A 57,671-nucleotide genomic window follows, 5' to 3' on the forward strand; every position below is an offset into this window, starting at 1 on the left:
TCAATAAAGGTGCTTTGGGAAGGATGGTTTAAACTACAAACCATCCTTGAAGGCTACGAACTAGCAATGTCTCTTGATCACTAGACTTGTGATCAAGAGACAGGCGAAATCGCAGGCTTTTTAATGCTTTTGTATTGGTTTGGCTTCTTACCAACCAGTCACTTCACGTAGACCTTTGCCAATCTCTGCTAGAGATTTAACAGTCTTTACACCTGCCGCTTCTAGAGCTGCGAATTTGTCTTCGGCAGTACCTTTACCACCAGAGATGATCGCACCTGCGTGCCCCATACGTTTACCAGGAGGAGCAGTAACACCTGCAATATAAGAAACCACTGGCTTAGTTACGTTCTCTTTGATGAACGCCGCAGCTTCTTCTTCCGCAGTACCACCGATTTCACCAATCATTACGATTGCTTCAGTTTCCGGGTCTTCTTGGAACAGTTTTAGGATATCAATAAAGTTTGAACCTGGGATTGGGTCACCACCGATACCAACACATGTAGACTGACCGAAGCCTTCATCTGTTGTTTGTTTAACTGCTTCGTAAGTAAGAGTACCGCTGCGAGATACGATACCTACTTTACCTTTCTTGTGGATGTGACCAGGCATGATACCAATCTTACACTCGTCTGGAGTGATAAGACCTGGACAGTTAGGACCGATCATGCGAACGCCAGTTTCTTCTAGCTTCACTTTAACGTCGATCATATCTGTTGTTGGGATACCTTCAGTGATCGTTACGATCAGCTCGATACCTGCGTCAATCGCTTCTAGGATTGCATCTTTACAGAAAGGTGCTGGCACGTAGATAACGGTTGCTGTCGCGCCAGTTACTTCTACAGCTTCACGTACTGTGTTGAATACTGGAAGACCAAGGTGAGTTTGACCACCTTTACCAGGAGATACACCACCAACCATTTGCGTACCGTATGCGATAGCTTGCTCTGAGTGGAATGTACCTTGACCGCCAGTGAAACCCTGACAGATTACTTTAGTGTCTTTGTTAATTAATACAGACATTATTTAGCCTCCGCAGCAGCAACAACTTTCTGAGCAGCATCTGTTAGAGATTCAGCTGCAATGATATCAACGTCAGAATTCGCAAGTACTTCGCGACCTAGGTCTGCGTTTGTACCTTCTAGACGAACAACTACAGGAACTGTTACGCCTACTTCTTTAACCGCACCGATAATACCTTCAGCGATCATGTCACAACGAACGATACCACCGAAGATGTTTACTAGTACTGCACTAACATTGTCATCAGAAAGGATGATCTTGAATGCTTCAGCTACACGCTCTTTTGTCGCGCCGCCACCTACATCAAGGAAGTTTGCTGGCTTGCCGCCGTGTAGGTTTACGATATCCATCGTACCCATTGCAAGGCCTGCACCGTTAACCATACAGCCAACGTTGCCATCAAGAGCTACGTAGTTCAGTTCCCACTGAGCTGCGTGTGCTTCACGCTCGTCTTCTTGTGAAGGATCGTGCATTTCACGAAGCTTTGGCTGACGGTACATTGCGTTTGAGTCAATGTTGATTTTGCCGTCAAGGCAAAGAAGGTTACCTTCACCTGTAATGACAAGCGGGTTGATTTCTAGTAGCGCTAGGTCGTACTGAGAGAACATCGCGCCAAGACCCATAAAGATCTTAACGAATTGTTTGATTTGATCGCCTTCAAGGCCAAGTTTGAATGCTAGCTCGCGACCTTGGTAAGCTTGAGGGCCTACAAGTGGATCGATTGCCGCTTTATGGATTAGCTCCGGCGTTTCTTCCGCAACTTTTTCGATTTCTACACCACCTTCAGTCGAAGCCATGAAAACGATCTTACGAGTTGCGCGGTCTACAACCGCACCAAGGTAAAGTTCGTTCGCAATGTTAGATGCTTCTTCTACAAGGATTTTAGTAACAGGCTGACCATTTGCGTCTGTTTGGTAAGTAACCAAGTTCTTACCTAGCCATTTTTGTGCGAATTCTTTTACGCCGTCTTTTGTATCGTGTAGTTCTACGCCGCCCGCTTTACCGCGACCACCAGCGTGAACCTGACATTTAACGACTTTCTTTTCAGTAGTGATGCGACCCGCCGCTTCGAAAGCTTCTTGTGGCGTATCACATGCGTAGCCTTCTGGTACAGGCAAACCGAATTCTGCAAACAGCTGTTTGGCTTGGTATTCGTGCAAATTCATTTTGATATTCCGTTTGTTTATCCCTTAGGGGATTTATTATTTCCATAACGCCGCTTCATGCGGTACGTCTGTAGGGTCTTCTCAAATCAACTGCTTATAATTTTATATCGGGGGCAGTTCAAATGAAGGCCAGACGCTGAGCCAGTCTAGCCTTGGATGCTGTAGACGTCGAGCCATCAAGGATAACTCGACGTTTTAGCGATATTAAACGTCTAATAACAGACGCGCTGGATCTTCTAGTAGCTCTTTAATGGTTACCAGGAAGCCCACTGACTCACGGCCATCAATCAAACGGTGGTCGTAAGATAGTGCTAGGTACATCATCGGCAAGATTTCTACTTTGCCATCAACCGCCATTGGACGCTCTTGGATTTTGTGCATACCCAAGATTGCTGATTGTGGTGGGTTAATGATTGGCGTAGACATCAATGAACCAAATACACCGCCATTAGTGATAGTGAAGTTACCGCCCATCAGTTCATCAACGGTTAGCTTGCCGTCACGACCTTTGATTGCTAACTCTTTGATGCCTTTTTCGATGTCAGCAAAACCTAGTGTGTCACAGTCTTTTAGTACTGGCGTCACTAGACCACGTGGCGTAGATACTGCCATGCTGATGTCGAAGTAGTTGTGGTAAACGATATCATCACCATCGATAGATGCGTTCACTTCTGGGTAACGTTTTAGTGCTTCTGTTACTGCTTTCACGTAGAAAGACATGAAACCAAGACGAGTACCGTGGCGTTCTTCGAACTGGTCTTTGTATTGCTTACGAAGGTCCATGATTGGCTTCATGTTCACTTCGTTAAACGTGGTTAGCATTGCCGTGTTGTTCTTCGCTTCTAGAAGACGGTTTGCCACTGTCTTACGCAGACGCGTCATTGGAACACGTTTTTGGCTGCGAGCCGCTGCAGGCGCTTCAACGGCTGCTGGAGCTTCCGCTTTTGGTGCCGCTTTTGCATTTGCAAGGTGCGCTTCAATGTCTTCTCGAGTAATACGACCGCCAACACCAGAGCCTTTTACTTGGCTAGCTTCAAGGCCGTGCTCAGCAAGAAGACGACGAACCGCTGGGCTTAGCGCATCGTTGCTCTCTTCTGTCAGCGTTGCTTTGTGACGCTTATCAGGAGACGCTTCTTTGTCTTCTGTTGAGTCTGTTGTCGGCTCACCCGCTACCGCGCCTGGCTTAAGCTTTGCAAGCAGTTGTTTAGAAAGTACCGTCGCACCTTCTACTTCAATAATGGCTTCTAAAACGCCAGCTTCCGGAGCTGGAACTTCAAGCACAACTTTATCGGTTTCGATATCAACCAGAACTTCATCACGCTCTACCGCGTCGCCTGGTTGTTTGTGCCATGTCGCTACGGTTGCGTCAGCAACTGATTCAGGTAAATCTGGAACCAGAATTTCAATTGTCATATCTGTTTCTTCCTTTAACTTCTAGTTCTTAATTCGAAGTTTTTGAGTTCACGTTCAGAGCGTCTTCAACCAACGCTTTTTGTTGTTTCAAGTGCACCGACATGTAGCCTACTGCTGGCGAAGCAGAAGCTGGGCGACCTGCGTATTTAAGATCTGCACCTGCTGGAATTGCAGCACGGAAGTTGTGTTGACTGCAGTACCAAGCACCTTGGTTTTGAGGCTCTTCCTGACACCAAACAAAATCTTCAACATTCGTGTATTGTTCGATGGCAGCTTGTACTTCATCCAGAGGGAATGGGTACAGTTGCTCAACACGTACAATAGCAACATCATCTTGTTCGTTGTTGCGACGTTGTTCTAGAAGGTCGAAGTAAACCTTACCTGAACAGAACACAACACGTTTCACTTTGCTCGGTTCCAGATTATCAATCTCAGGAATCGCTGGTTGGAATGTGCCATCAGACAATTCTTCCAACGTTGAAGTACAAAGTGGATGACGCAGTAGCGACTTAGGTGACATAACAATCAGTGGGCGACGCATAGGGCGCACCACTTGGCGACGAATCATGTGATAAACCTGTGCTGGCGTAGATGGCACTACAACCTGCATATTCTGTTCAGCACATAATTGTAGGTAACGCTCAAGACGCGCAGATGAGTGCTCAGGACCTTGACCTTCATAACCGTGAGGTAGCAACATCGTTAGACCACATAAGCGTGCCCATTTTTGTTCACCTGATGAGATGAACTGGTCAATCACGACTTGTGCGCCGTTTGCAAAGTCACCGAATTGAGCTTCCCAAATAGTCAAACCACTTGGTTCTGCTGTTGCATAACCGTACTCAAACGCCAATACCGCTTCTTCTGACAACACAGAGTCAAACACTTGGAATGGACCTTGTTTGTCATGAATATTCGCCAGCGGAATGTATGTACTTGCATCATTTTGGTTATGCAAAACAGAGTGACGGTGGAAGAACGTACCACGGCCAGAATCCTGACCCGAGATACGAATACGCTTGCCGTCATCAACGATCGTAGCGTATGCCAGAGTCTCAGCCATGCCCCAGTCAATTGCTTTTTCACCACTGATCATTGCAGAACGATCGTTATAAAGCTTGTTTACGCGGCTTTGCAGTTTATGACTATCAGGGTATTGAATTAGGCGCTGACCAAGCTCTTTAAGGCGAGTCTCATCAAATTTGTTGTCCCAATCCACATCCCAGTCGTGACCAAGGTATGGAGACCAGTCAACCGAATGCAACGCCATTGGACGCCATTCTTTCACCACAACTTCGCCTTTATCTAGCGCGTCGCGGTATTCATTGACCAATTGCGTCGCGACTTCAATGTCTGATTCGTTTTTATCGATCAGTACATCTGCATAAAGCTTACGAGGCGTTGGGTGCTTCTTGATTTTTTGGTACATCAATGGCTGAGTTGCGTTTGGCTCATCGGCTTCGTTGTGACCATGACGACGGTAACAAACCAAGTCAATGACAACATCACGTTTGAACTCATTACGGTAATCCAGTGCAATACGGGTAACGAATGCTACCGCTTCTGGATCATCAGCATTAACGTGGAAAATCGGAGCCTGTACCATCTTAGCGATATCTGTACAGTACATGGTAGAGCGTGTATCGCGAGGGTTTGATGTTGTAAAACCAACTTGGTTGTTTACAACAATACGCACCGTACCACCAACACAGAAGCCACGAGCAAGAGACATGTTGAACGTCTCGGCAACCACACCCTGTCCTGCGATCGCAGAGTCGCCATGAATAGTAATAGGAAGTACGCGACTGCCCTCAAAATCACCTAAGCGATCTTGACGAGCTCGTACAGAGCCAATAACTACTGGATTTACAATCTCAAGGTGAGATGGGTTAAAGGCTAACGCAAGGTGAACATCACCACCTGGCGTCGCAAAGTCAGCAGAGAAACCTTGGTGGTACTTAACATCGCCAGTACCCCATGTATCATCGTGCTTGCCCGCAAACTCATCGAACAAATCTTGTGGCTTCTTACCTAGAACGTTAACCAACATGTTTAAACGTCCGCGGTGAGCCATACCGATCACAACTTCACGCATACCGCTTGTACCAGCATGTCGAATCAGTTCTTTCGTCATCGGAATCAGTGCATCGCCACCTTCTAGCGAGAAGCGTTTCGCCCCTGGGAATTTTGCGCCCAAGTAACGCTCTAGACCTTCAGCAGCCGTTAGCTCCTCAAGAAATGTACGCTTTTCGTCTTTATCGAAAGATGGCTGACCAACGACAGACTCTAAACGCTGTTGAATCCAACGTTTTTGTTCTGTGTCTGTCATGTGCATGTATTCTGCACCAATCGAACCACAGTAGGTTTTCTTAAGTGCTGAGTAGATATCTTTTAACTGCATGGTTTCTTGGCCGACGGCGAAAGAACCTACGTTAAAAGTTTCTGCGAAGTCATCTTCGGTGAGATTGTGGAATGCAGGGTCTAGCTCCGCCACAGGTGGACGTTGCCATAGACCTAGAGGATCGAGCTCTGCAGCTTCATGACCGCGGAAACGGTATGCGTTGATAAGCTGGAGAACTTTTACTTGCTTAGCGTCGACATCTGGATCACTAACTTGGACACTGTAATGCTTTGTTTCTTGAGCGAGTCGTCGGAAGTAGTCGCGGACACGCGAGTGTGGCTGATCAGCCACTTCTTCTGAGTTCTTTGGCAACTCATCGAATACACGTTTCCACTCCTCACTTACCAGATCGGGGTCACTTAGATACAGTTCGTAGAGGTCTTCTACATACGTTGCATTGGCGCCAGCCAAGTGTGAAGACTCGAGCCATGCCTTCATCACGCCGTTGTGCATATTTTCCCTTAACCAGTAGTTTTCACGTTTGCTGCGGTCTGCGCCGAGCTATTAAGAGCCGACCCATTTAGGTCGGCAATTTTTTGTTGTTAATTAAATCGAACGATTGACCAACATCGACTTGATATGACCGATGGCTTTCGTTGGATTTAGCCCCTTAGGACAAACACTTACACAATTCATGATGCCATGGCAACGAAAAACGCTAAATGCATCATCAAGATCGGACAAACGTTCATCAGTCGCTGTATCTCGGCTATCAATTAACCAACGATAGGCCGCTAAAAGACCAGCAGGGCCGATAAATTTATCAGGGTTCCACCAGAAAGACGGACAAGATGTCGTACAACATGCACACATAATACATTCGTACAAACCATCTAGATGCGCACGCTCATCAGGCGATTGTAAGTTTTCACGAGACGGTGGAAGAGCACCATCGTCAATCAAGAAAGGCTTAACTTTCGCATAGTTATCGTAGAACTGAGTCATGTCAACGATAAGATCACGTACAACAGGCAGACCAGGTAATGGTCGAATGACGAGCTTATCGCCTTTCAAAGCAGATAAAGGTGTAATACACGCTAATCCGTTTTTACCATTCATGTTAAGGCCATCAGAACCACACACACCTTCACGACATGAACGACGGAATGCAATGCTAGGGTCTTGCTCCTTCAAAAGGATCAAGGCATCCAGAAGCATCATGTCTGATCCTTCTTCGACCTCAAGCGTGTAGTCTTTCATGTACGGCTTTTGGTCGACATCCGGGTTGTAGCGGTACAAAGAGAAATTCAGTTTCATAATATTACCCTCCTTTCCTTAGTACGTACGTGCTTTTGGCGGAAATGCTTCACGATGGATTGGCTCCATGTTTACACCACGTTTAGCCATTGCTTCCGTTTCCGGGTTGTAGATTGAGTGGCATAGCCACTGCTCATCATCACGGTCTGGAAAGTCAAAGCGAGCATGTGCACCACGGCTTTCTGTGCGGTAGTTTGCTGCTACAGCTGTTGCGTATGCTGTTTCCATCAAGTTCTCTAGTTCTAGACACTCAATACGTTGAGTGTTGAACTCTGTCGATTTGTCAGCAAGGTGTGCGTTCTTCAGACGCTCACGGATAACTTTAAGCTCTTCAAGACCTTTAGCCATTGCATCACCTTCACGGAATACCGAGAAGTTGTTTTGCATACATTGTTGTAGGTCTTTACGAATTTGCGCTGGATCTTCACCGTCAGTGCTATTTTCCCAACGGTTGTAACGCTCTAGTGAACGTTCAATGTCTGCTTCAGTTGCAGGTTTCGCATCAGCTTGTTTAAGCAGTGTTTCACCTAGGTGCAGACCTGTTGCACGACCAAATACCACCAAGTCTAGTAGTGAGTTACCACCAAGACGGTTGGCACCGTGTACTGATACTGATGCAATTTCACCACAAGCGAATAGGCCTTGAACTTCAATATCCGCGCCGCTTTCATCTTGCTTAATCGCTTGGCCTGATACCTGAGTAGGAATACCACCCATCATATAGTGACACGTAGGAATTACTGGGATTGGCTCTTTGACCGGATCAACGTGCGCAAATGTACGAGACAACTCACAAACGCCCGGTAAACGAGACTCCAATGTATCTTTACCTAGGTGATCAAGTTTCAATTTAATATGTGGACCCCAAGGGCCATCACAGCCACGACCTTCACGGATTTCAATCATCATTGAACGTGCAACCACGTCACGACCAGCAAGGTCTTTCGCGTTTGGTGCGTAACGCTCCATGAAGCGTTCGCCGTCCTTGTTTAGAAGGTAACCCCCCTCACCACGACAACCTTCAGTAACAAGAACACCTGCGCCAGCGATACCCGTTGGGTGGAACTGCCACATTTCCATGTCTTGCATTGGGACACCAGCACGAAGTGCCATACCAACACCATCACCAGTATTGATGTGCGCGTTAGTCGTTGATGCGTAAATACGACCTGCACCACCCGTTGCTAAGATGGTTGCTTTCGATTTGAAGTAGCACACTTCACCCGTTTCCATGCATAGCGCCGTACAGCCTAGAACAACACCATCTTCATTTTTAACGATATCAAGAGCATACCACTCAGAGAATACCGTTGTTTTGTGCTTGATGTTTTGTTGGTATAGCGTGTGCAGGAGTGCGTGACCAGTACGGTCAGCCGCTGCCGCTGTACGCGCAGCTTGCTCGCCACCAAAGTTCTTTGACTGGCCACCAAACGGGCGTTGATAAATAGTGCCGTTATCAAAACGAGAGAAAGGAAGACCCATTTTCTCTAGCTCGATAACAGATTCAGGGCCGTTCTTACACATGTATTCGATTGCGTCTTGGTCACCGATATAGTCAGAACCTTTAACCGTATCGTACATGTGCTGTTCCCAATGATCTTCGTGCGCATTACCTAGCGCAACCGTAATACCACCTTGAGCAGAAACAGTGTGTGAACGTGTTGGGAAAACTTTAGATAGCAACGCACATGACAGGCCTTGCTCCGAAATTTGTAGTGCAGCGCGCATACCCGCACCACCAGCGCCGATTACTACGGCATCAAACTCACGAACTGGAATAGACACTTACGCACCCCACAGAATAAATAGACCAGAGAAAACATAGCCGAATAAAACGGCAATAACACCAAGTTGCAATGCACCACGAAGTATCGCGGGCTTAATGTAATCCGTTAACACCTGCCACAAACCAACCCACGCGTGAATTAGAATTGAGACTAAGGCCAACATGGTGAAAACTTTGGTGAACGTACCACCAAAGAATTGGGTCCAAGATGCGTAAGAGATATCTGAGAAAGCGCAGAAGCTAATCAGATAAATCGTGTATAGCGTCATAATGATTGCTGATGCACGAATCAATAAGAAATCGTGGACACCATTACGACCAAATGAAGAGACGTGTTTTACCATACCAAGATCCCCGCCAATAGTGATAATACTGCAGTAGCACCAAATGCGACTTTAGCGCTCATCGCGCCTGAATCGAGTTCTTCGAAATGGCCTAGGTCCATCAACAGGTGACGGACACCACCAGCGATGTGGTAGGCAAGTGCAGTTAGAATTCCCCACAGAATGAATTTCACGAAGAAGCTATCGACGATATCAGCGGCTTCCATAAAACCCATCGGGGATGACAGAGAAATGGACAGTAACCAAAGCAATATGCCCACCGCAACAAACGTAATCACACCCGACACACGATGTAGGATGGACGCGATTGCTGTGATGGGAAAGCGGATGGTCTGTAAATCTAAATTAACAGGTCTTGACTTTCTTTCTTTCACGGGCTTGCTCACTCAGCTCCATTGAGCATTTATTGTTATAACCAATTTCAGCTTCCAAACGTACAAAGGTTAACATTTGATTAACAAATACTCGCAATATGCTCGGAGATAATTGTAAACACTTTGTTAACAAACGGAGTCAGTAAACAAACCTCACTTTTGTTTCCAGCCCCGAATTTATAAGGATTTAACTAAAATTTTCTGTGCCAATATACGGCCAGCAACATTCTAATACAATTGATGTAACAAATTATGCTACATAGAACAGATTTTTAACGATTTTCATGAGAAAAATCATAACAAGTGCACACAAAAATGGAGAAAAATTGACTTTAAGCTTTAACAACAGTACAAAAATGGCACATAAACATCCTGGACGGATTAAATAATAAACAAAGGAGATTGTTATGGCGGATAAGAAAGCTACCCTTCACGTTGAAGGTCATGCGCCGATCGAACTGCCAATTATGGACGGTACGCTAGGTACACCTGTGATTGATGTTCGTAAACTGGGAGCCAATGGTTACTTTACTTTTGACCCAGGTTTTCTTGCCACTGCATCTTGTGAATCATCAATCACGTACATCGACGGCGGCAAAGGTATTCTTTTGCACCGCGGCTACCCGATTGATCAATTAGCCAATAACGCAGATTACTTGGAAGTATGTTACATCCTGCTTTATGGTGAAGCCCCTACCCGTGAGCAATACGAGCAATTCAAAACAACGGTTACTCGCCATACGATGGTGCATGAACAAATCGCAAGCTTCTTCCATGGCTTCCGACGTGATGCACACCCAATGGCAGTAATGTGTGGTGTGGTTGGTGCACTAGCGGCCTTCTACCACGATTCACTCGATATCAACAACGACGAGCACCGTGAGATCGCGGCGTACCGTCTGCTGTCTAAAATGCCAACATTGGCGGCGATGTGTTACAAGTACTCTATCGGTCAGCCATTTATCTATCCTCGTAACGACTTAAGCTACGCAGAAAACTTCCTACACATGATGTACGCAAACCCATGTGAAGAATACGAAGTAAACCCTGTTGTTGCTCGTGCGATGGATAAGATCTTCACACTTCACGCAGATCACGAACAAAACGCATCGACATCAACGGTTCGTTTGTCCGGTTCTTCTGGTGCGAACCCGTTCGCATGTATTGCCGCAGGTATTGCTTCTCTATGGGGTCCTGCGCACGGTGGTGCAAACGAAGCATGTCTGAAGATGCTTGAAGAGATCGGAAGCGTAGATAACATCCCTGAATACGTAGAGCGTGCAAAAGACAAAGATGATCCATTCCGTCTAATGGGCTTCGGTCACCGCGTTTACAAAAACTACGATCCACGTGCAACGGTAATGCGTGAAACATGTCACGAAGTACTAAAAGAGCTAAACATCAAGGATCCACTGCTAGACGTTGCAATGGAACTTGAACGTATTGCTCTTTCTGACGAATACTTCGTGTCTAAGAAGCTATACCCGAACGTAGACTTCTACTCAGGCATCATCCTAAAAGCAATCGGTATTCCTGTATCGATGTTTACGGTTATCTTCGCGATTTCTCGTACTATCGGTTGGATTGCTCACTGGAACGAAATGCACAGCGATCCACTAAACCGAATCGGTCGTCCTCGTCAGCTATACACTGGTGAAACTCAACGCGAGTTCTCTCCACTGCACGAGCGTGAGTAGGCGTTAGAATCGAGAATCGAGAATCGAGAATCGAGAATCGAGAATCGAGAATCGGATAAGTGTTGGGGTTGACGTGAAAGCGTCAACCCTTTCTATTTGGAAAAGATGAGAACGAGCTTCGCTCTATGGAACACTTCGCCTCAAGATGCGAGAGATAATTGCGTAACACTTTCGCATCTCAAAGGACAAAGCCCGCCCCTTCTATACTGGGTTATCAATATCAATAAACGTAACGTCTAAACCGTGCTCCTGCGCTAACCATTCACCCAACGCTTTAATGCCGTAACGTTCGGTTGCGTGATGACCTGCAGAGAAGTAATGGATATCCAATTCACGAGCCGTGTAAGTCGTACGCTCTGAGATCTCGCCCGAAATAAATGCATCTAATCCATGCTGAGCCGCAAGCTCAATGAAGTCTTGACCACCGCCGGTACACCAACCAACAGTCTCAATCATTTTTTCTGCATTGTCAGGCGCGATATGCAAAGGTTCACGGTTTAATACGTGATTGATTTTGTTCGTGAAATCAGTGCCAGTCATTGCTTGTTTTAAGCGGCCAAACAGAGCGACAGATTGAGGGTGCCCTTCTAAGCCACCTTCCACTTCAATGTCTAGCAAGCGTGCCAACTCTGCGTTGTTACCCAACTCAGGATGAATATCTAACGGTAAATGGTAGCCGTAAAGGTTGATGTCATTTTTGATCAAACTGCGGATACGCTTTCCTTTCATACCACGAATTGGCTCTGGTTCACCTTTCCAAAAGTATCCGTGGTGAACAAGCAGTGCATCAGCCTCTAACTCGATGGCTTTATCGATCAATGCTTGTGAGGCCGTTACGCCTGTCACGATGCGTTTGATTTCTGATTTGCCTTCAACTTGCATTCCATTCGGTGCGTAGTCTTTAATAAGTTGCGGCGATAATTTCTCGTTAAGGATCTTTTCCAGCTGTAAATTATTCATTGTTACTTCCAATACTTGTGGCTTAAACAAAGTGTATATCGAACCGCGATCAGGATGCTAGTTGTGGCATCCCCAACCAGAATAAATTTCGATACAATAGAAAGGCTCTGCCTGCAACAACAAGGATAATGGATGAATTCTCTACAACGTTTCTATCAATGGATTGCTAGCACCCCACCACTTTTTAAACTTCAAACGCCCTTTGTCACCGTCGAAGACATTCTGACACCACCTCTATCGGACAATGAAGATTACGATGGCAATCCACGACTTGGCTTCCTTTACCAACACCTTTGCACCAAGCTACTGACTTGCTCGCCTCGATATGAACTGGTTGCTGAAGAGATTCAACTCAACGACACGGCTGGCCGCACAATTGGCGCCATCGATTTGATCCTCGAGAATCAGGAAACCAAACAATACGAGCATTGGGAAGTGGCCATCAAATTTTACTTACTGAATGAAGGCATTTGGTATGGCCCGAATGCACATGACCAACTGCATAAGAAACTCGATCGCATGCTTACCCACCAACTAAAAATGAGCCAGAGAGAAGAGTTCCACCAGCAGTTACCGTTAGACGTTGTACCGAGCGAACACTTGCTGATGCAAGGTCGCCTCTATGTAAATCCTTTTTCAGACGAGCCAACCCCTACAACCTGTTTAGGTTACGAGCTAAACCAAAGCCAAATATCCGGCAATTGGTGTTATCAAAGCCAATGGGAAGGGATTAAAGAACCTTTATATGCTCTTTCCAAACCACTATGGGCAATTGGCAATGAGGAGTTCTTGGAACCCATCGATAAACCATCAGATAGGTTTATTCACGCTCAAACAAAGAGTGGTCAATTTTGGTTTGTTGTACCTGATACGTGGCCGAACTAAAACGGGAAACGATTTTATTTTGCTTTTCTAGGAACAAGTTCCGTCAACACCTTCTTAATCAAAATACCTTTCCGCTATACTCTCAACGAGCACCTCTCGATTCCTAGAGCGAAGCGTTCCCGACTCTCGAAGCGCAGCGTTCCCTCTTCACAAACAAAAAGGGCCGACGCAATGTCGACCCTTTCGAACCTTAATCGTTTGAATTACAAACCAGCGGCTGCAAATACTTGATTAACGATTTCCTGTGCTTCTGCTTCGATTTGTTTTAGGTGCTCTTCACCTTTAAAGCTTTCACAGTAAATCTTGTAGATGTCTTCAGTGCCTGATGGACGAGCAGCGAACCAGCCATTGGCTGTCGTTACTTTAAGACCTCCAATTGCAGCGCCATTACCTGGAGCGTGCGTTAAGCGAGCAGTAATTGTATCACCTGCTAGAGTTTCAGCCGCTACCATTTCTGGCGACAACTTCTTCAGTACGTCTTTTTGTGGGCCGTTTGCTACAGCTTGAATACGGTTGTACTTAGATTCACCGTGCTTCGCTGCAAGCTCTTCATAGTAATCTTGAGGGTTCTTACCCGTTACCGCAGTGATCTCTGCCGCTAGAAGACATAGCAAGATGCCGTCTTTGTCTGTTGACCAAGGCGTACCATCTTTACGAAGGAAAGATGCACCAGCGCTTTCTTCACCGCCGAAACCGAACTTACCAGTGTACAGGCCATCCACAAACCATTTGAAGCCAACAGGTACTTCACATAGCTCACGACCTAGATCCGCAACAACACGGTCAATCAGAGCACTTGATACTAGCGTTTTACCCACAGCGACATCTTTACCCCACGCGTCACGGTGACGGTATAGGTAATCGATACAAACCGCTAAGAAGTGATTCGGGTTCATCAAACCTTTTGGCGTAACGATACCGTGACGGTCATAGTCAGGGTCGTTACCGAATGCTAGATCGTATTCGTCTTTCAGTGCCAATAGACCCGCCATTGCGTAAGGAGAAGAACAGTCCATACGTACAACGCCGTCTTTATCTAATGACATGAATTGGAAAGAAGGATCAATCGCTTCACTTACTAGCGTTAGGTCTAGGTTATATGCCTGACCAATTTGACGCCAGTAATCGATGCCGCTGCCACCCAATGGATCTACACCAATCTTCAGGTTTGCTTTTTGGATTGCTTCCATATCGATAACGTTCACTAGATCATCGATGTATGGTTTCACCAAGTCCATCTCAACAAACAGATCCGATGCTTTCGCTTCTGCCAGTGGTAGGCGTTTAACACCTTGTAAATCTTCTGCAATCAGAGCGTTCGCACGATCTTCGATCGCCTGAGTTAGCTCTGCTTCAGCTGGACCACCGTGAGTCGGGTTGTATTTAATACCACCGTCTTGTGGTGGGTTATGAGATGGGGTAATCACGATGCCATCTGCTTTGTCATCATGCTTGATGTTATAAGTCAGAATCGCGTGTGAAATACCAGGCGTTGGCGTGTAGCCGTTGTCTTGCTGGACAATCACTGTCACACCGTTTGCAATCAATACTTCAATCACACTTGAAAACGCTGGTTCAGATAGCGCGTGCGTGTCTTTGCCCACAAACAATGGGCCTGTTGTACCTTGCTCAGCACGAACTTCTGCTACCGCTTGAGCGATCGCTAAAATGTGGTTTTCGTTAAAAGTGTACTTGTCTGCAGTACCGCGGTGGCCAGAAGTACCAAATTGAACTTTGTGTTCTGCGTTTGCTGCGTCTGGTTGAAGTAAGAAGTAGTTAGCAACGAGTGCTGGGATATTGTGAAGATCTTCCTGCTGCGCTTTTTGCCCAGCACGAGGGTGCATAGCCATGTTTGACATCCTTTCTTTAAATACAAATAAAATCAAAAAAGCCTCATAATATCCGCTATACGCTACACATTATGAGGCTTCTATCAGGTTTCTTAGATTGAACCTGTTACTTTCTCTATCAAGTCAGGCTGGAATTCCATATGAGTCATCACCTGCTCAACCATCTGTCGCTTGCGACTGGTGTTGTTATTAGTGATTACCCAAAATGGCGTACCAGGAATTGCTTTAGGCTTGGTGGTATTGCCGTTTGCTAGCAGAGTATCTTCATTATCAGCAAAGTAAACGCGCTTGCGCCCTTTTACTTTCGTTGCTTGAGAGAAGCTCTCTGGATTTAACGTGTGTAAGGTTGATAGAACCAACATGAAGCGATCAATCGCTTTCTTAAGGCCAGCAAACTCATCAGAAATCAGTAGAGAACGCATCTCTTTTACGGTATCCACTGATTCTGTTTTACCAGCATCTTTACTTACTACAATCCCTTGTGGCTGCTCGATTACAGGTGCCACGACGGCTTCCTGCAACTGACCATCAAGGTTCAAAAGGCGTCGTAAAATATCCGAGGCACTTTCACCGATATGCTTGGTTTGACCCGCAATGTAACGGTATAGATCCTCATCAACCTCAATTGTTTTCATTCGCTTTTCACATTCTCAATGTTTAAACTCTGGGGGATTATAACGAGATCCTCGCGGATACTCCACGTTAAACCCATCACGAATAAGATAAAATGTCAGCATTACTCAACTATAAGCAGGAAGGGCAAGGCCAAACGGTTGTTTTGATTCATGGATTGTTTGGCAGTTTCAGTAATCTAGGTTTACTGGCTCGCGACCTCGTTCAAGATCACTGTGTGATCTGTATTGATCTACGAAATCATGGCATCTCTTTCCATTCAGACACACACAATTACGAAGTGATGGCACAAGATGTTGCTGATTTGCTTCGCCATTTAAGCATCGAACCAGCACTTGTCATCGGCCACTCTATGGGTGGAAAAGTTGCGATGAAACTGGCAGATATAGCTCCTGAATTCGTAAAACAACTTATTGTCTTAGATATGGCGCCAGTGGCTTACCAGACTAATCGCCATGACAACGTCTTTAATGGTCTGCAAGCCGTAGTAAAAGAACAACCAACTAACCGCCAACAAACCATGGACATTCTTGCTCAACATATTGAAATGGATGGTGTAAGACAATTCTTATCGAAATCGTTATACAAAAACGGCGATAAAATGGATTGGCGCTTTAATGTCGCAAGCTTATTCAACAATTATGATCAGATTATTGGCTGGCAAGAAATTGCTACCACAGATATTCCAACTCTGTTTGTTAAAGGTGGTGATTCAGACTACCTAATGCCTGAGCATCAGCCTGCTGTTAAGCGTCAGTTTAACAACGCAAAAGCACACATTATCGCCAATACCGGACACTGGTTACATGCAGAGAAACCTGCTGAAGTAATGCGTGTGATCAGGAAATATATTTCGAGTTAACAAATTCGAAAAACAACGCCAGATTATTGAAATAACCCTTCTTGTTGTGCATTAACTTTACTGTTTAACAGTGGTATAGTGCGCCCAAGAATTTTTGGCATGAAGGACGACAATGCTATACGACTATATGGACATGCTCGAGTCGATTGGGCTCGATCTGCTTTTTGCTGCTATCTTCTTTTTCATCGGGATGGCAATAAAAGATGTGCTAAAACAAGGTAACGTACCTGTTTTCGGTCGTCGTATTGTGTGGTTGGTTCTTTTCCTTGGCTGCGCTGGTTTCATCGCGAAAGGCCTGATTCAGCTCAGTTGGGAAGGCACAGGGCTTGGTTAAGCTCTTCTCCCCATCGCCAGTAACAAACAATGTAAAGGTATAGACTCTATGGCAAGTGTAGGTATCTTCTTCGGTAGCGACACAGGTAATACTGAAGCCGTTGCAAAGATGATTCAAAAGCAACTAGGTAAACAACTAGTTCACGTTCAAGACATCGCAAAAAGCAGCAAAGAAGACATTGATAACTTTGATCTTCTTCTTCTAGGTATCCCTACGTGGTACTACGGTGAAGCGCAATGTGATTGGGATGATTTCTTCCCTGAGCTTGAGCAAGTAGACTTCTCAACAAAGCTAGTCGCTATCTTTGGTTGTGGTGACCAAGAAGATTACGCAGAGTACTTCTGTGATGCGATGGGTACAGTTCGTGACATCGTTGAAGCAAAAGGCGGTACTATCCTTGGCCACACTTCAACTGAAAGTTACGAGTTTGAAGCGTCTAAAGCACTTGTAGAAGGCGACGATAGCCAGTTTGTTGGCCTATGTATCGACGAAGATCGTCAACCAGAATTGACTGATGAACGTGTCGAAAACTGGGTTAAGCAAATCTATGAAGAAATGTGCCTAGCTGAGCTTGAAGGCTAATACAGCACCTATTGAAAAAGACCTCCACCTTGGAGGTCTTTTTGTATCTGTCTATCAAGAAGCTTCCGTTGCAACCTCTTCTTCTCGATATTGAGGTTTCTTCCTCACATACAACTTCCGTTGCACTTCCGATACAACGTTACCTTCTTTGTCTTTCACATAGGTAATAAACTCTGGAAAGCACTTTTCACCGTTACGAGTCATTTGGTAAATGTCAGCTAGCATTCCTTCTGTTACTTCAAACTCGGCAAATAAATCACTCTGTCCCGGTTTGATGAAGTTGATACTCGCCTCTTTATCCCACACAAAATACTCTTCCCGTAAAATGCCCATCAACATCAGAGAATAAATTGGGTCCGTAAGCGAGAAGATACTACCGCCATACTGGGTACGATTTGCGTTTTTATTCCACCAACGGAGCTTCAAACGAACGTTAACCGTTCGAAAGTCTTCAGAAATATGTAAGATTTTGATACCTGAACCCCAAAATGGCGGCCAAATATTAAGCGCAAACTTAACAATCCCTGGTTTATAAATCTTGGCAAGTCGCTTATTCATACCTATCCATAGCCTTTGCGATGCAATGTTATAAAAATGTAACTGGTCTGATCTGTAATATAATCGACCTGTTTCTAATTTACAAAAAGAATCTATTAACCCTTTGAAGTTCGTGGTTTAATGTTCAGTACGCTTCGCCTATAATGGTAGGAATATTGAATTCTGTTAAATCGCTGCAGATGATCCAACGGGAAAGTATATGTCAGATAATAATCAGGCGCTGAAGGATGCGGGCTTAAAAGTAACCCTTCCAAGGCTAAAAATTCTAGAAGTACTTCAGCAGCCAGACTGCCAGCACATCAGTGCTGAAGATTTGTACAAAAAGCTAATCGATCTAGGTGAAGAGATTGGTCTAGCAACCGTTTATCGTGTATTAAACCAATTTGATGATGCTGGTATTGTTACTCGCCACCATTTCGAAGGCGGTAAATCAGTATTTGAACTGTCAACTCAACATCACCACGATCACTTAGTATGTTTAGACTGTGGTGAAGTAATTGAGTTTTCAGATGACGTGATTGAAGAACGTCAAAAAGAAATTGCAGCTAAGTACAATGTTACGCTTACTAACCACAGCTTGTACCTATACGGTAAATGTAGCGATGGTTCTTGTAAGACGAATCCTGACGCGCACAAGCCTGCAAAATAAAAAGTAACGCTTTTTATTAATAAAGACTCTAAACGTCAGCTTCGGCTGGCGTTTTTTTATGGAGACAAGCAATGAAGAAAAGGAATTCTTGTGGCTTTACCTTACTCGAACTGATTATTGCAATTGTTATTCTTGGGATACTGGCTGTTGTAGCCGCACCGCGATTCCTAAACCTTCAGGATGACGCCTACGAAGCCAAGATGGAAGCCATCGCAGACCAATTTGAAACGGCAGTTAAGTTCACCCAAAGCCAGTGGTTAGTTAACGGGGGGACACCAGCAGCACAGCAAAATATAGATGGCTATGGTGGCGGAGAATTGGATGTCAATGAATTTGGCTACCCTTTAGGAACAAACAAAGGCAACGCCAGTGGGAATATTGGTAACCCATACAATATTGGCCAAGGGAACGCAGGATGTATTGCCGTATGGCAAGCTCTATTAGGTGATGAATACTCGCTATCGAATAATCGGAATGCGAACGATAGGTTTGATTTTATAACGCGCCGTATCAGAGACAATGACTCCCACCAATCCGTTTGCTATTACACGTATACAAAAAAAGGTTACGAACGAACTCCCGAGAACTCAAGCTTTGTCATATGGTACGACTCAAAAGCGGGCACGGTCACGACATCAAAGCCCTCTCGTCTACCATAGGACATAAAAAATGCCAGCAATTTGCTGGCATTTTTGTTAGCGAGGTATTGAGATTATTGGTTCTCGATTTTCGCCCAAGTATCACGTAGACCAACCGTACGGTTGAATACTAGGTTATCTGCTGAAGAATCTTTTGAATCTGCACAGAAGTAACCCATACGCTCAAACTGATAACCTGTTTCCGCTTCTGCCGTTGCTAGGCTTGGCTCAACAAAACCGTTTAGAACCACTAGTGATTCTGGGTTGATTGTCGCAGCAAAGTCATCCGCAGCCGCTGGATTTGGTACTGTGAACAAACGATCGTACATGCGGATTTCTGCAGGCAATGCTTTGTCTGCTGATACCCAGTGGATTACGCCTTTCACTTTACGGCCATCTGCCGGGTTCTTACCTAGCGTTTCAGCATCGTAAGTACAGAAGATTGTCGTGATGTTGCCTTCCGCGTCTTTCTCGATGCGTTCAGCCTTGATCACGTATGCGCCACGTAGACGTACTTCTTTACCTAGAACAAGGCGCTTGTACTTCTTGTTTGCTTCTTCACGGAAATCTTCGCGCTCAATCCAAACTTCACGAGTGAATGGCACTTCACGCTCGCCCATTTCAGGTTTGTTTGGATGGTTAGCAACCGTCAGAGTTTCTACCGCACCTTCTTCAAAGTTCTCGATAACGATCTTAACTGGATCTAGAACGGCCATCGCACGTGGTGCGTTTTCGTTTAGATCATCACGAATACAAGATTCTAGTGAACCGAACTCAATCATGTTCTCTTGTTTCGTTACACCGATACGCTTACAGAACTCTCGAATAGATGCAGAAGTGAAACCACGGCGACGCAGACCAGAGACGGTTGGCATGCGTGGATCATCCCAACCATCAACCAATTTCTCAGTCACTAGTTGGTTTAGCTTACGCTTAGACATCACTGTGTATTCAAGGTTTAGGCGACTGAATTCGTACTGGTGTGGACGGCAATCAATCGTGATGTTGTCTAGAACCCAGTCGTACAGACGGCGGTTATCCATAAACTCAAGAGTACAGATAGAGTGCGTAATGCCTTCTAATGCATCAGAGATACAGTGTGTGAAGTCGTACATTGGGTAAATGCACCACTTATCACCAGTCTGGTGGTGAGTCGCAAAACGTACACGGTAGATAACTGGATCACGCATTACCATGAATGAAGAACCCATGTCGATCTTAGCGCGAAGACACGCTTTGCCTTCTTCGAACTCACCTGCACGCATTTTTTCAAATAGCGCTAGGTTTTCTTCGATTGGGCGATCACGGTATGGGCTTGGTTTACCCGGAGCCGTTAGCGTACCGCGGTATTCACGAATCTGCTCAGGACTTAGCTCATCAACATACGCTAAGCCTTTATTAATCAATTCAATTGCATATTCGTAAAGCTTGTCGAAGTAGTTTGATGAGTAACATACTTCACCATCCCACTCGAAGCCCAACCAGTTTACATCTTTCTTGATAGACTCAACGTATTCGATGTCTTCTTTTTCAGGGTTTGTATCGTCAAAACGCAAGTTACATTGACCCTGGTAGTCCTGAGCAATACCGAAGTTCAAACAGATAGACTTAGCATGACCGATATGCAGGTAACCATTCGGCTCCGGCGGGAATCGAGTATGCACGCTAGTGTGTTTACCATCCGCTAGATCTTTATCAATAATCTGGCGAATAAAGTTTGATGGACGAGCATCAGCTTCACTCATCTATAGCACCTCAAAAATATTAGTATTGTCAGAGAAAACAGAACTCCACAACCAAGGTTGGATTTGCAGAGTGCATTGTTCCTAATGATCCACAATTCTTAGCGATTAGACAACAAGAACCGTCGTTAAAAAGGCAATATTTCTCTACTTAGGTGGAAACCAAAGCATATTGAAACGCTTGAAACAAAAAAAGACCTCCCGAAGGAGGTCTTTTATAGAGAGTCTTTAAGATGTTACTAAGGAAGTTTTACATCTGATAGGTCTTCACCTGCACCGATTGCTTTCATTTCACCAGCAACGATTTCTGCAAGAGGACCAAGGATAACTTGTAGGTTGTTTTCACCTAGCTTAACCACACCCTTCGCACCAAGTTTCTTAAGAACAGCTTCGTCAGCGACTGAGCGGTCTTTAAGAGTAAGACGTAGACGAGTGATACATGCGTCAATTGAAGTTAGGTTGTCGTGACCACCTAGTGCTTTCAGGTATTGACGAGCTAGGTCACCTTTTGGTGCATCACCAGCTGGAGCAGCAGATGCATCTTCATCGTCATCTTCACGACCTGGCGATTTCAGGTTGAATGCGCGGATTGCGAAGCTGAATGTGAAGAAGTATAGAGCACCGAAGCTTAGACCTAGAGCAAGAAGCACTAGAGGCTTAGTAGCTAGACCGTAGTTCAGTACGAAGTCGATTAGACCCGCAGAGAAACCAAAGCCATGTAGCGTGCCAAGCATGTTTGCAAGTACTAGAGATAGACCAGTAAACACGGCGTGCATTGCGTATAGAGCAGGAGCAAGGAACACAAACATGAACTCTAGAGGCTCTGTAATACCTGTTAGGAATGAACAGAACGCTACTGAGAATAGTGCGCCACCAACTTGGCTGCGTTTCTCAACTGGTGCTGCTAGGTACATAGCCAGTGCCGCACCTGGTAGACCGAACATCATTACAGGGAAGAAGCCGTTCATGAATACACCAGCGCTCTTATCGCCGCCGAAGAAGCGGTGTAGGTCACCAGATTTAAGCGTTTCAGTTACTTCTTTAACTGTTGCTGTGATTTCTGGAGTTACAGAGTTAGCGAATTCGAATGTGTGAGTTTGACCAGCAACAAGAGTCTTAGCTAGAGCTGGGTCAACACAAAGCTGTTGTAGAGCAGGAAGTGCTTGACCAGCAGCAGTTGCGCCAGATACTAGAACTTCTTGACACGTACCCATACCGAACCAGAAGTACGAGTTTAGTACGTGGTGTAGACCTACAGGGATAAGTGCGCGGTTAAGCGTGCCGTAAACGAACTGACCGATAGCACCAGAAGTAGAAACTGCGTGCGCTAGCGCGTCAAGACCGCCTTGAATTGTTGGCCATACAACACCAGCAAGAGCACCAGCTACAAGCGAGAATAGACCCGCCATGATTGGTACTAGACGTTTGCCAGAGAAGAATGCCAACCACTCAGGAAGACGAGTAGCATGGAAAGCGTTGTAAGAGTGACCAGCGATGATACCTGCAATGATACCGCCGAAGAATGACATGTTAACACTTGCATCAATTGTCGCTGCAGTAGCAGTTAGCACGAAGTAAGCAACTGCACCTGCTAGACCAGCAGCACCTTGACCGTCTTTAGAAAGACCGATCGCGATACCTAGACCGAATAGTAGTGGTAGTTGACTAAAGATTGCATTACCAGCTGATGCCATAAACGCAATGTCTAAAAGGTCAGGTTGACCCAAACGTAGTAAAAGCGCTGCAACTGGAAGCGTTGCGATAGGAAGCATAAGAGCTTTACCTAACTTCTGCGCGTATCCAAGAATATTCACCTTAAGTTCCCCCTATAGGATTTTATGTTTTGTCGAATGACTTATTTCAGTCGTTCAATTTAGTCGCTACCAGTTTATGATATTAATTTTGCTCCGCAAATTAAAAGCTTATTGTTTGTGATCATAATCACCAGAAACAGCCCTTTGGGAAGGTTTTTGCTAGCGAGATCATAAAACTTATTTTATTATACGAAAAAATGGCGTTTTAGAGATAAGATTCTCGCACTTTATGCAAGACAGAATCAGTGTTATTTTGGTATCTCTACAGATGATTCGCAGTAACTTCGCTCTGGAAAACAATCATAAAAACTAATTCATTTATTATTTTTCAGTTAGTTACTCTGATAATGACATCGATAAAACGCGACTTGCTGTATGTGACTCGTTATCTAATTCAGTGATACAAACTAAGTACCAGCATGACTCATGCAGTCACCAGTTAGATAACGGGACAGAAAATGAATTCTCATCTATAAGGACTAGCTGACTATGTACGCGCTAAGTAACTGTAAAATCTATACCGGTAGTGATGTTCTTACCGATCATGCGGTCATCATCGACAATGACCAGATTCAATCAGTTGTGCCAGTAACTCAATTACCAGAAGGTATTGAGATCAAAGATCTGGACGGTGCAAATCTAAGCCCTGGTTTTATTGACCTTCAGCTAAACGGCTGTGGCGGTGTGATGCTAAACGACGAAATCACACCTGAAACCATGCAAATCATGCACGAAGCCAACCTAAAGTCGGGTTGTACTAGCTTCCTACCAACTCTTATCACGTCTTCAGACGAAGACATGCGTGCTTCGATTGCTGCGGCTCGTGAATACCACAACAAATACCAAAACCAATCGTTAGGTCTTCACCTTGAAGGTCCTTACCTTAACGTTGCGAAGAAAGGCATCCACAGCGTGGACTTCATCCGCCCTTCTGACGACGGCATGATTGACCTTATTTGTGCGAATGCAGATCTCGTAGCAAAAGTAACACTAGCACCAGAGCAAAATGATCCTGAGCACATTGCACGTCTTAAAGCGGCAGATATCGTCGTATCAATCGGCCATACAAATGCGACTTACGCAGAAGCGCGTGAAGGTTTTGAAGCAGGTATCACCTTTGCTACTCACCTATTCAACGCAATGACGCCAATGGTTGGCCGTGAACCTGGTGTTGTTGGTGCGATTTATGACACTCCGGAAGTTTACGCCGGCATCATTGCTGACGGTTTTCACGTAGACTACGCAAACATCCGAATTGCTCATAAAATCAAGGGTGAAAAGCTTGTTTTGGTGACGGATGCCACAGCTCCAGCAGGTGCTAACATGGATCACTTTATTTTTGTTGGTAAGAAAGTATATTACCGAGATGGTAAATGTGTTGATGAAAATGGCACATTAGGCGGCTCAGCTCTGACTATGATAGAAGCAGTTCAGAATACAGTTGAGCACGCAGGCATCGCTTTAGACGAAGCTCTACGAATGGCTACACTGTACCCAGCAACCGCAATCGGTGTTGAGGAACGTCTTGGCCGAGTTCGAAAAGGAATGGTGGCAAACCTGACTATTTTCGATCGTGACTTCAATATAAAAGCGACGGTTGTTAACGGACAATACGAGCAAAATTAAGCATGAATGGCGGACAGATTGGTAATGTAGATTTAGTAAAACAGCTTAACAGCGCTGCGGTATACAGGCTGATTGACCAACAAGGTCCAATTTCCCGTATTCAAGTCGCGGATGTTAGTCAGCTCGCCCCTGCGAGTGTTACCAAAATAACCCGCCAACTCTTAGAGCGCGGCTTAATTAAAGAGGTCGCGCAACAAGCATCTACCGGTGGTCGCCGAGCGATATCGTTGACCACTGAGGTAAAACCCTTCCACTCTATCGCTGTGCGATTAGGCCGAGACTACGTGCAATTTAGTTTGTACGATCTAGGTGGCACGGCGTTGGCAGAAGACCAACACGAACTTCACTACACCAATCAGGCTGACTTGATCGCTGGTTTGATTGATCTGTTGAAAGACTTCGTAAATCGCTGCCAAGATAAAATCGACCAACTTATTGCTATCGGCATCACCCTACCTGGCTTGGTAAACCCAACTACAGGTGTTGTTGAATACATGCCAAACACAGATATCGATAACTTAGCGCTTGGCGAAATCATCCGTGAGAAGTTCAATACTGCGTGTTTCGTTGGTAACGATGTACGTGGTATGGCTCTGGCTGAACACTACTTTGGTGCAAGCCAAGATTGCCAAGACTCAATTCTGGTCAGTGTTCACCGCGGTACTGGTGCGGGTATCATCGTAAATGGTCAAGTTTTCTTGGGCTTTAACCGCAACGTAGGTGAAATCGGCCACATCCAAATTGACCCACTCGGTGAGCAATGCCAATGCGGTAACTTTGGTTGCTTAGAGACCGTAGCGGCAAATCCAGCAATCATTCAACGTGTGAAAAAACTGATTGCACAAGGTTACGAATCTAGTTTAACTCAGCTTGAACACATCACGATTGAAGATGTTTGTAACCACGCAATGAATGGTGATGAACTGGCGAAACAAAGTCTGGTTCGTGTGGGTAATCAACTTGGTAAAGCGATTGCAATTACCATCAACTTATTCAACCCACAAAAAATTGTCATTGCTGGTGACATTACTGCCGCTGAAGAAATTGTTTTCCCAGCGATTCAGCGAAACGTAGAAAACCAATCTTTGAAGACCTTCCATAACGAACTTCCAATTGTTGCTTCTCATATTGATAAACACCCAACAATGGGCGCATTTGCGATGATTAAACGCGCCATGTTGAACGGAGTTTTGTTACAAAAGTTACTAGAAGACTAAGTTTATACAACCAATTGAGTTACAATCTCGGGCTGTGATTTCACAGCCCGTTTTTGTATATCAGGAATATAGCTCAACAGTATGGAAATTATTCTAATTACAACGGCCTTCATCGCCGGTTTTATTGCGCTCAAATGCCACCTCCCTCCATTGGTTGGCTTTCTACTTGCCGGCTTTGGCTTGCACGCGTTTGGTTACCAAAGTAATGACGTCATTGTTACCCTTGCAGATCTTGGTGTTACGCTTCTCCTCTTTACAATTGGCTTAAAGCTAGATGTCAAAACCCTACTCTCTAAAGAAATTTGGGGAGGAGCCACGGCGCACAACGTTCTTTCAACTCTTTTCTTTGCGCTTGTTCTTATTGGACTAAAACTGCTCGGCTTATCCTCATTGACAAGCATGGATAGCACGCAAATTCTACTTCTCGCTTTTGCTTTATCATTTTCCAGTACTGTATTTGCCGTTAAGACACTGCAAGAAAAAGGTGAGATGAACGCGACCTACGGGACCCTAGCTATTGGTATTCTGGTTATGCAGGATATTTTTGCCGTGGTTTTCCTTACCGCTTCAACAGGTAAAATTCCGGAGTGGTATGCGATAGGTTTGTTTGCATTGCCTCTTCTTCGTCCATTGTTCTATAAACTCTTAGACAAGGTAGGCCATGGCGAGATGCTGGTTCTCTTCGGTATCTTCTTTGCGTTAGTCGTTGGCGCAGGCCTATTTGAGCTTGTAGGTATGAAGCCTGACCTCGGTGCTCTTATCCTCGGTATGCTCTTGGCAGGGCACCGTAAAGCATCTGAATTATCCAAATCTCTATTCAATATGAAAGAACTATTCTTAGTCTGCTTCTTCTTGAATATTGGTTTGTCGGCATCTCTGAGCTTCACAGGCATTGGTTTGGCGTTGCTGTTTATTTTACTACTGCCAATTAAAGGTCTGCTTTACTTCCTAACCATCAACTATTTCAAATTCCGCGTACGTACCTCACTGCTGACATCACTATCATTATTCAACTACAGTGAATTTGGTTTGATCGTCGGTGGATTGGCCTACAAAATGGGTTGGATGCCAAGTGATATGCTTGCTGCGATTGCAGTTGCCGTCTCCATTTCTTTCATTATCTCTGCACCATTGAACCGCTTGGGTCACCAGATCTACCAGCATTCTGGGAAATGGCTACAAGAAACAGCAGCCGAAAAGCTCAATCAACGCGACCAACTTATCAACCCGGGCCATGCTCAAGTCCTGATTTTAGGTATGGGCCGAATTGGCACTGGTGCCTACGATGAGTTGCGTTCTCGCTATGGCAAGATTTCTCTTGGTGTAGAAGTCCGTGAAGAAGCAGCGCATAAACACCGTTCTGAAGGACGCAATGTAATTTCTGGCGACGCGACCGACCCCGATTTCTGGGAACGAATTTTAGACACAGCCAATGTAAAGTTGGTCTTACTGGCGATGCCACATCACCAAGGAAACCAAACCGCATTAGAGCAACTACAAAGCCGAAAATATAAAGGCCAAATTGCAGCGATTGCTGAATATCCCGATCAGCTAGAAGGATTACTAGAAAGTGGTGTTGATGCGGCGCTGAACATTTATAGTGAAGCCGGTAGCGGTTTTGCGCGTCATGTTTGCGAGCAACTTCAACCTCAGTTCACCCCGATGAAATAAGCATCAAAAACAATATTTTTATTGAGCCCTCTAACAATAAGAGGGCTTTTTTGTGTGTTTTTTATACCAAACCTTAATCTCATTCATCAAAACAAGACTTATTTTAAACGTCATCTAATAGACAAGCCTTTTTATCATTTTTTTAATCATAAAACGTTGCTTTTTTTACTCACAATGGCAAATTGAAGCCATACCGATTAAAAATTGTTTAGTTTAAAAAGGATGTTGTATGTGTTCAGTATTTGGCATTTTAGACATTAAGAGTGATGCAGCAGCATTGCGCCCTATCGCACTTGAGATGTCGAAAAAGCTTCGTCATCGCGGTCCAGACTGGTCTGGAATCTACTCATCAGAACGCGCAATTCTTGCGCATGAGCGTCTAGCGATCGTTGGTCTAAATAGTGGTGCTCAACCACTGTACAGCCCAGACAAAAAACTCATCCTTGCTGTAAACGGTGAAATCTACAACCACAAAGAGATTCGTGCTCGCTACGAAGGCAAATACGAGTTCCAAACCGATTCAGATTGTGAAGTTATCCTAGCGCTATACCAAGACATGGGCGCAGACCTTCTTGAAGAACTAAACGGTATTTTCGCATTCGTACTTTACGATGAAGAAAAAGACGAATACTTAGTGGGCCGTGACCACATCGGTATCATCCCGCTTTACCAAGGTTACGATGAGCACGGCAACTACTATGTTGCTTCAGAAATGAAAGCACTAGTACCAGTATGTAAGACCGTGAGCGAGTTCCCTCCAGGTTGTCACTACGGCAGTGCAGATGCAGAGCCTCAACGCTACTACACTCGTGACTGGAATGAATACGCAGCCGTACAAGGTAACAGCACTAGCAAAGAAGAATTGACTGAAGCTCTAGAAGCAGCGGTCAAGCGCCAACTAATGACTGACGTGCCTTACGGTGTACTTCTTTCAGGTGGTCTAGATTCTTCTATTACGTCTGCGGTAGCGAAACGCTTTGCAGCGATGCGTATTGAAGATGATGAGAAGTCTGAAGCTTGGTGGCCACAACTGCACTCTTTCGCTGTCGGCCTAGAAGGTGCGCCCGATCTGAAAGCTGCTCGTGAAGTTGCTGACCAAATTGGTACTGTTCACCATGAAATGACATACACCATCCAAGAAGGTTTGGATGCCATTCGTGACGTGATTTACCACATTGAGACGTATGACGTAACAACGATTCGAGCTTCTACTCCGATGTTCCTTATGGGTCGTAAGATCAAAGCAATGGGCATCAAGATGGTACTGTCTGGCGAAGGTGCGGATGAGATTTTCGGTGGTTACTTATACTTCCACAAAGCACCAAACGCTCAAGAGTTCCACGAAGAGACGGTACGTAAGCTTCTCGCTCTAAACATGTTTGACTGCGCACGTGCTAACAAATCACTAGCGGCGTGGGGTGTAGAAGGCCGTGTTCCATTCCTAGATAAAGAATTTATTGACGTTGCAATGCGCCTGAACCCAGCAGACAAGATGTGTGGCAACGGTAAAATGGAAAAACACATTCTACGTGAGTGTTTCGAGCACTACCTACCAGAGTCAATTGCATGGCGTCAAAAAGAACAGTTTTCTGATGGTGTAGGCTATAGCTGGATCGATACTCTAAAAGAAGTGGCTGAGCAGAAAGTGACTGACCAGCAAATGGAAACAGCGCAGTTCCGTTTCCCTTACAACACACCAACCACAAAAGAAGGTTATGTGTACCGCGAGATCTTTGAAGAGCTGTTCCCGCTACCTTCTGCAGCTGAATGTGTTCCTGGAGGCCCTTCAGTAGCGTGTTCTTCAGCGAAAGCGATTGAATGGGATGAGTCTTTCCAAAACTGTGTAGATCCATCAGGACGCGCTGTGCAAGCCGTTCATAACGACGCATATTGATTCTAAGGTAGGACTGGCTCCACCAGCTGCCTTTCAGTCTTTAGGCACAAAGATCAAAAAGAGGTGCAAAAGCACCTCTTTTTTTATACCAGAATGACTGTTGGTTATTTTAAATCGAGGTCATTATTGTCTATGCTTACCGGCACTCGCTTAGTGATCATCTGCACTAACATGATTGAGCGCTTCTCACCATCTTGCTCTTGGAAGATGGCATCTATACCCGCAAACTGCCCGCTTTTAACTCGAATCTCATCACCAGGCTGTGGCATACATTCAGAATCAGAATGATCGTCTGTGCAGGTTTCCAGCTGTTTAAGCTCAAAAACCAGATCACCTTGGATTTCTTTAGGCTGCGCACCAAAACGCACAAAATCCACAACACCGCGTGTAGAACGTACTGAGGTGAAATTAGGGCCTTTTTCATAATCAAATCGAGCAAATACATAACACGGGAACAACGGCTCTTCGACTTTCTGTCGCTTACCCCGTAAGATCTTTTCGACCTCAACAGTTGGGTAAAAACATTCTACACCCTGATTTTCTAGGTGCTGTTTTGCCCTAACTTGTTCTCCACGTTTACAATAAAGTAAATACCAACGTTTCATTTTTTACTAGCCAATTATATTTTTCTCTCATCCTAGCATTAAGCCCAAGATGAGTCATGGATATTCAAGTAACCTATCAATAAGCCACTTTATATTGCACATACAACTTACACCTTTTCATCAGCTTAAGAAAATAAGTCTATAGGCAAAAATGAAAAGTAAGTTTGTAACACGACCAAATCACCGACAAAAACCCCACCATTTCAACACTAAGCAGTCGTTTCATAAGGTAAATGAATCGTCACATAAAATTTTATTGTTTGTCAGACATAAAATTGCCATGTATACGTAGATTTCGTTAAAAAATGTAATAACTACTATTAGAAGAGCTTATGTCAAACCAACATCAATACTTTGGTCACCCACGTGGCTTGTTCTTATTGTTCGGTACAGAACTATGGGAACGCTTTTCTTACTACGCAATGCGCGCCATTCTAGTACTTTATCTTACTGACACAACCATGAACGGTGGCCTTGGCTGGTCGACTAAAGATGCCCTAGACCTTTACGGCATCTATACTGGACTTGTCTACATCACCCCGCTTATTGGTGGCTACCTTGCGGATAACTATCTAGGTCAACGCCGTTCGATCCTCATTGGTGGTGCATTAATGGCTATCGGCCAATTTACGCTAGCAATGCCAGCTGATGCGCTCGGTCTTGGCTCTCTACACACTTTCTACCTGGGTCTTGCTCTGCTTATTTGTGGTAACGGTCTATTTAAGCCAAACATCTCAACAATGGTTGGTGACCTTTACAACGAAGGTGATAACCGTCGTGACGGCGCATTCACTATCTTCTACATGGGTATTAACCTAGGTGCACTACTTGCAGGTGTGGTATCTGGCTCAGTAACCAATGAATTTGGTTGGAAAGCCGGTTTCGTTGCCGCTGGTGTTGGTATGATTGTCAGCCTTGTGATGCAAATGACCATGGCTCAATCTTGGTTAGGTGATATTGGCCGTGTACCAGCAGCAAAACGTGACCTAGCGATTAAAAAATCTGCGAAGAAAGAGCCTCTAACTAAAGAAGAAGTCGACCGAATCAAAGTTATCCTTGTGATGAGCTTGTTCACTATCGTTTTCTGGGCGGGCTTCGAACAAGCCGGCGGTCTAATGAACATCTACACACAACAATACACAGATCGTATGATCGGTGGTTTTGAAGTGCCTGCTGCGTGGTTCCAATCACTAAACCCATTCTTCATTATTACTCTTGCACCTGTATTAGCCGTTCTATGGGTGAAGCTGGGTAAACGTGAACCTAACTCGCCAATGAAGTTTGCCTTCGCAATGTTCTTCCTAGCACTAGGCTTCCTATGTATGGTTGGTGCCGTTATGGAGCAAGGTGGTGATACTGCGGTTAAAACATCAATGCTATGGCTAGTAGGTGCATTCTTCTTCCATACGTTGGGTGAACTGTGCCTATCTCCTATTGGTCTATCTCTAGTAACTAAGCTAGCTCCGCTACGTCTTGCATCACTTATGATGGGTGCATGGTTTGGCTGTAACGCGATCGCAAACTACGTTGCAGGTTATGTTGGTTCTCACGTTGGTGAGCTAGGTGCACTAGCAATCTTCAGTGGTATTGCAGTAACAGCGACTATCTCTGGTGTAATTCTACTGTTGTTCTCTAACACGCTAGTTCGTTGGATGCACGGTGCAGAAAATACACACAGCACAGCAGAACAAATTGAAGAGCAACAAACTCAAGTTGCTTAATATAAAGTACAAATAAAACAAAGGGTCGCAATCGCGACCCTTTTTGTTCCCTGTAAACAAAACAGAAGCTCGAAGGCTTGAAAGGTTAAAGCTTAGAACGCACCAAATCGACCATCATATCAATGTGCATATCATTGTCGTTTAAACAAGGGATGTAGCTAAAGCTCTCCCCGCCTGCTTCAAGGTAAATCTCACGGCACTCTTCTGAAATCTCTTCCAACGTTTCCAAACAATCTGACGAGAATGCAGGCGTTAGAATACTTAACTTCTTCTTACCTTGGCTTGGTAATACTTCTAACGTTTTATCGGTGTAAGGTTGTAACCACTCTTCACGGCCAAATCGAGACTGGTACGTCATACCGAACTGGTCATCAGTTAACCCTAATGCTTCACCTAGCAATCGCGTCGTTTCTTCACAATGTTTAGGGTAGATATCACCATTGTCGGCATAGCGCTTTGGAATACCATGGTAAGAACACAGCAGGTAATCCCCTTTCCCATGCTCTTCCCAATGTTCACGTACTGATTGCGCTAATGCTGCGATGTACTTGGGGTGGTTGTGATAATCACGAATAAAGCTAAATTCTGGCATCACTGGCATTTTTTTGAACGCTTTCGTCATGCCATCAGAGACTGCAGCTGTCGTCGTCCCCGAATACTGCGGATATAGCGGCAACACGACCACTTCTTCGACACCTTGCGCTTGCAGGGCTTCAAAACCACTTAGAAGACTTGGGGTACCATAAGTCATTCCTAATTCCACAGGCATGTCTAACGCGACTGCGAGCTTCTCTGCTTGTCGCTTAGAGTGCACCATCAAAGGCGAGCCTTCTTCCATCCATACAGATTGGTAGAGTTTTGCAACTTTCGGCGCGCGTACTGGCAAAATAATACCGTGAAGGATTGGGCACCACAGCCAACGAGTCATATCGACAACACGGTGATCATGAAGGAACTGACTGAGAAAACGCTTTACTGCCGGTGCGGTCGGCTCATCGGGAGTGCCAAGGTTAACCAGTAACACCCCTTGCTTATTATTGTTTTTCATAACATCCTATTCATGGTAAACGGCGTTGATTGTACGATGAGTATAAGAAATTGGTTCACCGTTCAAACAAGCTGAATAAAAAAAAGCGACCCTAAGGTCGCTTTTAAATATATCAAAATATTAAATTTTGCCGCTAGCAAATTATGCTAGTGCTTTCTCAATATCTGCACTTACTTCTGCAACTTGCTTAGTACCGTCAAACTTAAGGTACTTAGTGTTACCTGCTTCTGCTTCTTTACCGTAGTACTCGATAAGTGGTGCAGTTTGCTCATGGTAAACACCCAGACGTGCGCGTACTGTTTCTTCTTTGTCGTCATCACGTACAACAAGATCTTCGCCAGTTACGTCATCTTTACCTTCCACTTTTGGTGGGTTGTAAACAACGTGGTAAGTACGACCTGATGGAAGGTGTGCACGACGACCAGCCATACGCTCAACGATTACGCTGTCAGCAACGTCGAATTCGATTACGTAATCGACATCAACACCCATTGCTTTTAGACCATCAGCTTGAGGGATAGTACGAGGGAAACCATCTAGTAAGAAACCTTTCGCGCAATCGTCTTGAGCAATACGCTCTTTGATAAGGCCAAGGATGATTTCATCAGAAACTAGCTGACCAGCGTCGATAACAGCTTTAGCTTGTTTGCCAAGCTCTGTACCTGCTTTGATAGCAGCACGAAGCATATCACCAGTAGAGATTTGTGGAATACCGTATTTATCCATGATGAAGTTTGCTTGTGTGCCTTTACCAGCACCTGGAGCACCTAGAAGAATGATGCGCATGATTTATCCTCTTTAATATTTAAGATTTATACCGAAGCTCACAATAGCTGGCTTCTTGGGCCGCAACCCGTCGAGGCAGTCGCAACGATAAGTTTCGGTATAACGTTTAGGCGAGCCAAAATACACGCCTTATTACTCACATTCAAGTTCGGGATTCTAACACAGGTTCACTAAGCAATGAGCAGATTAAGACTAAAGAATGTTAGCGATGCCTGCTTTCGAGTTTTATTGATTACTAACTCAACACTCAAAGTGTGAATCTATGCGTTTACAAACAAAAAGCTCGCATTTCGCGAGCTTTTCATTGATGTTTGGTTATTAAACCTTAGTCAAAAGCTTGTTGATGGCACCGACAAATTGCGTCGGATCTTCCATCGAACCTCGTTCAGCCAGCATCGCTTGGCCCAACAACACTTCCACCCAGCGACCAAATGCTTCTTCATCGGCTTCATCTGCCATACGCTTAACAAGTGCGTGCTCTGGGTTGATTTCGAAGATGTACTTCACGTCTGGTACTGCTTGACCTGCCGCTTCAAGAAGCTTCGCCATCTGTGTACCCATTTCGAAATCGTCAGTCACGACAACTGCAGGCGTAGTAGCAAGCTTGAAAGTCGTACGAACTTCTTTTACGCGGTCACCAAGGTATGACTGAGTTCGCTCAACTACAGACTTAAACTCTTCTTCCGTTTCTTTCTGCTTTTCTTTTTCTGCTTCGTCTTCAAACTTACTCAGATCAAGACCCGCTTTGGTAATCGATTGGAATTGCTTACCATCAAATTCGGTTAGATAGTTCATCAGCCACTCATCGATGCGGTCAAACATCAAGATAACTTCGATGCCTTTCGCTTTGAACTGCTCTAGGTGCGGGCTGTTCTTCGCGGCTGCGTAGCTGTCTGCCGTTAGGTAGTAAATCTTATCTTGGCCTTCTTTCATGCGTTCAATGTAAGAAGCCAAACCAACGGTTTGTTCAGCAGAGTCCACTTCAGTAGACGCAAAGCGCAATAGACCAGCAACCTTCTCTTTATTTGCCATGTCTTCTGCAACGCCTTCCTTCATGACAAGGCCGAACTCTTTCCAGAATGATTGGTATTTTTCATCATCATTCTTCGCCATACGCTCAAGCATAGTAAGTACACGCTTGGTACATGCGTTGCGAAGTGACTGAGTGACCTTGTTATCTTGCAGAATTTCACGAGACACGTTCAATGGCAGATCATTCGAGTCAATCAAACCACGGATGAAACGCAAGTAAGATGGCATAAACTGCTCAGCGTCATCCATGATGAATACGCGCTGCACGTACAACTTTAGACCCGACTTATGGTCGCGGTTCATCATATCCCATGGCGCTTTCGCTGGGATGTAAAGCAGGCTGGTATAATCGTTCTTACCTTCTACACGGTTATGACTCCACGTAAGCGGATCGGCAAAATCGTTAGAAACGTGTTTGTAAAACTCTTGATACTCCTCTTCAGAGATATCCGACTTGCTGCGGGTCCAAAGTGCCTGAGCTTTGTTGATTTGCTCCCACTTCTTCTCACCCGTTTCATTACCTTCGTCATCACGAACAGTGGTTTGAATTGCAACTGGAATACCAATGTGATCAGAGTATTTACTGATGACATCACGCAGACGCCATTCATTTAGAAATTCTTTACCTTCTTCACGCATATGAAGAACAATATCGGTACCACGAGAGTCTTTCGTAATGGTTTCAATGGTGTACTCACCTTCACCCGCAGATTGCCATTGAACCGCTTCGTCAGCAGCAGTACCCGCAGCACGAGTGCGCACAGTCACCGAGTCAGCAACGATGAACGCTGAATAAAAGCCAACACCAAACTGACCAATCAGTTGCGAGTCTTTACTTTGATCATCAGACAGCTTCGAAAAGAATTCTGCCGTGCCAGATTTCGCGATAGTACCTAAGTGCTCAATCACGTCGTCACGCGTCATGCCGATGCCGTTATCAGAAATCGTAAGTGTGTTAGCCTTTTCATCAAACGCAAGCTTTACACCAAGGTCGGCATTCCCTTCATATAAATCTGGGTTAGATAGCGCTTGGAAGCGTAATTTATCTGATGCATCAGATGCATTTGAGATCAACTCGCGTAGGAAAATCTCTTTGTTTGAATAAAGAGAATGGATCATCAGGTGAAGTAACTGCTTTACTTCTGATTGAAAGCCACGAGTTTCTTTGTTTGGGGATACGGTGTCGCTCATGTTTGCTCCATAACTTCTAAATTAAAAAGACTTTAAATGACAAAGTCCTAACCGCTGCCTTATAAAAACAGCTTTACCACGATGTCATTTAACATGTGGCTGACAAATGTAAATTCAAGGTCAATATTGCTAAAAACGGTGTTTTTTTAGAAAATTTTAATTATCCTATTTGTCTAAAAGCATCTAAAACGAGCACATGTCCTTTTGCGTACGCCATTTTTTTGTGACGCAAATCACTATAATTTCAGAATCATCCATCTAAGAAGAACTAAATGACTAACATCGGCACCAAATTTCTGCTTGCTCAAAGATTTGTCTTTGACCCAAATAGTAATTCGCTCGCTGACCAACAAAGTGGCAACGAAGTTGTACGATTAGGAAGCAACGAAAGCCGTATACTCCTGTTGTTGGCAGAGAGACCTAACGAAGTATTAACACGTAACGAGTTGCATGAGTTTGTTTGGCGCGAACAAGGCTTCGAGGTGGATGACTCAAGCCTAACTCAAGCAATTTCTACCCTGCGAAAAATGTTGAAGGATTCAACTAAATCGCCAGAATTCGTAAAAACAGTCCCTAAACGCGGTTACCAATTGATTTGTTCTGTTGAACGTTTAAGCCCGTTGTCTTCTGATTCTCTCCCTGAGCTTGATGATCCAGAGAATGAAAACGAAGCGCCTGTCGTAGATTTAGAGCAATTCACAGAATCTTCGACGGAAACAATTGCTGAAGCACCTGTTGAACTTGAAGCGTCATTAGAAACACCAAAAACAACGCCAGCACCAAAAACAGACCACTGGATCGCGCGCGTGCTTGTTATTGTCGCTCTGCTATTGCCAGTGTGCGTATTGTTACTAACTAATCCTGCAGAGTCTCAATTCCGTCAAGTTGGTGAGTACCATAACGTCCCCGTTATGACACCCATTAATCACCCACAATTGAACGATTGGCTGCCATCCATTGAGCAGTGCATCAAACGTTATGTGGAGCATCATGCGGAAGAGTCTTCGCCAGTCGAAGTTATCGCCACTGGCGGCCAGAACAATCAACTGATACTTAACTATATTCATGATAGCGACCATTCATACGAGAATGTGACGCTGCGAATCTTCGCTGGTCGTAATGACCCAACAGACATCTGCAACTAAAGGAGGCTGAAATGAAGATTAAAGTAGCATCTGCGGTTTTAGCCGTATCTATCCTTTTTAGTGGCTGGTTATATTGGGGCAGTGACCTAAAAGTAGAACAAGTACTGACAGCAAACGAATGGCAATCTACCATGGTCACACTGATCACTGATAACTTGCCAGACGATACTGTAGGTCCACTACGCAAAGTCAATGTAGAATCGAACGTGAAGTATTTACCAAACGGTGACTACATCCGTGTAGCAAATATTCGATTGTTTGCGCAAGACTCAACGGCGGAGTCAACCATCAACATTTCGGAAAAAGGTCGATGGGAAGTGAGCGACAATTATTTGTTGGTATCGCCTGCTGAGTTCAAAGATATTTCGGCCTCTCAGTCCAAAGACTTCTCTGAATCGCAACTTCGTCTCATTACTCAAATCTTTAAGTTAGATGCCGAGCAGAGCCGTCGCATTGATGTCGTGAACGAAAAAACGTTACTACTGACTAGCCTGAACCACGGTTCTACGGTACTGTTTAGAAACTGATTTTGATTCGATGATAAGGGGGCAAGATGCCCCTTTTATTTTGGACATGGACTGGCTAGATACCCTTACCCTCTTCTTTGGTTCCCTCATTGCAAATACGCTTGCTTCGCTTTCTGGCGGAGGCGCTGGGTTACTGCAATTTCCGTTATTGATCTTTCTTGGCTTGCCTTTCTCCGTCGCACTAGGGACACATAAAGTCGCTTCCGTTGCCCTTGGACTTGGTGCTGCGAGTACGCACCTAAAAGCAGGCACAATAAAACCTAAAGTCGCGCTTTATCTCATTCTGGTGGGCAGCATCGGAGTCGTGATTGGTGCAAACCTGATTGTCCAAATTCCTGATAACATCGCTGAGAAAATGCTCGGGGCGATGATCCTAGCTCTTGGAATTTACTCTCGCTTTAAGAAACAACTGGGCCAGACAGAGATACCAATTCATCGTGATACCTTTGGCTGGATAGTCGGCGGGTTAGGTTTGATGTTCATTGGTATAGTGAATGGCTCGTTGACTGCAGGTTCTGGCTTACTTGTTACCCTCTTCCTTGTTCGTTGGTTTGGTTACGACTACAAGCAAGCAGTAGCCTACACAATGATTTGTGTCGGCCTGTTTTGGAACGGTATTGGTGGCGTGGCAGTGGTACAAGCCGGAGCACCAATTCATTGGGCCTGGTTACCGGTTTTATTAGTGAGTTCATTTTTAGGCGGCAGCTTAGGTGCATGGGCGGCGACAAAGTACAGCAATCGAGTTATCAAAATCGCGTTTGAAATCCTCACCTTTGCAGTCGGCATCAAGCTGTTGCTTTAGTATTTAAAGAAAGGAAATAAGAAATGGATAAAGCCATCATAAACATTCACTACTGTCGTCAGTGCAATTGGATGTTGCGTTCAACTTGGCTATCACAAGAATTGCTTCACACGTTCAGTGAAGAGATTGAAACTGTCAGCTTACATCCTGATACGGGTGGCCGTTTTGAGATTTTTTGCAATGGCGTCCAGATTTGGGAACGAAAAAAAGACGGGGGTTTCCCAGAAGCCAAAATCCTAAAACAACGCGTAAGAGATATCATCGATCCAGAGCGCGATTTGGGTCATTCAGATACAAAATAGGGAGCCAATTGGCTCCCTTACTTCTTTATCCAATTCACGATTTATTCGATAACTCGATCACTAAATCGTAGTCTGAGCCAGCACTTCACCTTCTGGTGTTTGCACAGTCAGCGTATTGCCTTCCATCAAACCATAGCTACGTGACAAGCCATTTCTTGGGAAGGTCATTGATCCCGGATTAAAGATGATCGCACCTTCTTGCATCTCTGCCACTGGAACATGAGTATGACCATGAGCAATGATGTCGCCTTCACGCAATGGCGGGCGTTTTGTACTGTTGTATAAATGACCATGAGTGAGGAACATACGCTTACCCGACTCCAATAGCAGCCATGCGTATTCCGTCATCATTGGGAAGTTCAACAGCATTTGGTCAACTTCACTGTCACAATTACCACGAACAGAGATGATCTGCTCACTATATTGATTAAGTAACTCTGCGACTTGTGGCGGGTTGTAACCTTCTGGGATTGGATTTCTTGGCCCGTGGTTTAACGTATCACCCAATAAGATGAGATGGTCAGCACCAGAGGCCAAATAAAGCTGGATAGTTTCTTCGGTTGCCGGCAAAGAGCCATGCAAGTCTGAGGCAAAAAATAGTTTCACGACATCGTCTCCTCAAAATGTATGAGGGTATTCTACGGCATTCTTATAGAAGCTCAACCAAAGTACAAAACTAGTGATTACGAAGCATTTCAACCAACATTGGCACCAAGTAGAACCAAGCAAAATAACCGGCCCCCACAAGGATTACAGCCCAAAATATCATCGATAAAAACTTAGACTTGGCTAGGTGGTTTAGTGGGTCTGGCTCTCCACATCCTGGACAGGTGTGAGCTCGTTTTGATATTTGCTTCTCGCACACAGGGCAAGCAACTAGCGGCATGACATGACATCCTCAATTATTTCTTTAATTCTCAAAGAATAAGCCTCAGTTTACGGATATGCAATGGCACAAATAAGTAATTATTACTCGGTTTGCTATTTGTCGCTGTGATGAGAATGTTTCCCTTCTTACCCTCTATTGAGCCATTAACGAAAAGAGCCGCCTATACCTCTTCTCTCGCCATACCATTAATCACAATGTTGTTGTAACTCACCATGCCAATGACCTCACCATTTTCAATCACTGGTGCGCGACTAATACCAAATCGTTCAAATAAGCGTGCGCAATATTTCACATTCATGTTGGGATCGACGGACAGTGCTGGTTTAGTCATGATTTCATAAAGATTGGTTCGTTGCGGAGAACGATTTTTTGCCAGAACTTTTTTAGCGATATCGTTCATCAGAACAATGCCATATTCATCATCGCTATCACGCTTATTAATCACCAGCGCTTTAACTTCACTCCTTTTCGCTAACGTAATACCTTCATGAACCGTGATTAACCCATCTACAATGATATACGTTGCAGCCATCACGTCTCTGACTCGAATTAACTCGTGATTACTCATAATTCGTCCTCTACCACTTTGGTCAGTTTTTCTACTTGGTGCGCGACGCCAACCGCATCCTCGACATCAATTTGTACGGCAATGCCTTGGCCTGACTCTTGGTCGAACTCTCCGACCTTGCTGATTGTCTCTAGTATGTGCCTGGATAAATGCTCTTCAACAACAAACAACAACACGTCTTTTTGCACTTCTAAAGTCAATCCAAAGAAGGTGCGTTTTTGGTTTAAACCTTGCCCTCGAGCGTTGTTAATCACCGTAGCACCCGTTGCCCCTGCATCACGAGCCGCATCCAGCACTTTGTCGGTCTTGCTATCCTCTACAAAGGCCAGTATTAGTTTAAAGCGCATTCTCTTTTTCCTCCGCAGTCTCTTTGTTTAACCACTGGGTGATTTGGGCATAGCCCATGACAGAAATTATTGGGAATAAACTGGCAAAGGCGATCAAACCAAAGCCATCTATCATGGGGTTTCGTCCCGGAACCGTCGATGCCAACCCCAAGCCAAGTGCAGTCACCAAAGGCACTGTGACCGTAGACGTCGTCACGCCACCCGAATCGTAAGCCAAAGGAACGATTAGCTTTGGCGCGTAAAAGGTTTGAATCACCACCACGATATAACCTGCAATGATGTAATAGTGAATCGGATCGCCCACTACGATTCGGTAACTGCCCAACGCAATGCCAACCGCGACACCTAAAGCAACAGCAACACGTAACCCGTTCACACTGATGCTGCCACCAGACACTTGATTAGCTTTAATGGCCACCGCGATAAGAGAAGGCTCCGCTATGGTGGTACTAAAACCGATAAAGAAAGCGAAGATGTACACCCAGTAATAATCAACCCAACTCAAGGCTTGGCCGATTGAGACTTTAAACTCCAGCAAGAAAGCTGGTGCAGTCAATTGAGTCGCCATGGTTTCACCAAGTGGAAACAGCGCCATTTCCAAACCAAGCAAAAATAACGATAACCCTAAAACAACGTAACCAAAGCCAAGTATTACTTTGGGTAAGTTTGAAACTGGACGGCGCAGCACTGCCAACTGAAAACCGAAGATAATGGTCGCGATAGGAACCACATCAGTGATGGTTGAGATAAAAGTATCGATGAAATGCGCAAAGGAAATCATGCCACCACCATCCCATAAACCATCACAAACATCATCGGTAACAAGGAGGCAAAAGCGATAAGTCCAAACCCATCAATCATGGGATTGCGTCCTTTGATCGCCGATGCGAGCCCAACCCCAAGAGCAGTAACCAGAGGCACCGTGATGGTAGAAGTCGTCACACCGCCAGAATCGTAAGCCACACCGATGATAGATTCCGGTGCAAATCCCGTCAGTATCACAACACCTATGTAGCCTCCGATGATCATGTACTGAATCGGCCAACCTTTTAGAATCCGAAGTACGCCTAATACAATCGCCACGCCCACCGACAAAGCAACCGTTAAGCGCAAGCCATCTGCGTATTCCTCCATTGATTGCTCAGTATTGGCAATCATCCCTCCCTCAGCCGCCACCTCCGAAGCTTCTTCCGCTACAGCAGTCAATGCTGGTTCAGCAATGGTTGTCCCGAAGCCTAAGCAGAATGCGAAAATCAGCAGCCAAAACACGCTGCCTTTACTGGCAAAAGCTTGCGCCATGTTTTCGCCAATCGGGAATAACCCAAGCTCCAAACCAAAGATAAAGAAGGTCAAGCCGAGAATAACCAAAAGAAGGCCAAATAGAATGGAGACAAGATTAGGGAGTGGCTCTTGCAAAACAACGAGCTGAAAAAAGGTAATAACAAGAACGATAGGTAGTAGGTCGCGAGCACTGCTGAGTAAGGCTCGAAACAGAGCAAAAAATGCTTCCATATACGTCTCCTACCCTAATGTCATCTTCCTTTAAAGTCAGCATGACACAGTTTCCTGCAACTAAGTGTGAGCCGCACTCGATGATTAATAACATCTTGTTACATTTATTCAAATTGTGAGCTTCACATCGCTTCACAACAAAACGCTTCTAACTGCTTAGGAACTAATAATAAAATCGACAACGCAAGTCATTGAAATGATCATGCTAGGCGGTTAACGACTATAATGTTTGAATAGTTTTACAATCAAAGGGATAACATGAAGATATTACTGACCGGTGGTACAGGCTTTATTGGCTCTGAGTTACTTAAACTGCTTACCACGCATCAAGTCATGCTGCTTACTCGCACCCCAGAGCAGGCGAAGCGACGCCTACAGCATGCTGATGTCGGTAATATAGAATACCTCGACTCCCTTGATTCGATTGAAGATCTCAATGATGTCGATGCCGTGATTAATCTTGCCGGAGAACCCATCGCAGATAAGCGGTGGACCAAACAACAAAAAGACATCATTTGCAAAAGTCGCTGGAAAGTCACCGAACGCATTGTTGAACTGATCCATGCGAGTACTGAGCCACCGTCGGTGTTCATTAGTGGTTCTGCCGTAGGTTATTACGGTGACCAGCAAGACCACCCGTTTGATGAGTGCTTACACGTGAATAGCGATGCTTTCGCTCATTCTGTGTGTGCTCGTTGGGAGCAAATTGCCAAGCGTGCAGAATCTGAACAAACACGAGTGTGTTTAATTCGTACTGGTGTTGTCCTCGGTCAAAATGGAGGTGCGTTGGCAAAAATGCTGATGCCCTACAAACTAGGTGTAGGTGGGCCGATGGGAAGCGGTAAACAGTACATGCCTTGGATTCATATTCTGGATATGGTTCGCGCTATCATGTACCTACTTGAAACCCCACATGCTCATGGTGAGTTCAACTTGTGCGCCCCCCACCCTGTCAGCAACCGAATCTTTAGCGGTACACTGGCGAAAACCCTCAAGCGACCGCATATCCTGTTTACTCCTAAATGGGTGATGAACATGGCGATGGGAGAGTCATCGTGCTTACTGTTCGATAGCATTCGCGCTAAGCCTAAGAAACTGACCGAGCTTGGTTTCAAGTTCAGCTACTCAAGAGTTGAACCCGCACTCAAGAACTTGCTTCAAGACAGAAGTTGTTGAATCATAAGGCTCACTACCTCCCAGTGAGCCCCTTACTATGAAAAAGTCAGTTTTAATCACCGGATGCTCTACAGGCATCGGTTACGTGTGTGCCCACGCTTTACAAAAAGAGGGCTTTCACGTTATTGCCTCGTGTCGCAACGAGCAAGACGTTCAACGCTTAACCAGTGAAGGCTTAATCTGCATTCAGTTAGATCTTAATGATCCTCAAAGTATTTCTGCTGGAGTTTCAACAGCTCTGGAACTGGCCGAGGGGACACTCTATGCCGTGTTTAACAATGGCGCTTACGGACAACCTGGCGCATTAGAAGATCTACCGACAGAAGCACTTCAAGCACAATTTCAGACCAACTTTTTTGGCTGGCACCAACTCGTAAGAGAAGTGTTGCCACACATGCGCAAACAGGGTAAAGGAAGAATCATCCAAAACAGCTCTGTGCTAGGATTCGCCGCGATGAAATATCGTGGTGCCTATAACGCCTCTAAGTTCGCTCTTGAAGGCTGGACAGACACGCTACGTTTGGAATTGATGGACACCAACATCAAAGTTGCACTGATCGAACCCGGCCCAATAGAAACCCAGTTTAGACAAAATGCCTTAAAAGCTTTTGAGCAGTGGATTGATGTGGAAAACAGTGCCCACAGAGCGGCTTACGAAGGACAAAAGCAGCGTTTGGATAACGACAAGTCGAACAACAAATTTGTCCTTCCAGCTGAGTCTTGTATTGAGCCAGTGCTTCACGCACTCACCAGTGATAAACCCAAAATCCGTTACCGAATCACCACACCGACCAAAGTTTTTGCGGTATTGAAGCGCCTGTTACCAACTCGTATTCTTGATAAGATTTTGCGACAAGCAGCATAAAAAATTTTTATCACGATGTAATTTTACCGTAACAATGTGATGTCATTATGAGCATGTAGGTTAAGAAAGCCTCAATGTTCGAATCAATTTCTAAGTCAGTATCTTCATCCATCGTGCCTGAACGCGATGTGGATACTCACTTTAGATTTGGTATCGCCACCCTTTCTGTTTTGTATTTTCGCGAGACAATAATGACATTAAATCAGCTTAACTGGCTTAGTGTGGGTGTAGTGTTGACCATGTTCATCCTATTTTGATACCACACCCAGCACACCACTATAACGTCTAACAAGACTTTCTAAAGCGAGCTGGACTAGCCAAATTTAATAGCACTTTCGCTTGCTATCAGGAATACGCTGCTTCGGCAGCGTTTTTCCTTTCTATCGCTTGAATTTCCCAAATATCAACTCCATATCTACAATCAACGACAAGAAACAAAAAGCAAGGATACTCTGATGCAATCCCCATTTATCGTTGAGTTAACAGAACAAAATTTCCGTGAAACGCTTGAAGGGTCAATGAACACGCCTGTATTGATTCACTTTTGGGCGGGCGCTCAACCAGAAAGCGCACAAGTGATTCCTGATCTACAAATGCTGACTCAGCAATACAACGGCGCATTTACCCTTGCTCTATTGAACTGTGAACAGCAACCGGCCCTTGCTTCTCAATTTGGCGTGCAAGTGCTACCGACCATCGCATTGTTCATGAATGGTCAAGCTGTCGATGGTATGGGTGGCCCTCAGACTATTGATGCGATTACAGCAATGCTGCAAAAGCATCTACCAAGCCAAGATGAGATGCAGTTGAAGCAAGCAAATGAATTGCTCCAACAAGGTGAGCACGCTCAAGCATTAGCGATTCTTCAAACGCTATCGGAAGAGCTTCAAAACCGCGGCGACGTGAAACTGGCAATGGTAGATTGCTTGCTGGAAACCAAACAGTTTGAATTGGCACAAACGCTGTTAAGCGCCATTCCACTGGAATACCAAGACAACTACTACAAAGGTTTGATCGCGAAGTTAGACCTGCATCTTCAAGCAGCAGAAAGCCCAGAGCTTCAGCGTCTTGAACAAGAGCTAGCAGCAAACCCTGATAACATTGAATTGGCGTGTGAACTTGCCGTTCAGTACAACCAAGTAGGTCGCGATGAAGAAGCGTTAGAGCTACTTTGGAACATTCTTAAGACCAACCTAGGCGCACAAGATGGTGAAGTGAAGAAAGTCTTTATGGACATCTTGAGTGCACTTGGCCAAGGCAACGCTCTGGCAAGTAAGTACCGCCGTCAACTTTACTCGATTTTGTACTAAGCGAATCGATTTAAAGCAGGACAGCTCAAATAGAAAAGGCCGGAAAACTCCGGCCTTTGTTGTTTCTACCATTCCTGCAATACTCGTTGCGAGAGAGACTGGTACTAAAAATCACTGTACAGCGTAGGTACCGCAGGTGGGTATTCAATCGGCTGCCAGCGGTCATTGAAGGTGTATTTTCCGTACAGCATGAAATGGTTTGGCGTGTAAAACTCTGAACGCTGTAGATCCACCAGCGCACCGATATACCAACGTTTACTCACTCGTTTCTCAACGGCTGCTTGCAGCGAAGCACCAAAGCCGCCACCGCGCTCAGAACTATCACCAGAAGATAAATAAGGCGCATCTTCTTCTGTCCATGAGTTAGAAATGGAAGCACTCAATTGATACGACCATGTGCTGTCGTAGCGACCGTAATAGTTGACTGGCAATGACACAGAGAAATAACTTTGCGGGCTGTAGTAGCCACCATGACCAAGTGTGTATTCACCCAAGTTTTTGTCATAGTCGAGGTACATCAAGTTAGTGCCAATACTCAGGCGCTGATCATCCGTTGCGATCAGTTTGTAGTAAGCCCCACCAAGCACACCGAGGCGAGTGTTGTCTTCAACATTTTCACCCGTCAGTGCATGGTATTGCAGGCTGCTCCAAAAACCGTAAGGGCCACCTATATCCCAGCTCGAATTGAGCTTAACGCCAGTTCGAACTACACCACCCCATTTTTTGCCTTGGGGATCACTGGTTCCACTCGGTACTGTCATTCCAGCATAAGAAAGTGTGCTGCTGGTTTCAGGTCGGCGAGACGCTTCTGCTGTCCATCCGAAGTCCCCGAGATCACCATCCACACTGACCCCGCCTACCCAAGTAGTATGGTCAAAACCAATCGGTGTAGTGCCGATATCCACTTGCCAATCTTTGGCTTGCCAACCCACACCCAGCGCCATACCTGATGCATCATTTTGAACCGTTGTTGTGGTTGGGAAGTTTTTAGGGTCCTTCTCGTAGTAATCTAGCTCGCCGGAATCAATAGATACGTAATCCGCTTTCAGCAGCAGATGCCCATCGAGTGATTCAATCGGAATGCGCGCTTCGATTGGCACTTGGTTGGATGAGTTACGCCCATCACGCGCACTGTAATCCCAACCAATAAGTAAATGACCATCACTGCGGTCATGGAGCGTATCGATGTCCGACTTAACATTTCGCGTTAGCCAGTAGTCATCGGCTGTGTCATACAACTCACGCAAAGTAAGCGTCTCTAGACTTGCTTCATCTGGTTTTGCACTTTTTTCAATTCGATCACTATTCAGTGCCTGACGTCCGCGCTCTTCCGCTAACGTCCATTGCTGATTGTCCATCGCAATAGACATGCTGTTTCGATACGCCAGAGCGTCAGCGTCTTGTGTATCATCGAGCAAGCGGTTCAGGGTGTTCGCATCATTGCGGTAACCAAGTTGATTGAATACCGAAGCAACCGTCATCAACTGAGCAGCATTCAGCGTGTCGCGCTTCTTATTCAAGATCAGATGCAAGTCGTGATAGGTTGCCTCATCTCCACTCTGTGCGCTGGCTTGCAGCAACCCCACCTGAGCTTGCGTCTTGAATGGTTCAGGTTTTGATGAGATACGTTCATACAAAGCCATTGCTTGCTCTGGCTGTTGATTCGCGAGTAACAAATCCGCTTGTGCTAAAGTACGACGTGTTTTGAGTTCATCAAATTGCAGCGCTTCAGAGGCACTGACTGCTTGCTGGTCTTTACTCAACGCCAAGCCTTCGTACCATTGGTCGAAATCGTCAAACTGATTCAGGCTCACCATCATACTGCCGTAAGCGAGTTTTTCGTCGGTAGACCATTTGCTTGAGGGGCGAATACTTTGATAAATACGCTGCGCTTCATTGACCTTTTCAATCTCTACCCAAGCACTTACAAGCCTCGCTAGAGGTTGAACTTGCCCAGCATATTGAGACTCAAGCGACGTCAACATGGTAGTAACCGTCTTCGGTGAGGCCTGATAACACGAGGATAAATCTTGTAAATCGGCATTGAGCTTTAAGCGTGTGAGGTTACGCTCCATGGCTGGGGTAACCTCGCGCTTCGGCACACTCTCTAACTCAGAAATCGCCGCATCGACTTTAAAATCTTGAGCGAGATACAAGGCATACGCGAACTTCATTTCCGGATCAGTGCTGTTCGTCGCCCATTCAGACATAAGCCTGTCGGCACGACGTTTATCACCCATAGAGTGAACCACATCGGCGATGTCCAGTCTCAACCAAGGCGATGTTGGTTTTAGCTCAATCAATTCTTCCACTGCAGATTGCATACCTGCTTGGTCATCTTTCGCTATCGCAATGCGCAATCTCGCCAGAATGATCTCAGATTGAATGCCATTGATTTTCTCAGACACCACCTGTTTTTGCGCTGGAGAAAAGCGCTGTGCAAGCGAAGCCGCGCCCGCCCAGTCCTGCTGCTCAATACGAACATCGAGTCGTCCACGTAAAGCAGATCCGTTCAGCGCTTCAAGTTTTAGTGCTTGGATATAAGCTTTATCTGCCGCGGCATAGTTCTTTTGTGCTAAGTAAAGCGCCCCTAAAGAGGTAAAAGCATAAGGCTGTGTTTTATCAGACTGAATGGCTTTACGGTAAAGGCTTTCAGCTTGTTTAAACTGCCCTTTCTCAGCCAGTGCATCACCTTGATCCAAATAAGCCCAATATTGCGAGGTTTCAATCAGAGTGGCCCATTTCGAGGCACTATCCGGGTCTTTATCTAACTGCTGTGCACGTTCAAAGTACTCAAGCGCCTTTTGTTGCTGACCTTTACGCAGATAGACCTTGCCCATACCACCCAATATTTCTGGGTCGTTCGGACGCGTCGTCATCGCATACCGCAACTGCTTCTCAGCTTGCAAGGTTTTGTCTTCATCCAGCAGTTTGAGACCTTTCAATTTGGCAAGATAGGTTGGGTCCTTACGCAGATCTTGCTCGGTTGCCCAGCGCTTCTTCGCGCCTTGGTTAGCTCGTTGTATCTCAAGATCTGATGGATAGTAACTCGCTAAAATCGCGTATTGTTGAACCACTTGTTCTGAGATAGGCAGTTGATCGAGAGCACGCAACCAAGATGTCGCCGCACTGCTGCCAATGACTGGCGCTAAAGCGAGCTTTTTGTAAGTATCCAAAATCCATGGGTCAGCTGGATTCTCTTTGCGGATATGATTCGCCAATGCGAGTTGAAACTGAGGCACACCCGGGTAATCTGCATTTAAGCGCTCTAAACCTTGTTTTACTGTCTGCCAACTTCCATCAAGATTGCTTTGCAGCTGAAGAAACTCTAACTGCAATGCAGCAGAAGGCATGCCGTTTGGAAAAATGACTTTATACGCTTGGATGGCTTCTTCGTAACGGCCAGATTTAGCTAGCAACTTAGCTCGTTGGTAATCGCCTTTCTTATCTCCTTGAAGAGACATGATGGCAGCCAAGTCTTTGGCTTGTGGAGAATTTGGCGATTGTTTGGTTAAACGCTGAAACGTCTGCTTCGCCAACTCAGGTTGCTTACGCTTTAAGTACATATTGGCTTGGTAATACAAGCCAATCGGGTTGCCTTCCTCAATCGCAAACAAACGCTCTAACGTACTTTCAACAATGTCGTCGCGTCCTATTGCATCCGCCAGTTTCAGCTGTTCAACCAGCCACTCCACCGAGTTTACCCGAGCAAGAGACGTCGAGAACTGAACCGTTTCGATCGGTTGATAAACCGCGGCTAACTGCGCTTTGCTAAGCGGCTTTGAGCTAAAACTTTGTGCATAAACAGGAGCAATCCCGCTCGCCATCATGGCCAGCGAGATCAACCACGAAGCACGTCTTGCTATTGGCATTGCTCGCTCCATGCCGGCAACAGTTCACCTTGTTTGCCAAAGCGGTAGCGCGCCTGATGCCAGCCTAGGCCAAACAAGCTCAAAACATTGTCATAGTAGTGGTCGTTTCTGTCCGAGATAAGCTCTTGCTGCGCTCGGCTTGCTTGTGCTTTGAGCAGCTCAGACTCACCAGACGCCGCCAACAAAGGCAATACAGCAGCAGAAAATCCCGCACTGCCAACTTGAGTGTATTCACCCGTTTCTGTATTCACTTCTCGTGGTGGTGCTCCGAGCGCTTTAGTCGCTGCGACAAAAGGCTGCATTTGCTGAATCAGCTGATCTTTTTCTGCGACTTGGTCATCAAGCATACCCGCCCATAAGTAGGTACGAATGGCGTTGTAGCTGCCAATTGGCCCAGTCACCGAATCCGCACTGTACTGGCCTTGGCTGAGCGTCGCCCAATCAGGGCTGAAACCTTTTGGCATGGTTTGCGTTAGCATTTGCGCGCTTGCTTTATACATACCATCCCATGAATATTGCGGATACAGGGCTTCCATTCGCGCAATCAGCTGTAACGGCACATAACTCGGGTTCACACGGTAGCGATCACCAAACTCAAATCCTGTTGGTGCAGGCAGTAACACGGTGCCCACACCGTCAATGGTTACAGTCTCTTCTCGTAGAATACGACTAGCAAGCAGATGACCAACCGATTGGTAATAATAGTTATCCCACAGTCGACCCGCTTCCACTAAAGCGTAAGCAATCCAAAGATCGGAATCCGATGCTGCATTGGTATCTAACACACCAAAACTGCCGTTCGCTTTTCTGCCCCATAACCAAGCTGGCAATCTTGCCGTAAGGTCACCACCAGCTAAATGCACTTGAGTCCAGTTTAATACTTCGGCAAACGCTTTTTGATCATTGGCAACCAAAGCAAAAAACAGCGCATAGGACTGGCCTTCCGATGTGGTGATCATGCGCTCATCGCTACCATCCACGACCCGACCTTGTTCGATATAAACCGACTTAAATGTGTCCCATTGTGGCCAGTCACAGGTGTTTGCCCACAGCTGAGGAGAAGCCAGTAGCATGATAAGTGCAATCAGCTTTTTCATTCCTCTTCCTCCTCAGTTTTCTCTAGACGTTTTGCAGCAACCTGACGCAGAACACGCCAAAGCACAATAGTCACGATCACCATCAATAACGCAGCGAAGCATGCCACGATGATTGGATGATTTGAGAAGTGGAACCAAACTAATTGCCACACTGGCAGCTCACCCACAAAGTAGTGAGAACCAACGTTATAGCTCGCGACTTCATCGTTTCTAAGCGTCACTACAGAGCCAAACATATGCTCCACTTTGCCCGAATCCGAAAGTGCTTCATCAACCGTAGCAAAATCAGCAGGATGAGCAGCCATAATAGACACTAAACTGCGATTATTTGTGTAAGGTGATTCCATACCATAAATCGCAGCAAAGGAGCCGCTTGCTTCCACTGAAACATAATCAGCTGGCACTTGGTTAGCATCGCTTGGGTTCATCCAGTTCATACCAAGTTGCTGTTCATTCTTGCTCGGTAGACGAATTTGGCGCTCGCCTGCTTCAACCACCAGATTCACTTGGTCTGGGTCGTTCGCCGCTTCTTCTAATGAACGCACCACTCCAATACTCAAGATATCTTTGTCTTTTAGCGCTTGTGCATCCCACTTATCGGTCAATAATACTTGGATACCTGGGTAGCCAGAATCACCGCCCAAAGAGCCCATCACATTCAAGAAGGTTTGCAGTGCTTCTTTTGGTGCGTTTTTTGGCACCACAACAGCAGTTTCAGACAGATCCGCCATGCGTGTGTACGGGAAGCCAGATGTTGCGAACGCACGCATGTTTGGCATTTCGATGTAATGCGGGAAGCCGCTAAAGTCGAGCGTAGAGTCGCCATCAACCACGGCATATTGCTTGCTTGGTTGAGTCACCTGACACAAACCATCAGTGACAGAGGCAAAGCCAAATTCAAAATCAATCTGGTTTTTGCTGCCCACTTTGAATGCAGGAATACGGACACGGTCGTCGCTGCTCAGAATGCTGTCATCCAACAATGGCACACGAACGCGGTTAGAGTCGCCACCTTGACCCGCAGTGGTCAAGTTAAAGGCTTCGATGAACTGGTCGTTAATGCTCAACGTCAGACGGGAGCCAGAATGGTCTTCCGTCGGCGGTGAGTAACGGTAGTTCAGATCCATTGGAATACCACGGCTCTGCCAAGTAAACAGATCTGGTGGCAAACGTAGGCTCACGCTGATAGGCGGTGGTGTGCGACCTTCCACTTGCAGCATGCTCTTTTGCTCAACCAATTCAGACAACGCAACCGGTCGATCTGTGCTCACCCAGTTTGGCGCATCGTAAGGCAAGCGAGGTTTGATTTGCTTCACCTCGTTGATCTTAGCAATGGGGCCGGTAAGAATCTGGTTACCCAATGCCAAGCCACGTACTGCGGTGTTTAGGTCAGCACTATCACGACCAATCACCAGCAATAACTTCACGTATGGGTCGGTTGGGTGGGTAATCACCTGTACACGCGGGCCATCCGTATCTGGGAAGTCTTTTAGGAATTCAGGTTTGTTGTCGTTGGTGATAAACACCACGGCGTTGCGCTCTGGCAAAGTGTCGAAACTCAGAGGAAACTGCGCACCGCGCCAAGCAGCTAAAGAGCCAAAGTAGGAACTCAAAACACCAGCTGCTTTCACTTCGTCTAAGTCATATTTATCGCCCATTACGACAGGCAGATTGAGTTGGCTAAAGTCACGAACATCAAAGAAAGGCGCTGGCAGTAAGCTCAAATCGCTTTCTAGCTGCGTTTTTTGCACAAACATTTCAATACGGCTGCTTTGGCTGATCTCGGCCCAAATACTGGAATCATTCGGGTTGGCACAGTCTTTTTGAGTGTTGCCAATCAGCTCAAAACGAATTTGGTTGTAGTTACTGAAGTAACGCGTATCCAGTGGCATAGAAAGACTGAGCTTTTTACCCTGCTGACCATCAACGATAGACGCCACGCCCATCAACTCGTTGTTCAAGTACACTTTGACGTGTGAAACCAAGGCAAGTAATGCTGGCGAAGGCGTAATATCAAAGTACAACGTGGCTTTTGAAACCACCTCATCAAGGCGAGAGCCAAAGCCAACATAAGCGTTCGCTTCACTGCCTTGAATCGCAATTGAGCCGCTGTAGCCCAATTGACTAAATGGAACGACTCGCTTAAAGACGGTGGCATTTTCCGCGTCTTGTTGCTGAGCTTGGGGTTCCGACAATTGCTGTTTTACTTCTTGTGCCGCGAGACTGCCCGACATACACATCAGAGTGATTGCCGTCGTCAACGCTGTTAGTTTTTTATTATTTAGCATGACTTGTGGTCCTGATTGGGACATAGCGAGGTCGAAGTGACCAAATAAATTCGATACAAAATAAAAGTGCATCCACACTGACCACGACAAATTTAGGGCAGTGTTGTAGCAAGCGCTTGTATCCATTAAAGCCGACTTGTAGAACGGCTTGCATACTCGATAGTGGCTTATCTGCTTGATAGCCTTGTTGCCATTTCGCCCATGTATCTGCTCGCGCAAATGTACATTGGACGTATTGGATTTGTTGTTGATGCGACAATTCATTGAGTTGCATACCGAACATGCCTTTATGAGCATAGGCAACCGTCATCGGGAACACGAATTCTTGCCCGCCACGATTCAGAATCACTTCGAGTGACTGACCGAGTAAGTACTGGCAAGTTTGTTCGTCAACGCCATCAATTTCGATGCGGACGCCCCCCAATGAAAAGTCTTTCATCTGAGCTTGAATCAAATGCCCAGAGTGCAATCTCACCGCAACAGGAATTGCCACCTCTACGCGGTGATCTTTTCGTACCTGTTTCGCTTCTACCGCAACCGCGACCGCTGCACCTAAGATCAGCAAGTTGTACATCGTCCATACTAAGTTCACGATGACAGTGCCGACCTCATCTTGGGGCCCCCACCCCATTCGATACAGGCCCACGGCAAAACCAAGAATATTCAGTGCCACAAGCACCAAATACGGTCGAGAGATCACCCAGTCGTAATGCGATTTTTCAACCAAGCCCCCTTTCGCCGTTACATTGAATGTCCCTTTATGAGGCGCAAACAAAGCGACGGTCGTTGGTCTTGCGATGTACCAAGCAAGCACGGTTTCATACACTTCCCCCCAGAAGGAGTAACGATAGTCACCCTGCATGCGTGAGTTGGTCATACTGGCGTGGATCATGTGCGGCAAAACGTACAGGATAATCGCCAATGCTGGTGCGTAAATGACGTAAGAGTGCAGCAACAAAAACGCCAGAGGTGCAATCAAAAACACAATACGCGGTATACCGGATAAGAAATGCAGCATGGCATTGACGTAACAAAGCCGCTGCGACAACTTCAGCCCTTTACCGGTGAGCGGGTTGTCGACCCTGAAGATCTGCGCCATGCCCCTCGCCCAGCGAATACGTTGTCCTACGTGTGCCGATAAGGTTTCTGTCGCTAAACCCGCTGATATCGGCTGCTTAAGGTAAGCAGAGCGATAGCCCAATCGGTGCATGCGCAGTGACGTATGTGCGTCTTCCGTTACGGTTTCAACTGCAATACCACCCACTTCTTCAAGCGGTTCACGGCGCAAGATGGCGCACGAGCCACAGAAAAACGTCGCGTCCCATAAATCGTTACCATCTTGAATCAACCCATAAAACAAGTTGCCTTCGTTAGGCACATTACGGAAGTTCGACAAGTTACGTTCAAACGGATCCGGAGAGAAAAAGTGGTGCGGAGTTTGAATCAGCGCCAGCTTCGGATCCTTGTGGAACATACCCATAGTGAGCTGGAAGAATGCTCGAGTTGGAATGTGGTCACAGTCGAAGATCGCCACAAACTCACCATCCGTCTGCTTTAACGCATAGTTGATGTTACCGGCTTTGGCGTGCTCGTTAGTTGGCCTGCGAATGTAGTTAACCCCCACACTCTTTGCGAAGTCACGGAAGCTGTCTCGTTTACCATCATCGAGAATGTGAATTTTCAGCTTTTCTTTTGGCCAGTCTACCCCCATCGCTGCGTATACCGTCGCTTTAACCACATCGAGATCTTCGTTGTAAGTTGGAATCATCAAGTCGATGGTTGGCCAAATAGACTGATCTTGTGGCATTGAAACTGGCTTGCGGTTAAGCGGCCAAATATTCTGGAAGTAGCCCAGCATCAACACGATCCAAGAATAGGTTTCTGCTAAAAGCAAAATACCCCCTAAGATCAGTGCAATAGGATCGTCCCAGTTCAACGTTGATGAATAACGCCACCACAGGTAACGACATGACGCGGTGACAGACAGAATGATAAGCAACATGGTCGGAAAGCGCCCCGGCATGCGTCGCACCATCATCGCGAGTGCCCAGAGTAACAACACAAATACCGTTTGGGCTTGGTAACCAAATGGCACGGTAAAACAAAGTAGGGCGATTAAGACGACAAAGAACAATAACGTATAATTCAGAGCCATTGCTGACTTACTGGTTTTAATACGTTCGCGTACTTTAGGGTCTTTAACTTGATTGGCCGTCAGCTCTAACCAGCGAACACTTTTCGCCACCAGCTCAAATGGCAAGTAGAAAGCATTGCGGATTTTCTCAGCAAGGTACATCACTACGCCACTGGCTTGATGAGACCAAGCAGACGCAACACTTTGCTTAAAACACAATAACCAAACACTCTGGACAACAAACCGAATCGGGTCGAACAAGCGAGGGGCGGCATAGTTAACTTGTGGAAAATAGACCAGCGGCAGTTTCCAAGAGGGAACACCAGAAATCACAGGTTTTAAAAAGATAAAGCTCAATGAAAACCAAAAAGAAAGCACAATATTTCCCAGCCAATTGGTTTTGCATTCCCAAGCTTGCTCATACGCCTGCTTGTGCGACTGAAATTGATCGACTATCCAGCTTTGGAAGATAAGGTTGAGGCTACGCATGCACTAGCCCTGAGAAGTTGCAGCAGAAATAGTAGAAACACACCAAAAGGCCAACGACTGATAGTCTTTCGCCGCTTGACTGGTCGGAGAGTAGTGTTGAACAGTCGTTAAGTTAGCCACACACTCAGTCAGCGCTGTATCACGATGCATGAGAACAGGCACTAACAAGTCTTGCAGCTCCTTTTTAAATACCAACATAAAATCTCGACCAATCTCGGTCTCGGGTTGGTATTGATTGAGGATGTAGCGCAGCTTGCCAGACTCAAGTATATGGCCGATTTCCGGAGTGTTTCGAACTGCCGTTTGCAGAGCCGCGTAGTTCATCGCGTCAGCGTTGATGACCACAAAAACCATGTCCATCGACTCAACAAACGCGTTCATTTCTGGAGTCATGAGATAAGACATATCACCATGAAACAGCTGCCATTTTTCTGCATCTGTCACTTGCAAAGTTGAACGACCAAGCGCTTCAAGATATTGATAAGATTGAGCGAACCGATGCTTTTGTTCTGCGTTCAATTCGCCAAATGGCAGTAACAAAGCGCCTTGAGGGCTCTGATAACCGGCTTCTACCCAAGTATCATTAGATAAGACACGCCCAGCCCAACCATCTTGCTCTTCATAAGGAAGCCCAAAATGAAGACGCAAAAGGTTCTCAGATGACACGTCTATAGCAAGAACCTGCTTATTAATTTTGGCTAAAGCTTGAGTCAAGTTTGCGGTTACTGTGGTTGAGCCACACCCGCCTCTCAGGCTAACAAAAAGAAGACGCTTCATATCGCTTCCGTTTCAAGACCTGCTTGTTTGTTTTTAATTCCAGTTCCAGTGCCTTTGGTAGGCTTCGATTGGAAAACCAACCACTTACTTTTCACATATAAATACGACTCTTCTTCAGTCGTTTCAACATATTGATGCTGAGTTAAGTTATATGAAGAGTAGATCGAATTAATGTCTTTTGCTGGCTCTGTCACGACATCTTTCCACGTTATCCGCGCACTTGATAAAAAAGTAGAGACTCCCCTGTCCTACTTCAATTTTGTATCAAATACGATGCTGAAAATTTGACGCACCTAACCCGTGCATCGCATATTTATAAAATGAGAAAAAATGTGAACAACCTAAATCATTGATCACATGATTATTAAATTGATAAATGATGTTTGGCTTCAGAAACTAAGATTATGAAGATTAGTTGTAATTATCTGTTTGCGACATATAAGCCACAATTATAGACAATATTTAATTACATTGGTTTGCGAATGTATAATTTTAGACTTATAAACATCAAGGCAGAGAATGCTATATCTAATTTTATTTTTGATCAATTTCGTTTAGTATCTTAGCGTCATTTTCTTGTCATTATGTCAGATTTTTCTGTAACGATTACCATACAGGGGAATTTGAAAATTAATGAAAAATGAATATAACCAACTGATTAAAGAGCCATTTTAATGTCATTAATAAACGGTCTACCCGCAATTACCAGTGAACAAAGAAATAAATCCGTATACGTCAATTTATTTTCTCACAAACACATGACAATTGAATTTTTAATTAGTGCATCCGACCAAAATCACAACACTTTACTTACAAGTTTCACGAACAAAGAAACCTTTATCTCCGGTCTAAATCGCGAAGCATCAAAAAAATTCAAAGACTTATCTGATAGTTATCTTGATAAGATCTACTTTATCAGTAATAAAAATCAAAAAAAGAAGTTAGACCCTATTGTTCTTGCTAAAGACATTCACAGAATGAATATCACCAAAAACTCTAACTATATTTTGTTTATTCCCGATTCGATTTTATCTCATTGCAGCGACAAAGATGTAGGCATATTCCTATCAACAATAAGCAAATTAGCCCATAAAAAGTCGCTCATTATCAATGTATGTATTTATGGGCATTTAGCGACATCGGTACTCAAACCCAAATTGTTGACGAACAATCAATATCTTGCTGGCTTAGCAACAATGAGTGCATTAGATGAATCGCGCTACAGCTACTTCGTAGACTTTTGGTCAAACGGACACGGAGTGAAATCAGAAGAAGAATACATCCTATCGTTTGATGATAGAGGTAGCTTGCTCGCGACACCTTACGAGAAAGTACAAGCACACGACGTCATGGAAGATAAAGCCGATAGCGAACGACTTTACATTACGAAAGAAGCCTTAGGTGACAGCACAAAAGTGCCAAGAGGAATGCAGCTAGCAGAAAATAACCAGCAGCTATTAGAGATGTTAGACAGCCCAAGAGCATCAACCATTGTTTTCAACTGCTCAAGCCAGAGCGAAGTGCAACAGTTGGCATTGGATTGCTATCAACTTCGCACGAAAGGGGGTCGCCAACTAAAGCTTGTTATTCGGGAAACGGAGCAATGTTTACGATACGCAGATGAAAAGTTTTTGCTTCGTGCTGGCGTAAACCTGATTTCACCAGTTCAAGTGCCGCAGATGCGCTTCATGACTCAGGTAGAAGCAATACAAGGACAAATGTTAACACGTGAGTTGCCTCAAAGCTTAGAGGCCTTACTAAAGTACGACGTTAAATTTGGCAGTAAAGGCTACCTACATAACGGAGACTTTAGCC

At 45.3% G+C, this 57,671-nt stretch carries 51 protein-coding genes (1 of these 51 running past the window's edge); 21 read left to right on the plus strand and 30 right to left on the minus strand.

Annotated features, from left to right (window positions below; genetic code table 11):
• Nucleotides 1-147: 147 nt before the first annotated feature.
• From sucD to sdhC, 8 genes are all read right to left on the minus strand, one after another.
• Nucleotides 148-1,020 carry a succinate--CoA ligase subunit alpha gene (sucD, locus tag OQJ86_RS15380; RefSeq protein WP_038877586.1) on the minus strand — a complete coding sequence of 291 codons (873 nt, stop codon included), beginning with the start codon at nt 1,018-1,020 and terminating at the stop codon, nt 148-150.
• Entirely contained in the window at nt 1,020-2,186 is a 1,167-nt protein-coding gene (gene sucC / locus OQJ86_RS15385; RefSeq protein ID WP_038877583.1) for an ADP-forming succinate--CoA ligase subunit beta, read from the minus strand. Before sucC ends, sucD begins: the two co-directional genes overlap by 1 nt.
• A 204-nt stretch (nt 2,187-2,390) precedes the next feature.
• On the minus strand, nt 2,391-3,599 hold the full coding sequence (gene odhB, locus OQJ86_RS15390) for a 2-oxoglutarate dehydrogenase complex dihydrolipoyllysine-residue succinyltransferase (RefSeq protein ID WP_038865677.1): 1,209 nt from the start codon (nt 3,597-3,599) through the stop codon (nt 2,391-2,393).
• Nucleotides 3,600-3,627: 28 nt separating this feature from the next.
• Nucleotides 3,628-6,453, minus strand: a complete 2,826-nt coding sequence (gene sucA / locus OQJ86_RS15395; RefSeq protein ID WP_038877581.1) for a 2-oxoglutarate dehydrogenase E1 component — start codon at nt 6,451-6,453, stop codon at nt 3,628-3,630.
• Nucleotides 6,454-6,546: 93 nt separating this feature from the next.
• Nucleotides 6,547-7,257, minus strand: a complete 711-nt coding sequence (locus tag OQJ86_RS15400; RefSeq protein WP_038865681.1) for a succinate dehydrogenase iron-sulfur subunit — start codon at nt 7,255-7,257, stop codon at nt 6,547-6,549.
• Between the two features lie 18 nt (nt 7,258-7,275).
• On the minus strand, nt 7,276-9,042 hold the full coding sequence (sdhA, locus tag OQJ86_RS15405; protein ID WP_061036238.1) for a succinate dehydrogenase flavoprotein subunit: 1,767 nt from the start codon (nt 9,040-9,042) through the stop codon (nt 7,276-7,278).
• On the minus strand, nt 9,043-9,387 hold the full coding sequence (gene sdhD, locus OQJ86_RS15410; protein ID WP_038865684.1) for a succinate dehydrogenase, hydrophobic membrane anchor protein: 345 nt from the start codon (nt 9,385-9,387) through the stop codon (nt 9,043-9,045).
• Nucleotides 9,381-9,773, minus strand: coding sequence for a succinate dehydrogenase cytochrome b556 subunit (gene sdhC, locus OQJ86_RS15415; RefSeq protein WP_005446421.1), 393 nt, complete (start codon nt 9,771-9,773; stop codon nt 9,381-9,383). The genes sdhD and sdhC overlap by 7 nt, the downstream gene beginning before the upstream one ends.
• Before the next feature lie 395 nt (nt 9,774-10,168).
• Here sdhC and OQJ86_RS15420 point away from each other — a divergent pair, with 395 nt between their 5' ends.
• Nucleotides 10,169-11,458, plus strand: coding sequence for a citrate synthase (locus tag OQJ86_RS15420; RefSeq protein ID WP_038865686.1), 1,290 nt, complete (start codon nt 10,169-10,171; stop codon nt 11,456-11,458).
• Between the two features lie 201 nt (nt 11,459-11,659).
• On the opposite strand, the gene OQJ86_RS15425 is transcribed toward OQJ86_RS15420, so the two are convergent.
• The gene (locus OQJ86_RS15425; protein ID WP_045422565.1) at nt 11,660-12,418 is read right to left on the minus strand and encodes a Nif3-like dinuclear metal center hexameric protein; all 759 of its coding nucleotides are present in this window, start codon (nt 12,416-12,418) and stop codon (nt 11,660-11,662) included.
• Between the two features lie 132 nt (nt 12,419-12,550).
• On the opposite strand from OQJ86_RS15425, the gene OQJ86_RS15430 reads away from it, so the two are divergent.
• Nucleotides 12,551-13,303, plus strand: coding sequence for a DUF1853 family protein (locus tag OQJ86_RS15430; RefSeq protein WP_265988305.1), 753 nt, complete (start codon nt 12,551-12,553; stop codon nt 13,301-13,303).
• A 203-nt stretch (nt 13,304-13,506) separates the two neighbouring features.
• Here OQJ86_RS15430 and pgm read toward each other — a convergent pair whose 3' ends face one another.
• Together pgm and seqA are read right to left on the minus strand one after the other, a co-directional pair.
• Nucleotides 13,507-15,153 carry a phosphoglucomutase (alpha-D-glucose-1,6-bisphosphate-dependent) gene (pgm, locus tag OQJ86_RS15435; protein WP_265988306.1) on the minus strand — a complete coding sequence of 549 codons (1,647 nt, stop codon included), beginning with the start codon at nt 15,151-15,153 and terminating at the stop codon, nt 13,507-13,509.
• A 92-nt stretch (nt 15,154-15,245) separates the two neighbouring features.
• Entirely contained in the window at nt 15,246-15,788 is a 543-nt protein-coding gene (seqA, locus tag OQJ86_RS15440; RefSeq protein ID WP_038865694.1) for a replication initiation negative regulator SeqA, read from the minus strand.
• Nucleotides 15,789-15,880: 92 nt separating this feature from the next.
• Here seqA and OQJ86_RS15445 point away from each other — a divergent pair, with 92 nt between their 5' ends.
• The 3 genes from OQJ86_RS15445 (at nt 15,881) to fldA (ending at nt 17,564) form a co-directional block, all read left to right on the plus strand.
• Complete coding sequence (locus tag OQJ86_RS15445) at nt 15,881-16,648, plus strand: alpha/beta fold hydrolase (protein ID WP_265988307.1); 768 nt, start codon at nt 15,881-15,883, stop codon at nt 16,646-16,648.
• 112 nt (nt 16,649-16,760) lie between these two features.
• Complete coding sequence (locus tag OQJ86_RS15450; protein ID WP_005446406.1) at nt 16,761-16,982, plus strand: DUF2788 domain-containing protein; 222 nt, start codon at nt 16,761-16,763, stop codon at nt 16,980-16,982.
• A 48-nt stretch (nt 16,983-17,030) separates the two neighbouring features.
• On the plus strand, nt 17,031-17,564 hold the full coding sequence (gene fldA, locus OQJ86_RS15455; RefSeq protein WP_038865696.1) for a flavodoxin FldA: 534 nt from the start codon (nt 17,031-17,033) through the stop codon (nt 17,562-17,564).
• Nucleotides 17,565-17,618: 54 nt separating this feature from the next.
• On the opposite strand, the gene OQJ86_RS15460 is transcribed toward fldA, so the two are convergent.
• Nucleotides 17,619-18,122: a DUF4442 domain-containing protein gene (locus OQJ86_RS15460; protein ID WP_038877569.1), complete on the minus strand. Its 504-nt coding sequence runs from the start codon at nt 18,120-18,122 to the stop codon at nt 17,619-17,621.
• A 199-nt stretch (nt 18,123-18,321) separates the two neighbouring features.
• Here OQJ86_RS15460 and fcrX point away from each other — a divergent pair, with 199 nt between their 5' ends.
• A complete protein-coding gene (gene fcrX / locus OQJ86_RS15465; RefSeq protein WP_010643296.1) occupies nt 18,322-18,771 on the plus strand; it encodes a ferric iron uptake transcriptional regulator FcrX in 450 nt (149 codons plus the stop codon).
• Between the two features lie 71 nt (nt 18,772-18,842).
• Complete coding sequence (locus tag OQJ86_RS15470) at nt 18,843-19,430, plus strand: type II secretion system protein (protein WP_039976314.1); 588 nt, start codon at nt 18,843-18,845, stop codon at nt 19,428-19,430.
• A 53-nt stretch (nt 19,431-19,483) separates the two neighbouring features.
• Here the strand turns inward: OQJ86_RS15470 and glnS are convergent, their stop codons facing one another.
• Nucleotides 19,484-21,154 carry a glutamine--tRNA ligase gene (gene glnS, locus OQJ86_RS15475; RefSeq protein WP_038865703.1) on the minus strand — a complete coding sequence of 557 codons (1,671 nt, stop codon included), beginning with the start codon at nt 21,152-21,154 and terminating at the stop codon, nt 19,484-19,486.
• Between the two features lie 236 nt (nt 21,155-21,390).
• Entirely contained in the window at nt 21,391-22,965 is a 1,575-nt protein-coding gene (gene nagE / locus OQJ86_RS15480) for an N-acetylglucosamine-specific PTS transporter subunit IIBC (protein WP_038865705.1), read from the minus strand.
• A 489-nt stretch (nt 22,966-23,454) separates the two neighbouring features.
• On the opposite strand from nagE, the gene nagA reads away from it, so the two are divergent.
• The 4 genes from nagA (at nt 23,455) to asnB (ending at nt 29,373) form a co-directional block, all read left to right on the plus strand.
• Nucleotides 23,455-24,591: an N-acetylglucosamine-6-phosphate deacetylase gene (nagA, locus tag OQJ86_RS15485; RefSeq protein WP_265988308.1), complete on the plus strand. Its 1,137-nt coding sequence runs from the start codon at nt 23,455-23,457 to the stop codon at nt 24,589-24,591.
• 2 nt (nt 24,592-24,593) lie between these two features.
• Nucleotides 24,594-25,808 (plus strand): DNA-binding transcriptional regulator NagC, encoded by a 1,215-nt coding sequence (nagC, locus tag OQJ86_RS15490; RefSeq protein WP_038865709.1) that lies wholly within the window; start codon nt 24,594-24,596, stop codon nt 25,806-25,808.
• 81 nt (nt 25,809-25,889) lie between these two features.
• Complete coding sequence (locus OQJ86_RS15495) at nt 25,890-27,479, plus strand: cation:proton antiporter family protein (protein ID WP_038877561.1); 1,590 nt, start codon at nt 25,890-25,892, stop codon at nt 27,477-27,479.
• A 229-nt stretch (nt 27,480-27,708) separates the two neighbouring features.
• Entirely contained in the window at nt 27,709-29,373 is a 1,665-nt protein-coding gene (asnB, locus tag OQJ86_RS15500) for an asparagine synthase B (protein ID WP_038865711.1), read from the plus strand.
• A gap of 104 nt (nt 29,374-29,477) precedes the next feature.
• Here asnB and rfaH read toward each other — a convergent pair whose 3' ends face one another.
• Nucleotides 29,478-29,978 carry a transcription/translation regulatory transformer protein RfaH gene (rfaH, locus tag OQJ86_RS15505; protein ID WP_265988309.1) on the minus strand — a complete coding sequence of 167 codons (501 nt, stop codon included), beginning with the start codon at nt 29,976-29,978 and terminating at the stop codon, nt 29,478-29,480.
• 332 nt (nt 29,979-30,310) lie between these two features.
• On the opposite strand from rfaH, the gene OQJ86_RS15510 reads away from it, so the two are divergent.
• Entirely contained in the window at nt 30,311-31,699 is a 1,389-nt protein-coding gene (locus OQJ86_RS15510) for a peptide MFS transporter (protein WP_038865713.1), read from the plus strand.
• Nucleotides 31,700-31,784: 85 nt separating this feature from the next.
• Here the strand turns inward: OQJ86_RS15510 and hemH are convergent, their stop codons facing one another.
• From hemH to htpG, 3 genes are all read right to left on the minus strand, one after another.
• The gene (gene hemH, locus OQJ86_RS15515) at nt 31,785-32,747 is read right to left on the minus strand and encodes a ferrochelatase (RefSeq protein WP_038865714.1); all 963 of its coding nucleotides are present in this window, start codon (nt 32,745-32,747) and stop codon (nt 31,785-31,787) included.
• Nucleotides 32,748-32,888: 141 nt separating this feature from the next.
• Entirely contained in the window at nt 32,889-33,533 is a 645-nt protein-coding gene (gene adk / locus OQJ86_RS15520; RefSeq protein WP_038865715.1) for an adenylate kinase, read from the minus strand.
• A gap of 318 nt (nt 33,534-33,851) precedes the next feature.
• A complete protein-coding gene (htpG, locus tag OQJ86_RS15525) occupies nt 33,852-35,756 on the minus strand; it encodes a molecular chaperone HtpG (protein WP_038865716.1) in 1,905 nt (634 codons plus the stop codon).
• Nucleotides 35,757-36,028: 272 nt separating this feature from the next.
• Here htpG and OQJ86_RS15530 point away from each other — a divergent pair, with 272 nt between their 5' ends.
• The 4 genes from OQJ86_RS15530 to OQJ86_RS15545 are packed head-to-tail and all read left to right on the plus strand — an operon-like array spanning nt 36,029 to nt 38,532.
• Nucleotides 36,029-36,901 carry a winged helix-turn-helix domain-containing protein gene (locus OQJ86_RS15530; RefSeq protein WP_265988310.1) on the plus strand — a complete coding sequence of 291 codons (873 nt, stop codon included), beginning with the start codon at nt 36,029-36,031 and terminating at the stop codon, nt 36,899-36,901.
• Between the two features lie 11 nt (nt 36,902-36,912).
• Nucleotides 36,913-37,428, plus strand: a complete 516-nt coding sequence (toxS, locus tag OQJ86_RS15535; protein ID WP_265988311.1) for a transmembrane regulator ToxS — start codon at nt 36,913-36,915, stop codon at nt 37,426-37,428.
• A 46-nt stretch (nt 37,429-37,474) separates the two neighbouring features.
• Nucleotides 37,475-38,230, plus strand: coding sequence for a sulfite exporter TauE/SafE family protein (locus tag OQJ86_RS15540; RefSeq protein WP_265988312.1), 756 nt, complete (start codon nt 37,475-37,477; stop codon nt 38,228-38,230).
• 23 nt (nt 38,231-38,253) lie between these two features.
• Entirely contained in the window at nt 38,254-38,532 is a 279-nt protein-coding gene (locus OQJ86_RS15545; RefSeq protein ID WP_009707228.1) for a SelT/SelW/SelH family protein, read from the plus strand.
• Nucleotides 38,533-38,592: 60 nt separating this feature from the next.
• Here the strand turns inward: OQJ86_RS15545 and yfcE are convergent, their stop codons facing one another.
• The 6 genes from yfcE to OQJ86_RS15575 all read right to left on the minus strand — a co-directional run bounded on the left by yfcE (nt 38,593) and on the right by OQJ86_RS15575 (nt 41,848).
• Entirely contained in the window at nt 38,593-39,138 is a 546-nt protein-coding gene (gene yfcE / locus OQJ86_RS15550; RefSeq protein WP_038877557.1) for a phosphodiesterase, read from the minus strand.
• Between the two features lie 70 nt (nt 39,139-39,208).
• The gene (locus OQJ86_RS15555) at nt 39,209-39,418 is read right to left on the minus strand and encodes a hypothetical protein (RefSeq protein WP_080774343.1); all 210 of its coding nucleotides are present in this window, start codon (nt 39,416-39,418) and stop codon (nt 39,209-39,211) included.
• Between the two features lie 163 nt (nt 39,419-39,581).
• Entirely contained in the window at nt 39,582-39,989 is a 408-nt protein-coding gene (locus OQJ86_RS15560) for a CBS domain-containing protein (protein ID WP_038865724.1), read from the minus strand.
• Nucleotides 39,986-40,336 (minus strand): P-II family nitrogen regulator, encoded by a 351-nt coding sequence (locus OQJ86_RS15565; RefSeq protein WP_265988313.1) that lies wholly within the window; start codon nt 40,334-40,336, stop codon nt 39,986-39,988. The genes OQJ86_RS15560 and OQJ86_RS15565 overlap by 4 nt, the downstream gene beginning before the upstream one ends.
• Entirely contained in the window at nt 40,326-41,117 is a 792-nt protein-coding gene (locus OQJ86_RS15570) for a DUF1538 domain-containing protein (protein WP_265988314.1), read from the minus strand. The genes OQJ86_RS15565 and OQJ86_RS15570 overlap by 11 nt, the downstream gene beginning before the upstream one ends.
• Nucleotides 41,114-41,848, minus strand: a complete 735-nt coding sequence (locus OQJ86_RS15575; RefSeq protein WP_038865727.1) for a DUF1538 domain-containing protein — start codon at nt 41,846-41,848, stop codon at nt 41,114-41,116. The genes OQJ86_RS15570 and OQJ86_RS15575 overlap by 4 nt, the downstream gene beginning before the upstream one ends.
• Nucleotides 41,849-42,106: 258 nt before the next feature.
• On the opposite strand from OQJ86_RS15575, the gene OQJ86_RS15580 reads away from it, so the two are divergent.
• From OQJ86_RS15580 to OQJ86_RS15595, 4 genes are all read left to right on the plus strand, one after another.
• Nucleotides 42,107-43,024 carry a TIGR01777 family oxidoreductase gene (locus OQJ86_RS15580; protein WP_265988315.1) on the plus strand — a complete coding sequence of 306 codons (918 nt, stop codon included), beginning with the start codon at nt 42,107-42,109 and terminating at the stop codon, nt 43,022-43,024.
• 37 nt (nt 43,025-43,061) lie between these two features.
• Nucleotides 43,062-43,889, plus strand: a complete 828-nt coding sequence (locus tag OQJ86_RS15585; RefSeq protein ID WP_265988316.1) for an SDR family oxidoreductase — start codon at nt 43,062-43,064, stop codon at nt 43,887-43,889.
• A 74-nt stretch (nt 43,890-43,963) separates the two neighbouring features.
• A complete protein-coding gene (locus tag OQJ86_RS15590) occupies nt 43,964-44,146 on the plus strand; it encodes a hypothetical protein (protein ID WP_198594002.1) in 183 nt (60 codons plus the stop codon).
• A gap of 198 nt (nt 44,147-44,344) precedes the next feature.
• The gene (locus OQJ86_RS15595) at nt 44,345-45,199 is read left to right on the plus strand and encodes a thioredoxin family protein (RefSeq protein WP_265988317.1); all 855 of its coding nucleotides are present in this window, start codon (nt 44,345-44,347) and stop codon (nt 45,197-45,199) included.
• Nucleotides 45,200-45,303: 104 nt separating this feature from the next.
• On the opposite strand, the gene OQJ86_RS15600 is transcribed toward OQJ86_RS15595, so the two are convergent.
• From OQJ86_RS15600 to OQJ86_RS15625, 6 genes are read right to left on the minus strand one after another with little or no spacing between them, the layout of a single operon-like run.
• The gene (locus tag OQJ86_RS15600) at nt 45,304-49,071 is read right to left on the minus strand and encodes a cellulose synthase subunit BcsC-related outer membrane protein (RefSeq protein WP_265988318.1); all 3,768 of its coding nucleotides are present in this window, start codon (nt 49,069-49,071) and stop codon (nt 45,304-45,306) included.
• Nucleotides 49,062-50,168, minus strand: coding sequence for a cellulose synthase complex periplasmic endoglucanase BcsZ (bcsZ, locus tag OQJ86_RS15605; RefSeq protein ID WP_265988319.1), 1,107 nt, complete (start codon nt 50,166-50,168; stop codon nt 49,062-49,064). Before bcsZ ends, OQJ86_RS15600 begins: the two co-directional genes overlap by 10 nt.
• Nucleotides 50,165-52,456 carry a cellulose biosynthesis cyclic di-GMP-binding regulatory protein BcsB gene (gene bcsB / locus OQJ86_RS15610; protein ID WP_265988320.1) on the minus strand — a complete coding sequence of 764 codons (2,292 nt, stop codon included), beginning with the start codon at nt 52,454-52,456 and terminating at the stop codon, nt 50,165-50,167. The genes bcsZ and bcsB overlap by 4 nt, the downstream gene beginning before the upstream one ends.
• Nucleotides 52,446-55,079, minus strand: a complete 2,634-nt coding sequence (gene bcsA / locus OQJ86_RS15615; protein WP_265988321.1) for a UDP-forming cellulose synthase catalytic subunit — start codon at nt 55,077-55,079, stop codon at nt 52,446-52,448. The genes bcsB and bcsA overlap by 11 nt, the downstream gene beginning before the upstream one ends.
• Before the next feature lie 3 nt (nt 55,080-55,082).
• Complete coding sequence (gene bcsQ / locus OQJ86_RS15620) at nt 55,083-55,856, minus strand: cellulose biosynthesis protein BcsQ (RefSeq protein WP_045463828.1); 774 nt, start codon at nt 55,854-55,856, stop codon at nt 55,083-55,085.
• Nucleotides 55,853-56,050 (minus strand): hypothetical protein, encoded by a 198-nt coding sequence (locus OQJ86_RS15625; protein WP_045398992.1) that lies wholly within the window; start codon nt 56,048-56,050, stop codon nt 55,853-55,855. Before OQJ86_RS15625 ends, bcsQ begins: the two co-directional genes overlap by 4 nt.
• A gap of 480 nt (nt 56,051-56,530) precedes the next feature.
• Between OQJ86_RS15625 and bcsE the strand changes: the two genes are divergently transcribed.
• On the plus strand, nt 56,531-57,671 hold the 5' portion of the coding sequence (gene bcsE, locus OQJ86_RS15630; protein WP_265988322.1) for a cellulose biosynthesis protein BcsE. It continues 440 nt past the right edge of the window; only the first 1,141 of its 1,581 coding nucleotides appear in the window; it begins with the start codon at nt 56,531-56,533; its stop codon lies off the right edge, out of view.

Source organism: Vibrio sp. Sgm 5, assembly GCF_026241575.1.
GTDB classification, from domain to species: domain Bacteria; phylum Pseudomonadota; class Gammaproteobacteria; order Enterobacterales; family Vibrionaceae; genus Vibrio; species Vibrio jasicida.

Coding starts and splice junctions, on each gene's coding strand:
- OQJ86_RS15460 (WP_038877569.1), bottom strand. CDS start 18,122: ATGAATAAGCGACTTGCCAAGATTTATAAACCAGGGATTGTTAAGTTT.
- OQJ86_RS15555 (WP_080774343.1), bottom strand. CDS start 39,418: ATGCCGCTAGTTGCTTGCCCTGTGTGCGAGAAGCAAATATCAAAACGA.
- fldA (WP_038865696.1), top strand. CDS start 17,031: ATGGCAAGTGTAGGTATCTTCTTCGGTAGCGACACAGGTAATACTGAA.
- OQJ86_RS15510 (WP_038865713.1), top strand. CDS start 30,311: ATGTCAAACCAACATCAATACTTTGGTCACCCACGTGGCTTGTTCTTA.
- OQJ86_RS15450 (WP_005446406.1), top strand. CDS start 16,761: ATGCTATACGACTATATGGACATGCTCGAGTCGATTGGGCTCGATCTG.
- OQJ86_RS15445 (WP_265988307.1), top strand. CDS start 15,881: ATGTCAGCATTACTCAACTATAAGCAGGAAGGGCAAGGCCAAACGGTT.
- sucA (WP_038877581.1), bottom strand. CDS start 6,453: ATGCACAACGGCGTGATGAAGGCATGGCTCGAGTCTTCACACTTGGCT.
- sucC (WP_038877583.1), bottom strand. CDS start 2,186: ATGAATTTGCACGAATACCAAGCCAAACAGCTGTTTGCAGAATTCGGT.
- bcsB (WP_265988320.1), bottom strand. CDS start 52,456: ATGCTAAATAATAAAAAACTAACAGCGTTGACGACGGCAATCACTCTG.
- OQJ86_RS15470 (WP_039976314.1), top strand. CDS start 18,843: ATGAAGAAAAGGAATTCTTGTGGCTTTACCTTACTCGAACTGATTATT.
- seqA (WP_038865694.1), bottom strand. CDS start 15,788: ATGAAAACAATTGAGGTTGATGAGGATCTATACCGTTACATTGCGGGT.
- OQJ86_RS15570 (WP_265988314.1), bottom strand. CDS start 41,117: ATGATTTCCTTTGCGCATTTCATCGATACTTTTATCTCAACCATCACT.
- OQJ86_RS15585 (WP_265988316.1), top strand. CDS start 43,062: ATGAAAAAGTCAGTTTTAATCACCGGATGCTCTACAGGCATCGGTTAC.
- OQJ86_RS15580 (WP_265988315.1), top strand. CDS start 42,107: ATGAAGATATTACTGACCGGTGGTACAGGCTTTATTGGCTCTGAGTTA.
- htpG (WP_038865716.1), bottom strand. CDS start 35,756: ATGAGCGACACCGTATCCCCAAACAAAGAAACTCGTGGCTTTCAATCA.
- OQJ86_RS15595 (WP_265988317.1), top strand. CDS start 44,345: ATGCAATCCCCATTTATCGTTGAGTTAACAGAACAAAATTTCCGTGAA.
- bcsZ (WP_265988319.1), bottom strand. CDS start 50,168: ATGAAAAAGCTGATTGCACTTATCATGCTACTGGCTTCTCCTCAGCTG.
- bcsQ (WP_045463828.1), bottom strand. CDS start 55,856: ATGAAGCGTCTTCTTTTTGTTAGCCTGAGAGGCGGGTGTGGCTCAACC.
- adk (WP_038865715.1), bottom strand. CDS start 33,533: ATGCGCATCATTCTTCTAGGTGCTCCAGGTGCTGGTAAAGGCACACAA.
- OQJ86_RS15400 (WP_038865681.1), bottom strand. CDS start 7,257: ATGAAACTGAATTTCTCTTTGTACCGCTACAACCCGGATGTCGACCAA.
- pgm (WP_265988306.1), bottom strand. CDS start 15,153: ATGGCTATGCACCCTCGTGCTGGGCAAAAAGCGCAGCAGGAAGATCTT.
- hemH (WP_038865714.1), bottom strand. CDS start 32,747: ATGAAAAACAATAATAAGCAAGGGGTGTTACTGGTTAACCTTGGCACT.
- sdhD (WP_038865684.1), bottom strand. CDS start 9,387: ATGGTAAAACACGTCTCTTCATTTGGTCGTAATGGTGTCCACGATTTC.
- OQJ86_RS15600 (WP_265988318.1), bottom strand. CDS start 49,071: ATGCCAATAGCAAGACGTGCTTCGTGGTTGATCTCGCTGGCCATGATG.
- odhB (WP_038865677.1), bottom strand. CDS start 3,599: ATGACAATTGAAATTCTGGTTCCAGATTTACCTGAATCAGTTGCTGAC.
- OQJ86_RS15530 (WP_265988310.1), top strand. CDS start 36,029: ATGACTAACATCGGCACCAAATTTCTGCTTGCTCAAAGATTTGTCTTT.
- OQJ86_RS15430 (WP_265988305.1), top strand. CDS start 12,551: ATGAATTCTCTACAACGTTTCTATCAATGGATTGCTAGCACCCCACCA.
- bcsA (WP_265988321.1), bottom strand. CDS start 55,079: ATGCGTAGCCTCAACCTTATCTTCCAAAGCTGGATAGTCGATCAATTT.
- OQJ86_RS15560 (WP_038865724.1), bottom strand. CDS start 39,989: ATGAGTAATCACGAGTTAATTCGAGTCAGAGACGTGATGGCTGCAACG.
- OQJ86_RS15425 (WP_045422565.1), bottom strand. CDS start 12,418: ATGAATAATTTACAGCTGGAAAAGATCCTTAACGAGAAATTATCGCCG.
- fcrX (WP_010643296.1), top strand. CDS start 18,322: ATGTCAGATAATAATCAGGCGCTGAAGGATGCGGGCTTAAAAGTAACC.
- OQJ86_RS15545 (WP_009707228.1), top strand. CDS start 38,254: ATGGATAAAGCCATCATAAACATTCACTACTGTCGTCAGTGCAATTGG.
- sucD (WP_038877586.1), bottom strand. CDS start 1,020: ATGTCTGTATTAATTAACAAAGACACTAAAGTAATCTGTCAGGGTTTC.
- OQJ86_RS15575 (WP_038865727.1), bottom strand. CDS start 41,848: ATGGAAGCATTTTTTGCTCTGTTTCGAGCCTTACTCAGCAGTGCTCGC.
- OQJ86_RS15420 (WP_038865686.1), top strand. CDS start 10,169: ATGGCGGATAAGAAAGCTACCCTTCACGTTGAAGGTCATGCGCCGATC.
- OQJ86_RS15565 (WP_265988313.1), bottom strand. CDS start 40,336: ATGCGCTTTAAACTAATACTGGCCTTTGTAGAGGATAGCAAGACCGAC.
- toxS (WP_265988311.1), top strand. CDS start 36,913: ATGAAGATTAAAGTAGCATCTGCGGTTTTAGCCGTATCTATCCTTTTT.
- rfaH (WP_265988309.1), bottom strand. CDS start 29,978: ATGAAACGTTGGTATTTACTTTATTGTAAACGTGGAGAACAAGTTAGG.
- OQJ86_RS15495 (WP_038877561.1), top strand. CDS start 25,890: ATGGAAATTATTCTAATTACAACGGCCTTCATCGCCGGTTTTATTGCG.
- nagA (WP_265988308.1), top strand. CDS start 23,455: ATGTACGCGCTAAGTAACTGTAAAATCTATACCGGTAGTGATGTTCTT.
- glnS (WP_038865703.1), bottom strand. CDS start 21,154: ATGAGTGAAGCTGATGCTCGTCCATCAAACTTTATTCGCCAGATTATT.
- asnB (WP_038865711.1), top strand. CDS start 27,709: ATGTGTTCAGTATTTGGCATTTTAGACATTAAGAGTGATGCAGCAGCA.
- OQJ86_RS15590 (WP_198594002.1), top strand. CDS start 43,964: ATGTTCGAATCAATTTCTAAGTCAGTATCTTCATCCATCGTGCCTGAA.
- OQJ86_RS15540 (WP_265988312.1), top strand. CDS start 37,475: ATGGACTGGCTAGATACCCTTACCCTCTTCTTTGGTTCCCTCATTGCA.
- nagC (WP_038865709.1), top strand. CDS start 24,594: ATGAATGGCGGACAGATTGGTAATGTAGATTTAGTAAAACAGCTTAAC.